General features: G+C 66.7%; 47 protein-coding genes and 3 pseudogenes (1 of these 50 running past the window's edge). 19 read left to right on the top strand and 31 right to left on the bottom strand.

What is annotated here, in order from left to right; all coding sequences use genetic code 11:
- On the bottom strand, positions 1 to 513 hold the 5' portion of the coding sequence (locus FEF15_RS00250; protein WP_163557083.1) for a B12-binding domain-containing protein. The gene continues 189 nt to the left of window position 1, outside the view; only the first 513 of its 702 coding nucleotides appear in the window; the start codon lies at positions 511 to 513; its stop codon lies off the left edge, out of view.
- A 312-nt stretch (positions 514 to 825) separates the two neighbouring features.
- Here FEF15_RS00250 and purU point away from each other — a divergent pair, with 312 nt between their 5' ends.
- From purU to fhuF, 4 genes are all read left to right on the top strand, one after another.
- A complete protein-coding gene (gene purU / locus FEF15_RS00245) occupies positions 826 to 1,704 on the top strand; it encodes a formyltetrahydrofolate deformylase (RefSeq protein WP_346427849.1) in 879 nt (292 codons plus the stop codon).
- A gap of 14 nt (positions 1,705 to 1,718) precedes the next feature.
- Positions 1,719 to 2,639: a bifunctional methylenetetrahydrofolate dehydrogenase/methenyltetrahydrofolate cyclohydrolase FolD gene (folD, locus tag FEF15_RS00240; RefSeq protein WP_163557082.1), complete on the top strand. Its 921-nt coding sequence runs from the start codon at positions 1,719 to 1,721 to the stop codon at positions 2,637 to 2,639.
- A 37-nt stretch (positions 2,640 to 2,676) separates the two neighbouring features.
- Complete coding sequence (locus FEF15_RS00235; RefSeq protein ID WP_163557081.1) at positions 2,677 to 4,233, top strand: trimethylamine methyltransferase family protein; 1,557 nt, start codon at positions 2,677 to 2,679, stop codon at positions 4,231 to 4,233.
- A gap of 245 nt (positions 4,234 to 4,478) precedes the next feature.
- Positions 4,479 to 5,213 carry a siderophore-iron reductase FhuF gene (gene fhuF, locus FEF15_RS00230; protein WP_163557080.1) on the top strand — a complete coding sequence of 245 codons (735 nt, stop codon included), beginning with the start codon at positions 4,479 to 4,481 and terminating at the stop codon, positions 5,211 to 5,213.
- 88 nt (positions 5,214 to 5,301) lie between these two features.
- On the opposite strand, the gene FEF15_RS00225 is transcribed toward fhuF, so the two are convergent.
- Positions 5,302 to 7,371: a TonB-dependent siderophore receptor gene (locus FEF15_RS00225; RefSeq protein WP_240454025.1), complete on the bottom strand. Its 2,070-nt coding sequence runs from the start codon at positions 7,369 to 7,371 to the stop codon at positions 5,302 to 5,304.
- 379 nt (positions 7,372 to 7,750) lie between these two features.
- Here FEF15_RS00225 and FEF15_RS00220 point away from each other — a divergent pair, with 379 nt between their 5' ends.
- Positions 7,751 to 8,155: a hypothetical protein gene (locus tag FEF15_RS00220; protein WP_163557079.1), complete on the top strand. Its 405-nt coding sequence runs from the start codon at positions 7,751 to 7,753 to the stop codon at positions 8,153 to 8,155.
- A gap of 132 nt (positions 8,156 to 8,287) precedes the next feature.
- Positions 8,288 to 9,055: an ATP-binding cassette domain-containing protein gene (locus FEF15_RS00215; RefSeq protein ID WP_163557078.1), complete on the top strand. Its 768-nt coding sequence runs from the start codon at positions 8,288 to 8,290 to the stop codon at positions 9,053 to 9,055.
- A gap of 6 nt (positions 9,056 to 9,061) precedes the next feature.
- Here FEF15_RS00215 and nrdF read toward each other — a convergent pair whose 3' ends face one another.
- Genes nrdF through nrdH form a run of 4 tightly spaced genes read right to left on the bottom strand, consistent with a single transcriptional unit; the run spans position 9,062 to position 12,858 of the window.
- Entirely contained in the window at positions 9,062 to 10,036 is a 975-nt protein-coding gene (gene nrdF / locus FEF15_RS00210; RefSeq protein ID WP_163557077.1) for a class 1b ribonucleoside-diphosphate reductase subunit beta, read from the bottom strand.
- A 13-nt stretch (positions 10,037 to 10,049) separates the two neighbouring features.
- Positions 10,050 to 12,182, bottom strand: coding sequence for a class 1b ribonucleoside-diphosphate reductase subunit alpha (gene nrdE, locus FEF15_RS00205; protein WP_163557076.1), 2,133 nt, complete (start codon positions 12,180 to 12,182; stop codon positions 10,050 to 10,052).
- 17 nt (positions 12,183 to 12,199) lie between these two features.
- Positions 12,200 to 12,628 carry a class Ib ribonucleoside-diphosphate reductase assembly flavoprotein NrdI gene (nrdI, locus tag FEF15_RS00200; RefSeq protein WP_163557313.1) on the bottom strand — a complete coding sequence of 143 codons (429 nt, stop codon included), beginning with the start codon at positions 12,626 to 12,628 and terminating at the stop codon, positions 12,200 to 12,202.
- An 8-nt stretch (positions 12,629 to 12,636) separates the two neighbouring features.
- On the bottom strand, positions 12,637 to 12,858 hold the full coding sequence (nrdH, locus tag FEF15_RS00195; protein ID WP_163557075.1) for a glutaredoxin-like protein NrdH: 222 nt from the start codon (positions 12,856 to 12,858) through the stop codon (positions 12,637 to 12,639).
- A gap of 251 nt (positions 12,859 to 13,109) precedes the next feature.
- Here nrdH and FEF15_RS00190 point away from each other — a divergent pair, with 251 nt between their 5' ends.
- From FEF15_RS00190 to FEF15_RS00170, 5 genes and pseudogenes are all read left to right on the top strand, one after another.
- The gene (locus FEF15_RS00190; protein WP_163557074.1) at positions 13,110 to 14,000 is read left to right on the top strand and encodes an ABC transporter substrate-binding protein; all 891 of its coding nucleotides are present in this window, start codon (positions 13,110 to 13,112) and stop codon (positions 13,998 to 14,000) included.
- On the top strand, positions 13,987 to 15,966 hold the full coding sequence (gene fhuB, locus FEF15_RS00185; RefSeq protein WP_163557073.1) for a Fe(3+)-hydroxamate ABC transporter permease FhuB: 1,980 nt from the start codon (positions 13,987 to 13,989) through the stop codon (positions 15,964 to 15,966). Before FEF15_RS00190 ends, fhuB begins: the two co-directional genes overlap by 14 nt.
- 132 nt (positions 15,967 to 16,098) lie before the next feature.
- Positions 16,099 to 16,761 (top strand): annotated as a pseudogene (locus FEF15_RS00180) (TonB-dependent receptor plug domain-containing protein); the annotation flags it as partial.
- 60 nt (positions 16,762 to 16,821) lie between these two features.
- A protein-coding gene (locus FEF15_RS00175) for an IS3 family transposase (protein ID WP_163557072.1) occupies positions 16,822 to 17,984 on the top strand; the annotation gives its coding sequence in 2 pieces (ribosomal slippage) (positions 16,822 to 17,080 and positions 17,080 to 17,984; 1,164 coding nt in all).
- Positions 17,985 to 18,014: 30 nt separating this feature from the next.
- Positions 18,015 to 19,496 (top strand): annotated as a pseudogene (locus tag FEF15_RS00170) (TonB-dependent receptor); the annotation flags it as partial.
- Positions 19,497 to 19,631: 135 nt separating this feature from the next.
- On the opposite strand, the gene FEF15_RS00165 reads toward FEF15_RS00170, so the two are convergent.
- The 3 genes from FEF15_RS00165 to FEF15_RS00155 are packed head-to-tail and all read right to left on the bottom strand — an operon-like array spanning position 19,632 to position 22,656.
- Positions 19,632 to 20,663, bottom strand: coding sequence for an iron ABC transporter permease (locus FEF15_RS00165; protein WP_163557071.1), 1,032 nt, complete (start codon positions 20,661 to 20,663; stop codon positions 19,632 to 19,634).
- Positions 20,660 to 21,664 carry an iron ABC transporter permease gene (locus tag FEF15_RS00160; RefSeq protein ID WP_163557070.1) on the bottom strand — a complete coding sequence of 335 codons (1,005 nt, stop codon included), beginning with the start codon at positions 21,662 to 21,664 and terminating at the stop codon, positions 20,660 to 20,662. The genes FEF15_RS00165 and FEF15_RS00160 overlap by 4 nt, the downstream gene beginning before the upstream one ends.
- A complete protein-coding gene (locus tag FEF15_RS00155; protein ID WP_163557069.1) occupies positions 21,658 to 22,656 on the bottom strand; it encodes an iron-siderophore ABC transporter substrate-binding protein in 999 nt (332 codons plus the stop codon). The genes FEF15_RS00160 and FEF15_RS00155 overlap by 7 nt, the downstream gene beginning before the upstream one ends.
- A gap of 100 nt (positions 22,657 to 22,756) precedes the next feature.
- On the opposite strand from FEF15_RS00155, the gene FEF15_RS00150 reads away from it, so the two are divergent.
- A complete protein-coding gene (locus tag FEF15_RS00150) occupies positions 22,757 to 23,608 on the top strand; it encodes an ABC transporter ATP-binding protein (protein ID WP_163557068.1) in 852 nt (283 codons plus the stop codon).
- Positions 23,605 to 24,579 (top strand): sucrase ferredoxin, encoded by a 975-nt coding sequence (locus tag FEF15_RS00145; protein WP_163557067.1) that lies wholly within the window; start codon positions 23,605 to 23,607, stop codon positions 24,577 to 24,579. The genes FEF15_RS00150 and FEF15_RS00145 overlap by 4 nt, the downstream gene beginning before the upstream one ends.
- 68 nt (positions 24,580 to 24,647) lie before the next feature.
- Here FEF15_RS00145 and FEF15_RS00140 read toward each other — a convergent pair whose 3' ends face one another.
- The 8 genes from FEF15_RS00140 to FEF15_RS00105 all read right to left on the bottom strand — a co-directional run bounded on the left by FEF15_RS00140 (position 24,648) and on the right by FEF15_RS00105 (position 33,844).
- Complete coding sequence (locus FEF15_RS00140) at positions 24,648 to 25,283, bottom strand: sarcosine oxidase subunit gamma family protein (protein WP_163557066.1); 636 nt, start codon at positions 25,281 to 25,283, stop codon at positions 24,648 to 24,650.
- A complete protein-coding gene (locus FEF15_RS00135; protein ID WP_163557065.1) occupies positions 25,276 to 28,329 on the bottom strand; it encodes a sarcosine oxidase subunit alpha family protein in 3,054 nt (1,017 codons plus the stop codon). The genes FEF15_RS00140 and FEF15_RS00135 overlap by 8 nt, the downstream gene beginning before the upstream one ends.
- Positions 28,326 to 28,685, bottom strand: a complete 360-nt coding sequence (locus FEF15_RS00130) for a sarcosine oxidase subunit delta (protein WP_163557064.1) — start codon at positions 28,683 to 28,685, stop codon at positions 28,326 to 28,328. Before FEF15_RS00130 ends, FEF15_RS00135 begins: the two co-directional genes overlap by 4 nt.
- A 12-nt stretch (positions 28,686 to 28,697) precedes the next feature.
- Complete coding sequence (locus FEF15_RS00125) at positions 28,698 to 29,948, bottom strand: sarcosine oxidase subunit beta family protein (protein WP_163557063.1); 1,251 nt, start codon at positions 29,946 to 29,948, stop codon at positions 28,698 to 28,700.
- 15 nt (positions 29,949 to 29,963) lie between these two features.
- Positions 29,964 to 31,301: a serine hydroxymethyltransferase gene (glyA, locus tag FEF15_RS00120; protein WP_163557062.1), complete on the bottom strand. Its 1,338-nt coding sequence runs from the start codon at positions 31,299 to 31,301 to the stop codon at positions 29,964 to 29,966.
- A 251-nt stretch (positions 31,302 to 31,552) separates the two neighbouring features.
- Positions 31,553 to 31,930 carry a group 1 truncated hemoglobin gene (locus FEF15_RS00115; protein ID WP_163557061.1) on the bottom strand — a complete coding sequence of 126 codons (378 nt, stop codon included), beginning with the start codon at positions 31,928 to 31,930 and terminating at the stop codon, positions 31,553 to 31,555.
- Positions 31,931 to 32,049: 119 nt separating this feature from the next.
- On the bottom strand, positions 32,050 to 32,625 hold the full coding sequence (locus tag FEF15_RS00110) for a TetR/AcrR family transcriptional regulator (RefSeq protein WP_163557060.1): 576 nt from the start codon (positions 32,623 to 32,625) through the stop codon (positions 32,050 to 32,052).
- Between the two features lie 112 nt (positions 32,626 to 32,737).
- Positions 32,738 to 33,844, bottom strand: coding sequence for a hybrid-cluster NAD(P)-dependent oxidoreductase (locus tag FEF15_RS00105; RefSeq protein ID WP_163557059.1), 1,107 nt, complete (start codon positions 33,842 to 33,844; stop codon positions 32,738 to 32,740).
- A gap of 281 nt (positions 33,845 to 34,125) precedes the next feature.
- Here FEF15_RS00105 and FEF15_RS00100 point away from each other — a divergent pair, with 281 nt between their 5' ends.
- Complete coding sequence (locus tag FEF15_RS00100; protein WP_163557058.1) at positions 34,126 to 35,412, top strand: aromatic ring-hydroxylating dioxygenase subunit alpha; 1,287 nt, start codon at positions 34,126 to 34,128, stop codon at positions 35,410 to 35,412.
- A 168-nt stretch (positions 35,413 to 35,580) separates the two neighbouring features.
- On the opposite strand, the gene FEF15_RS00095 is transcribed toward FEF15_RS00100, so the two are convergent.
- The 4 genes from FEF15_RS00095 to fdhA form a co-directional block, all read right to left on the bottom strand.
- Positions 35,581 to 35,835 carry a hypothetical protein gene (locus FEF15_RS00095; RefSeq protein ID WP_163557057.1) on the bottom strand — a complete coding sequence of 85 codons (255 nt, stop codon included), beginning with the start codon at positions 35,833 to 35,835 and terminating at the stop codon, positions 35,581 to 35,583.
- Positions 35,836 to 35,851: 16 nt separating this feature from the next.
- Entirely contained in the window at positions 35,852 to 38,728 is a 2,877-nt protein-coding gene (fdhF, locus tag FEF15_RS00090) for a formate dehydrogenase subunit alpha (RefSeq protein WP_163557056.1), read from the bottom strand.
- A 4-nt stretch (positions 38,729 to 38,732) separates the two neighbouring features.
- Positions 38,733 to 40,451, bottom strand: a complete 1,719-nt coding sequence (locus tag FEF15_RS00085; RefSeq protein WP_205598447.1) for an NADH-ubiquinone oxidoreductase-F iron-sulfur binding region domain-containing protein — start codon at positions 40,449 to 40,451, stop codon at positions 38,733 to 38,735.
- 267 nt (positions 40,452 to 40,718) lie between these two features.
- Entirely contained in the window at positions 40,719 to 41,912 is a 1,194-nt protein-coding gene (gene fdhA / locus FEF15_RS00080; RefSeq protein ID WP_163557054.1) for a formaldehyde dehydrogenase, glutathione-independent, read from the bottom strand.
- Positions 41,913 to 42,078: 166 nt separating this feature from the next.
- Here fdhA and FEF15_RS00075 point away from each other — a divergent pair, with 166 nt between their 5' ends.
- Positions 42,079 to 42,267, top strand: coding sequence for a hypothetical protein (locus FEF15_RS00075; protein ID WP_346427848.1), 189 nt, complete (start codon positions 42,079 to 42,081; stop codon positions 42,265 to 42,267).
- A gap of 74 nt (positions 42,268 to 42,341) precedes the next feature.
- Here FEF15_RS00075 and FEF15_RS00070 read toward each other — a convergent pair whose 3' ends face one another.
- From FEF15_RS00070 to FEF15_RS00040, 7 genes are all read right to left on the bottom strand, one after another.
- Positions 42,342 to 43,151, bottom strand: coding sequence for an electron transfer flavoprotein subunit beta (locus FEF15_RS00070; protein ID WP_163557053.1), 810 nt, complete (start codon positions 43,149 to 43,151; stop codon positions 42,342 to 42,344).
- Positions 43,141 to 44,427, bottom strand: coding sequence for an electron transfer flavoprotein subunit alpha/FixB family protein (locus FEF15_RS00065; protein WP_163557052.1), 1,287 nt, complete (start codon positions 44,425 to 44,427; stop codon positions 43,141 to 43,143). Before FEF15_RS00065 ends, FEF15_RS00070 begins: the two co-directional genes overlap by 11 nt.
- Positions 44,424 to 46,421 (bottom strand): (Fe-S)-binding protein, encoded by a 1,998-nt coding sequence (locus tag FEF15_RS00060; RefSeq protein ID WP_163557051.1) that lies wholly within the window; start codon positions 46,419 to 46,421, stop codon positions 44,424 to 44,426. The genes FEF15_RS00065 and FEF15_RS00060 overlap by 4 nt, the downstream gene beginning before the upstream one ends.
- A gap of 175 nt (positions 46,422 to 46,596) precedes the next feature.
- Entirely contained in the window at positions 46,597 to 48,669 is a 2,073-nt protein-coding gene (gene dgcA / locus FEF15_RS00055) for a dimethylglycine demethylation protein DgcA (protein ID WP_163557050.1), read from the bottom strand.
- 11 nt (positions 48,670 to 48,680) lie between these two features.
- On the bottom strand, positions 48,681 to 49,226 hold the full coding sequence (locus FEF15_RS00050) for a 4-vinyl reductase (protein WP_163557049.1): 546 nt from the start codon (positions 49,224 to 49,226) through the stop codon (positions 48,681 to 48,683).
- Positions 49,227 to 49,287: 61 nt separating this feature from the next.
- Positions 49,288 to 50,265 (bottom strand): dipeptidase, encoded by a 978-nt coding sequence (locus FEF15_RS00045; RefSeq protein ID WP_163557048.1) that lies wholly within the window; start codon positions 50,263 to 50,265, stop codon positions 49,288 to 49,290.
- Between the two features lie 192 nt (positions 50,266 to 50,457).
- Positions 50,458 to 51,606: a GlxA family transcriptional regulator gene (locus tag FEF15_RS00040; protein WP_163557047.1), complete on the bottom strand. Its 1,149-nt coding sequence runs from the start codon at positions 51,604 to 51,606 to the stop codon at positions 50,458 to 50,460.
- Between the two features lie 278 nt (positions 51,607 to 51,884).
- On the opposite strand from FEF15_RS00040, the gene FEF15_RS00035 reads away from it, so the two are divergent.
- Both FEF15_RS00035 and FEF15_RS00030 read left to right on the top strand, forming a co-directional pair.
- The gene (locus FEF15_RS00035) at positions 51,885 to 53,150 is read left to right on the top strand and encodes an ATP-binding protein (protein ID WP_163557046.1); all 1,266 of its coding nucleotides are present in this window, start codon (positions 51,885 to 51,887) and stop codon (positions 53,148 to 53,150) included.
- 23 nt (positions 53,151 to 53,173) lie between these two features.
- A complete protein-coding gene (locus FEF15_RS00030; RefSeq protein ID WP_163557045.1) occupies positions 53,174 to 53,713 on the top strand; it encodes a response regulator transcription factor in 540 nt (179 codons plus the stop codon).
- 25 nt (positions 53,714 to 53,738) lie between these two features.
- Here FEF15_RS00030 and FEF15_RS00025 read toward each other — a convergent pair whose 3' ends face one another.
- Entirely contained in the window at positions 53,739 to 54,509 is a 771-nt protein-coding gene (locus tag FEF15_RS00025) for a 3-hydroxybutyrate dehydrogenase (RefSeq protein ID WP_163557044.1), read from the bottom strand.
- Between the two features lie 83 nt (positions 54,510 to 54,592).
- Positions 54,593 to 55,033, bottom strand: coding sequence for a [NiFe]-hydrogenase assembly chaperone HybE (gene hybE, locus FEF15_RS00020; RefSeq protein ID WP_163557043.1), 441 nt, complete (start codon positions 55,031 to 55,033; stop codon positions 54,593 to 54,595).
- Between the two features lie 86 nt (positions 55,034 to 55,119).
- Between hybE and FEF15_RS00015 the strand changes: the two genes are divergently transcribed.
- On the top strand, positions 55,120 to 55,950 hold the full coding sequence (locus FEF15_RS00015) for an inositol monophosphatase family protein (RefSeq protein ID WP_163557042.1): 831 nt from the start codon (positions 55,120 to 55,122) through the stop codon (positions 55,948 to 55,950).
- A 121-nt stretch (positions 55,951 to 56,071) separates the two neighbouring features.
- Positions 56,072 to 56,347 (top strand): GrxA family glutaredoxin, encoded by a 276-nt coding sequence (locus tag FEF15_RS00010; protein WP_163557041.1) that lies wholly within the window; start codon positions 56,072 to 56,074, stop codon positions 56,345 to 56,347.
- 109 nt (positions 56,348 to 56,456) lie between these two features.
- On the opposite strand, the pseudogene FEF15_RS00005 reads toward FEF15_RS00010, so the two are convergent.
- A pseudogene (locus FEF15_RS00005) lies at positions 56,457 to 56,549 on the bottom strand (IS200/IS605 family transposase); the annotation flags it as partial.

The following is a 56,549-nucleotide window of genomic DNA, read 5'->3' as shown; positions in this document are numbered from 1 at the left end:
CATGGTGGTGGTGAGCAGCGCTGACATGCCGAGGATATCCGGCCGGTGCTCCTCCAGGGCCGCGAGGTAGGTCTCCACCGGGATATTGATGCCGATGTCGATCACCTCGAAGCCGGCCCCTTCCAGCATCATCGACACCAGATTCTTGCCAATGTCGTGGATGTCGCCCTTGACGGTCCCGATGACGATCTTGCCGACGGTTTCCGAGTCGGAGGCGGCCAGCAACGGGCGCAGGACTTCCATGCCCCCTTTCATGGCATTGGCCGCCATCAGCACCTCCGGCACGAAGAGAATGCCGTCGCGAAAATCGACCCCCACGATCGCCATGCCGCCCACCAGCGCCTCGTCGAGTACACGACCGGCTCCCCAGCCACGCTCGAGGAGTATCTCGGTACCTTCGATCACCTCATCGCGCAGGCCATTGTAGAGGTCATCATGCATCTGCTCGACAAGCTCGTCGTCGGAGAGCTCGTTGAGATCGAAGTCGTCATCTTCCTGGTACGAATCGGTCATGGCACTGCGCTCCCGGTCGTGGGGTACGGCCGCTCGAGGTGAGCTTGCCCAGCAGCGTAGGCCGACGGCCCGCAGTCGACATTGACACCAGCGACGCCCACATACCGAAAAACGCCAATGCGCCCCTTGCCGTCCCCTTCACCAACGCCCCTTGCAGACGGCTGATTTACCGAGGGTTCCACGTTCTGCCAACTTGCCAATCCGAGTCGCGGCAGCGACGCTTGGCGTCGCCTGCAGACATGCGGCCGGGCCAGTCCGGAGTACATTGCCTGGCAGACCCCAACAAAAACCGCCAAGCCAGCGAGTGCCGCCATGTCCGCGATGACCGAAGGAAAGAATGTTTACGTGCTGAAGGCGAGTTGCCGTGGCGCCATCGGCACCATTTCCCGCCTTTCCACGTTTCTCGCTCAGCGCAACTGCTACATCATGGAGATGGCGCAATTCGACGAGAGTGATACCGGCAATTTCTATGTGCGCTGTGTCTTCTCCACGACTCCGGGAATCACCCCACCGCTGGAGGACCTCAAGGCCGAATTCGGCCTCGGGGTCGGTGAGCTCGATGGCATGGCGTGGGACATGCACGACACCCTGACGCCGCCTCGCGTGCTGGTGATGGTCTCGAAATTCGACCACTGCCTGGACGATCTTCTGTACCGCCAGCGCACCGGCGAGATCAAGATGACGATTCCGGCCATCGTCTCCAATCACACCGACCTCAAGCGGCTCGCCGACTGGTACGAGATCCCCTTCCACCATTTGCCCATTACCCCGGAAACCAAACAGGAACAGGAACGCGCCCTGCTGGCACTCATCGAGGAAACGAGGACGGAACTGGTCGTTCTGGCGCGCTACATGCAGATCCTTTCTCCCAAGCTGTGCGAGGAACTTGCCGGCCGCGCGATCAACATCCATCACTCCTTCCTGCCAGGATTCAAGGGCGCCAAGCCGTATCACCAGGCCTTCGAGCGCGGCGTCAAACTGATCGGTGCCACCGCCCACTATGTCAGCACCGACCTGGACGAAGGGCCGATCATCGAGCAGGTCGTCGAGCGCGTCGACCATACCTACAGCCCGGCCCAACTGGCCGCCGTGGGTCGCGATGCCGAGAACATGGCGCTGTCACGGGCGGTGCGCTACCACCTGGAACACCGCGTCTTCACCAACGGCAACAAGACCGTGGTGTTTCGCTGACGCAAGGAGGGAGCATGCCTGCGCTGATCAATGGCAAGACGCTGGCGACACGGCTGCGCGAGGAACTCGGACAGCAGGTGAGTCGTCTGCGTGAGCGCCATGGGATCACACCGGGCCTGGCCGTGATCCTGGTCGGGGAAGATCCGGCCAGCCAGGTCTACGTGCGCAACAAGGCCACCCAGGCCTGCGAGGCCGGCATGGCCTCGTTCGAGTCCCGTTTGGCCAACAGAGTGACGCAAGCCGAGCTGCTCGAGCTGATCAAGCGACTCAACCGCGACCCGCGAGTGCACGGCATTCTGGTCCAGCTGCCGCTGCCGTCGCAGGTGAGCCAGGCGCAGGTGATTCGGGCCATTGCACCGGACAAGGACATCGACGGCTTCCATCCCCTCAACGTGGGCCTGATGGCGACCGGCAACCCGTCGCTGGTGCCCTGCACTCCGCTGGCCTGCCTGTTGCTGCTCAAGCATCAGCTGGGCGAGCTGAGCGGCCGACATGCCGTGGTGCTGGGCCGTTCCAACATCGTCGGCAAGCCGCTGGCGAGCCTGCTGCTGCGCGAGCACTGCACGGTCACCGTGGCCCACTCGCGCACCGACAACCTCGCGGCCCTGTGTCGCCAGGCGGATATCCTGGTCGCTGCCATGGGCCGCCCGGGCCTGGTGCGGGGCGACTGGATCAAGCCCGGCGCCACGGTGATCGACGTGGGCATCAACCGCGTCGCCGAGGAGGGGCGCACACGCCTGGTCGGCGACGTGGATTTCGCCAGCGCCAGCCAGGTGGCCGGCGCCATCACCCCGGTACCCGGCGGCGTCGGGCCCATGACCATCGCCTGCCTGCTGCTCAACACCCTGCACGCCGCCTGCCGCCAGCACGGCGTCCCCGTTCCCGATGACATCCTGTCGCGGGCCTGGGGTGACGCGGCGACCTCCCCGGCCTGATTCGCGCAGCCAATCCCCCACAGCATCGGAGACGCCCATGACCGCACCCACCGCACGCCGCCGTACCCGCGCCAGCAGCGCCCGCCGCAGCGGCCTGGGCGCCGTTCAGGCTGAAGTCCTGCCCTACGCCACCCGCCGGATTCCCTACTTCGAGGTGCTCGACGAGGAGGGACTGGCGCTCATCGAGCACAACGCCGACACCATCCACGAGGAAGTGGGGATCGACTTTCGCGGCGACGCGGAAGCCCTGCAGCTGTGGCGCGATGCCGGTGCCGACGTGCAGGGCGAGCGGGTGCGCATGCCACGCGGCCTGTGCCTCCGACTGATCCAGGACAGCGCGCCCCGCCAGTTCACCCAGCAGGCGCGCAACCCGGCGCGCAACGTGGAGATCGGCGGTGCCCATACCGTCCATGTGCCCGCCTACGGCTGCCCGTTCGTCTACGACATCGACAAGGGGCGCCGCTACGGCACGCTCGAGGACTTCCAGAACTTCGTCAAGCTCGCCTACCTGTCACCGAGCCTGCACCACTCCGGCGGCACCATCTGCGAGCCGGTCGACCTGCCGGTCAACAAGCGTCACCTGGACATGCTCTACACCCACATGAAGTACTCGGACAAAGCATTCATGGGGTCGGTGACGCACCCGGATCGCGCCCGGGACACGGTGGAGATGGCCAGGATCCTGTTCGGCGAGCGGTGGATCGACCCCGAGACCGACAAGCCGCGTACCTGCGTGATCAGCCTGATCAACGCCAACTCGCCGATGACCTTCGACGACACCATGCTGGGTGCCGCCAAGGTCTATGCGCGCGCCAACCAGGCCTGCATCATTACCCCCTTCATCCTGGCGGGCGCCATGTCCCCGGTCACCGTCGCCGGCACCGCCGCCCAGACCCTGGCCGAGGCCATGGCCGGCATGGCCTTCGTACAGCTGGTCAACCCCGGCGCGCCGGTGGTGATGGGCAGCTTCGCGAGCTCCATGTCGATGCAGTCCGGCGCGCCCACCTTCGGCACCCCGGAGCCGGCGCTGGTTCTCTACGTCATGGCCCAACTGGCCCGCCGCCTCGGCGTGCCTTTCCGCTCCGGCGGCTCCCTCACTGCCTCCAAGCTGCCCGATGCCCAGGCCGCCAGCGAAAGCGCCAACACCCTGCTGCCGACCACCCTGGGCGGGGTCAACTTCGCCCTGCACTCAGCGGGCTGGCTGGAGGGCGGCCTGGCCATGGGCTACGAGAAGTTCGTCATGGACGCCGACCAGGCCGGCATGATGCAGACCCTGCTCAAGGGAGTGGACCTCTCGGAGAACGGCCAGGCCATGGACGCCATCCGCGAGGTCGGCCCCGGCAAGCACTTCCTGGGCTGCGCCCATACCCAGGCCAACTTCAAGGAGGCCTTCTATCGCTCGCCGATCACCGATAACAACAGCTTCGAGCAGTGGAACGCCGACGGCCGGCTGGACATGGCCCAGCGTGCCAACGCCCGCTGGAAGACGCTGCTCGCCGAGTACGAAGCCCCGCCCCTCGACCCGGCGGTCGACGAAGCGTTGCAGGCCTACATGGCCACGCGCAAGGCCGCTTTCCCCGACTCCAATGTGTGACGCGCACGCGGTCGGCCTGAGCCGGCCGCTCGCATCGGGCAAGGCGTTGCTCACACCGATATAATACGAATCCTTATCATTGATATTAATGGCATCGGTGATATCCTAGGTGGTCAAACTAGGTCCAACGCCTAGCCCCTGACCCGATCACTGGAAGACAGAATGGATCCCCATGCCGGTGCTCACCGGGCCGCTCAGACGGGCGGCCTGATCGTTTCTCACGTCGTGCTGGCGGGGCTCCCCTCGTGAGCGCCCTGCTGGCATCACTCTATCGTGGCCCGCTGGCTGCGATGACGCCGCCGTCACTGGGTCACGACGATCCCGCGCTGTCACCGGCGCGACACCTGAGCGATGCCGCCTGGTTGGACACCCTGCTCGAGCGGTTCGCGTCTCGCTATCCCGGCGGCGACCCCCGCGCAGTGGCCTCGCTGTGGTCGAAGTGGCACTTCAGCGCCCTGCTCGCCCCGGGGCTTGCCGCCAACCTGCTGCTGAGCCGCGACCTGCCGCTCGACCTGGAACGGACCGGCCTCCACCAGACCGAGGACGGGCAGACCGAACGCCTGGCCATTGCCGATGAAGGGGAACCGCTGGCGTCCGGGGCGTTGGCAAGACGCTTCAGCACCCTGCTCGACGGCCATCTCGCCCCGCTCATCGACACCCTGGCCAGCTGCTCGGGCGCCTCGCCACGGGTTTTCTGGAGCAATGCCGGCAACGTCTTCGAGCATTTCGCCCATGCCATCTCCACCCATCCGCTGGCCCGCCCCGACAGTGCCAAGCCCGCCTTCGAACTGCTCGAACGTCGCCAGCTGGCCGATGGCCGACGCAACCCACTGTATCAACCCGTGCGCTACCACGACCCGAGCGACGGGCAATCGCAGCGGGTTCGACGCATGTGCTGCATCCGCTACTTGATCGACGACCTGGGTTATTGCGGCAACTGTCCGTTAGAGGTTTGTCGCCAGAAAGCTCGCTCTGCCTAAAAGACTCTGCGGTTAGCCATTCGGCATACATAAAGCAATGGCCCGCTGTTTTCAGCGAGCCATCGTTTGCGGACATATTCGCCGGAGATTAATATCTCCAGGTCAGATTCGCCATCACGTGGCGCGGTGCGCCGTAGAACCCTTGGTCCCACTTGAGACTCGTGAGGTACTTCTCGTCGGTGACGTTGTTGAGGTTCAGCGAGGCGGTCAGGTTCTCGTTGATATCGTAGCTGGCCATCAGGTCGACCAGGGCATAGGCCTCCTGACGAGTCTTGCTGTCATCAAAGTCGCGCTCACGTTCGATATCGTCCTGCCAGCGTACGCGGGCACCAACCTTGAGCGCATCCAGTGATGCAGGCCGGTAGCTGGTAGTGGCCCGCACCATGTTGCGAGGGATATAGGTATTGGTGGCCTCGCCCTCTGCGTCTTCGATCTCCAGGTATGTGTAACCGACACTGGCCTGCCAGCCCGGAGTCAGCTCACCGGCCAGCGTCACATCCACGCCCTCGCTGGTAATACCGTCGGCACCTTCATAAACGTCACGGCCACCAATGTTGCCGACAAGTTGAGCCACGTTGTTTTGCTCGGTGCGGAACAGCGCCAGGGCCGCATCGGCTCCGCCATCGAAAACGTCGGCCTTGATCCCGACCTCGTAGCTCGTGCCCTCAATGGGATCGAGGAAATCACCGTTACGATCGGTCGCAGTCTGAGGATTAAAGATCTCGGTGTAGCTGGCGTAGAGCGAGGCCTGGTCAGTAACGTCGTAGATCAGGCCGGCGTAGGGCGTCAGCTCGTTGTCCAGCGTGGTGTCCTGAGAGCTCCCATATTGCTCGCCCACATGATCCAGCCAGCTGAGACGAGCGCCGACCACCGCCGTCCAGCGGTTGGCCAAGTCTAGCTTACCCGCACTGTAGAGGCTGCGCTCCTTGAAAGTGACATCATGGACAAAGTCGGGATCACCAAACTCTGGCTCTGGATAGCTACCATCCCATTCGTCCAACGGGGGAAGATCCTCCGTGGCCGCCGCGTAGAGTGAGCTCTGCTGGACACGACTCTGGCTCCAGTCAGAGCCCAGTACCAGCTGATGGGTGCGACCGAATGCCTCGATATTCCCCTTGGCATGGATATCAGCAACCCACTGCTCGAGGTGACGGTCAAACTTGCTCAAGTAGAAGCTGTTGGGGATTCGGCCCGTCGAGGCGTCTGGAACAGTACCAATGTAGAACAGCTTGGTATCAGACAGCATGTCTAAGTGAGTGACAGTGCCCTTTATCGACCAGTTATCGGAGAGCCGCTGGGTCAACTCAACGAAGCTGCGATGGGTCTCGCCGTCCCAATAGGACCAGTCGGGCGCCGGGGAGGTCGAACGGTCATAGTTTGTGGGGCTGCCGGCGGAATCGTAGAGCGGCAAGGCTCCCCACATGTTGCTGTCGGTATTGTTGTTTTGCCAGGTATGGCCCAGAGCCAATTGGGTACTGTCGGTGAGGTCGGCCTCCAGCACGCCATAGAGCACTCCGCGCTCCCGATGCAGTCGATCCAGATAGGAATCGGTATCCAGGCCCGCAGCCACCAGGCGCCCACGTACCCGCCCCTCATCGTCGAGGGGGCCGGAAACATCTAACTCCAAGCGACGGCGATCCCAACTGCCCAGAGTGCCCGAAACTGAAGCTTGGGGCGAATCAGTCGGACGCTTGCGGATGAAATTGACGGTGGCCGCCGGATTGCCCGAGCCAGACATTAGCCCTGTGGCACCTCGCACTACTTCGATGCGGTCGTAGACGGCGGTGTCGATATCACCGTGGACGTTATTGTAGGGCATCGGCAGGCGCAATCCGTCGACCTGCAGGTTTGAGATCTCGAAGCCCCGCGAGGAATAGTAGGTCCGGTCCGTCTCGACCCGTTCCACCGTCACGCCAGGCGTGGACTCCAAGGCATCGTTAATGGTGTCAAGGTTGAAGTCTTCAATCTGGGCCTGGGTGACCGCCGAGACCGATTGCGGCGTCTCGCGGGGCGTCAAATCAAGCCGTGTGGCAGTGCTGGTAAGGGGAGCGCGGTAGCTCTCAGTCCCCTCCGTGACGATCGACAGGGCCTCGGCCTCGACAGTGATGGTTCCCAGGTCATTCGAGTTTTCCTGGGAATTGGCCGTTTCCTGGGCCATCGTAGCCGCCGGTGCAACCATAGCGGCACCGGTAAGGGACAGGAACAAGCACCGGCGCACGGCCAGGGACAACGGATGTAATACAGTTGGTGGGGTCTTGGGATGCATGAAACGGCCTAGGAATGCAGTGGTTGCGAATGGTCCCGGCTTCTCTCCAAAGCAAGCCGAGATGCCTCTGTAGCGGACGCGAATGATAATGCTTGTTTTTTTCACTTTCAACATTCGCGGAACTTGTCCGCCACTTCTCGGTCGCCCCCTCACTCACCATTTGGTCCCTCTCCTACATCCAGCGAGAGGTTTTGACAGAAGGCCAGTCTCCGGCTACATTCGAGAATGAATTTCATTTCCAGCGAATCCCCAGCGAATGCGAGCCGTCGCCATGAACGCAGAACGCTCCCAGCTCTTCTACACGTGCACCTTTTTGTACGTCTCCTTTCAGGCCATCCAACACTCCATGGCGGGCAAGGCGAACGACTCGCTGCCCTGCTGGCTCGACACCAGCCTGATCACCATGCTCTCGCGTGAGCTGCAGAAATCCCGGACAGAGGCGTCAGCCTTCCCGGAGGTGAGAGAGGCGCTGGATACCGCTCTCTACCACTGCGGACTGCTGCTCGCTCAGTGCCCGGGCGCCTTGAACAGCCAGCTCTGCCGACACCATCTGGACGCCATCATGGCACCGCTGAAGGACGCCACTGCTCTACTGTCGGCACCGCCGGTCAAAGCGACGTCTCACTCCTGGCAGCACGCCGCTCGCCGTTTCCTGAGCGCCTGGCGGCGCCCCTGAGGGAAGCAGCAACCCCACCACCGATACGCCATCGCGGTCCCGCAAGTAGTTCTTGCCAGGCAGGGGTGGAATAGAGAACGCTTATCGTTTATTTTGCGGGGCGGACTCATTCATCACCATGGACACACCGTCATGTTCGAGGTCAGGGGCGCCTCATTCGCAGTTGCTGACAAGAGCCTGCTGAACCCCGTGGAGCACCGTTTCCACGAAGGCCAGATCCACGGGCTCATCGGCCACAACGGATCCGGCAAGTCGACGCTGATCAAGCTGCTCGCCCGACAGCAACCGGCGAGCCGTGGCGAGATCCGCTTCGACGGACGCCTCCTCGCCGACTGGGGACATCGCGAATTCGCCCGCCGGGTGGCCTATCTTCCCCAGCACCTGCCCAGCGCCGAGAGCCTCACCGGGCGGGAGCTGATCGGCTTCGGCCGCTACCCCTGGCACGGCCTGCTGGGCCGCCACACCCGCCAGGACGAGGCCGCCATCGACCGAGCCATCGAACTGACCCATACCGAGGCCTATGCCGACCGGCTGGTGGACACCCTCTCCGGCGGCGAGCGCCAGCGGGTGTGGCTGGCCATGCTGATCGCCCAGGAGAGCCGCTTCCTGCTGCTCGACGAGCCCCTGGCGGCACTGGACATCGCCCACCAGGTGGAAGTGCTGGCGCTGGTGCGCCAGCTCTGCCACGAGCTGGGCCTCGGCGTGATCATCGTGCTGCACGACATCAACATGGCATCACGCTACTGCGATGAACTGCTGGCGCTGCACAGCGGTCGAGTGCTGGCTCAGGGCACCCCCGAGGCGCTGATGAACAGCGCCACCCTGGAGGCCATCTACGGCCTGCCCATGCAGGTGATGCCGCATCCCACCTCGCATCATGCGATTGCCGTCGCCCTGTAGGCCCGATCAGAACGCCCAGTCCTCGTCCTCGGTGGCCACCGCACGGCCGATGACGTACGACGAACCGGAGCCCGAGAAGAAGTCGTGGTTCTCGTCGGCACTCGGCGATAACGCGGCCATGATGGTGGGGTCGACGTCCGTGACACTGGCCGGGAACAGCGCTTCATAGCCCAGGTTCATCAGCGCCTTGTTGGCGTTGTAGTGGAGGAACTTCTTGACGTCTTCGGTCAGCCCCACCGCGTCGTAGAGCGACTCCGTGTACTTGACCTCGTTGTCGTAGAGCTCCAGCAGTAGCTCGAAGGCGTACTCCTTGACCGCCGCCTGGCGCTCCGCCGAGGCCTCGGCCAGAGCCTGCTGGAACTTGTAGCCGATGTAGTAGCCGTGCACCGCCTCGTCGCGGATGATCAGGCGGATCAGGTCGGCGGTGTTTGACAGCTTGGCGTGGCTCGACCAGTACATCGGCAGATAGAAGCCGGAGTAGAAGAGGAACGATTCGAGGAACACGCTGGCGACCTTGCGCATCAGTGGGTCATCGGCGCGGTAGCGCTCAAGGATCAGCTCCGACTTGGCCTGCAGCGTCGGGTTCTCCTCGCTCCAGCGGAAGGCGTCATCGACGTTGCGGGTAGTGCACAGCGTGGAGAAGATCGAGCTGTAGGAGCGCGCGTGTACCGCTTCCATGAAGGCGATATTGGCGTAGACCGCCTCTTCATGGGGCGTGCGCGCATCGGGCATCAGCGCCGGAGCACCGACGCTGCTCTGGATAGTGTCAAGCAGCGTCAGGCCGGTGAAGACGCGGATGGTCAGCTGCTGCTCCTGGGTCGTGAGGGTGTTCCACGACGGGATGTCGTTGGAGAGCGGCACTTTCTCCGGCAGCCAGAAGTTGCTGGTCAGGCGGTTCCACACCTCCAGATCCTTGTCGTCCTGCAGGCGGTTCCAATTGATGGCGTCGACTCGGGAAAGCCGCTTGGATGCAGTGGTCATATCGGTAAATCCTTTATAGCGTACAAGAAACGCAGCCCTCGACTTCGGTTCCTTCCAGCGCACGTTGGCGCAGGCGCACGTAGTAGAGCGTCTTGATCCCCTTGCGCCAGGCGTAGATCTGCGCCTTGTTGATGTCGCGCGTGGTGGCGGTATCGGAGAAGAACAGCGTCAGCGAGAGGCCCTGGTCGACGTGCTGCGACGCCTCGGCGTAGGTGTCGATGATCGCCTCCGGGCCGATCTCGTAGGCGTCCCGGTAGTAGTCGAGGTTGTCGTCGGCGAGAAACGGCGCCGGGTAGTAGACGCGCCCCAGCTTGCCCTCCTTGCGGATCTCGATCTGGGCGGCCACCGGATGAATGCTCGACGTCGAGTGGTTGATGTAGGAGATCGAACCGGTGGGCGGCACCGCCTGCAGGTTGCGGTTGTAGAGCCCATGGACCCTCACCGCTTCCTTGAGCGCACGCCACTCATCCTGATCGGGAATGGCAATGCCGGATCGTTCGAACAACGCCCGAACCGTCTCGGTACGCGGTTGCCAGGCCCGCTCGGTGTACTTGTCGAAGAAGACGCCGCTGGCATAGTCGGAATCGGCGAAACCGGCGAAGCTCTCGCCGCGCTCCATGGCCAGCCGGTTGGAAGCGCGCAGGGCATGATAGGCCACGCAGTAGAAGTAGAGGTTGGTGAAGTCCAGCCCTTCCTCCGATCCATAGTGGATGCGCTCGCGTGCCAGGAAGCCGTGCAGGTTCATCTGCCCCAAGCCGATGGCGCGCGAGCGCGCGTTGCCGTTGGCCACGGAAGGCACCGAGCTGATCTCGGTCATCTCCGCCACGGCGGTGAGACCGCGCACCGCGATCTCGACGCTGGTGCCGATGTCGCCGGAGTCCATCACCTTGGCGATGTTCATGGAGCCCAGGTTGCAGGAAATGTCTTCACCGATTTCACGATAGCCCAGATCGTCATCGTAGCGACTCGAGGTGTTGACCTGCAGAATCTCCGAGCACAGATTGCTCATGTTGACGCGACCGGCGATCGGGTTGGCGCGATTCACGTTGTCCTCGAACATCACATAGGGATAGCCGGACTCGAACTGCACCTCGGCCAGGGTCTGGAAGAAGGCTCGTGCGTCGATCTTGCTCTTGCGAATGCGCCCGTCGGCCACCATCTCGTGATATTTCTCGGTCACGCTGATGTCGCCGAACGGCACGCCGTAGACGCGTTCGACGTCGTAGGGCGAGAACAGGTACATCGCCTCGTTGCGCTTGGCCAGCTCGAAGGTGATGTCGGGAATGGTCACGCCCAGCGACAGCGTCTTGATGCGGATCTTCTCGTCGGCATTCTCGCGCTTGGTGTCGAGGAAGCGCAGGATATCCGGATGGTGCGCATTGAGATAAACCGCGCCGGCGCCCTGGCGAGCGCCCAGCTGGTTGGCGTAGGAGAAGGCGTCCTCGAGCAGTTTCATGATCGGGATGATGCCCGACGACTGGTTCTCGATGTGCTTGATCGGCGCCCCTACCTCGCGGATATTGCTGAGCAGTAGCGCTACGCCGCCTCCACGCTTGGAGAGCTGCAGCGCCGAGTTGATGGCGCGACCGATGGACTCCATGTTGTCTTCGATGCGTAGCAGAAAGCACGACACCAGTTCGCCCCGCTGTCGCTTACCGCAGTTGAGAAAGGTCGGCGTGGCGGGCTGGAAGCGCCCGCTGACGATCTCGTCGACCAGAGCGCGAGCCAGCGTTTCGTTACCGCGTGCCAAGGTCAGAGCCACCATGCAGACGCGGTCTTCGTAGCGCTCCAGGTAGCGCTTGCCGTCGAAGGTCTTGAGCGTGTAGCTGGTATAGTATTTGAAAGCGCCGAGAAAGCTGGGAAAACGAAACTTGTAAGCGTAGGCCTGCTCGAAAAGCGCCTTGATGAATCCGGCATCGTATTGGGCCAGTACCTCGGCCTCGTAGTAATCCTCCTCGACCAGGTAATCGAGCTTCTCTTCCAGCGAGTGGAAGAACACCGTGTTCTGGTTGACGTGCTGCAGGAAGTACTGGCGCGCCGCTTCGCGATCCTTTTCCAGCTGCAGCTCGCCGCTCGGGCCATACAAATTGAGCATGGCATTGAGGGCGTGATAGTCCAACGTACGCCCCGCGCTTTTGGCCGACATCTCACGGTTCGGTTCGGCTAGGCTTGTCGTTTCCAAAACTCTGTCACTCCCTTGCGGACCCGGGCCACGTCGTCATCGGTGCCCAGCAGTTCGAATCGATACAGAAAAGGCACGCCGCACTTGTCGGCGACGATGCGCCCAGCCAGCCCGAAGGCGGCCCCGAAGTTGGTGTTGCCGGCGGCGATCACCCCACGGATCAGGGCGCGGTTCGTCTCGTCGTTGAGAAAGCGAATGACCGGCCCAGGCACCGCCCCCTTTTCGCTGCCACCGCCATAGGTCGGCACCACCAGGATGTAGGGCCGTCTCGCTCGCAGCGGTTGCGCATCGCGCTCCAGCGGAATGCGTCGAGCCGGCAACTCGAGTTTCTCCACGAAACGCCGGGTATTGCTCGACCGGGTCGAGAAGTAAACCAGCTCGCCATGCGCGATCGGATATTCCAATGGCATCGCGACCGTCACGCCAGTTCCTGGATGCGATCCGGACGAAAGCCCGACCAGTGCTCCTCGCCAGCAATCACCACCGGCAGCTGCCGGTAGCCCAGCTCTTCCACGGCCCTCCGCCCGGCCGGGTCGGCCTCGATGTCGATAACCCGAAAATCGATGCCTTGCCGTTCCAGGGCACGGTAGGTAGCCACGCATTGCACACAGGCCGGACGGCTGTACACAAGAACTTCCATTGCTCTCTCCTCCATCACTCTCTCCTTGCACCCTCTCCGTGAAGGCGGACATGACGCTTGTTAGCACAGGAAACACCATATGTTGTGCTTTTTAATTTTATGGCAACTATATATAGATCTGTCAAGGTAAGGCGAGGCAGGCGCCATCTAGTTATTGATACTCGTTAGCAAATGGATTAGCGTATCGCTCGCCCAGCACAGCTGTCTCGTGGGTGCGCTAGCCTGTTCCCCGTCATCACTCGGAGCTTGTCGTGTCCTTGTCGAACCCTTGCCGCAGGCTCGCCTTCGTTCAGCTGGCGCTGCTGTTGCTGTCGCTGCTGGTGATCCTGCCCGTTCGCGGCGAGCCCCTCCGGGTGGCAACGCTGGATTGGACGCTCGCCGAAACCCTGGTGGCCCTGGGCGTGGAGCCGACCGCTGTGGCCCAGGTCGATGCCTACCACGACTGGGTCGGCAAGCCCGCCCTGCCTCCTTCCGTGGTCGACCTCGGTCTGCGAACCCAGCCCAACCTCGAGCTGTTGGCCAGTCTCGAACCGCACCACATCCTGATCTCGCCGATGTTCGCCAACCTGGCGCCGCGCCTGTCGCGCATCGCCCCGGTCGAGCACCTGGCGCTCTACAGCCCGGATATCGAGACCTGGCGGGAGATGCGTGAACTGACCCGCCGCGTTGCTGCCCTGGTGGATCGCCCCAACGCCGCCGAGATGCTGATCGCCGACACTGAGGCCACGCTGGCCAAGCTGCGCAAGCAGCTCCCGGCGAACCCCGGGCCGCTGCTGATGGCGCAGTTCATGGATGAGCGTCACGTGCGGGTCTTCGGTGACAACGGCCTCTATCAGGCGGTCCTCGACCGCCTGGGGATCGACAATGCCTGGCCCGGGAAGACCAACGCCTGGGGGTTTGCTCTGGTGGGCATCGAGGCCCTGGCCGGCCTCGAGGGCCGTCTGGTGGTCGTCGAGCCCTATCCGGCCGGCGTAGAAGCCGCACTGGGTGACAGCGGCCTGTGGCGGTCGATACCCAGCGTGCGCGACAACAGCCTGATCACCCTGCCGCCGGTATGGAGTTTTGGCGCACTGCCCTCGGCCCAGCGCTTCGCCGAGACGCTGGTCGCCGCCCTCACGGAGCAGCACGATGAGCACGGCTAACCTGGCTCGACCGCGCACCCCGGCGCTGCTGTGTCTCGGCCTCGTCATTGCTCTGCTGGGGCTGGCTGGCGCTTCGCTGACCGGCCATGATCTCACCGCCGGGCTCTCGGCGCTGTTCCAGCCATCGTTGCAGGACACCGAATCGCTGGTGCGTCACTACGCCTGGTGGCCGCGGCTCGCCATGGCGCTGCTCGCTGGCAGCGGCCTGGCGCTGGCCGGGGTGCTGATGCAGCAGGTGCTGCGTAACCCCCTGGCCGCTCCCACCACCCTGGGCGTAGCGAGCGGCGCCAATCTGGCGCTGATGGCAGCCACCCTGCTGGCCCCGGGGCTGCTGGTCATCGGTCGCGAGTGGGTGGCGCTGGCCGGCGGGTCGGGCGCCATGGCACTGGTCTTCGCCCTGACCTGGCGGCGCGGCCTGTCGCCGGTGGTGGTGGTGCTCGCCGGCTTGGTGGTCAATCTCTACTTCGGTGCCCTGGGCATGGTGCTGCTGCTCTTTCATCAGGAGGCGCTCAAGGGGCTGCTGGTCTGGGGGGCGGGTTCGCTGGCCCAAAACGGCTGGGGCGATGCGGCCTTCCTGGCCCCGCGCCTGGCCCTCGGCGGCGTGGCGGCATGGCTGCTGTTGCGTCCGCTGGCTGTGCTCGAGCTCGACGATGCCAGCGCCAAGAGCCTCGGCGTCTCGCTCAAGCACCTGCGGCTGGCCGGCCTGGGGGTGGCCGTCTTCCTCACCGGCTGCGTGGTGAGCGTGGTCGGGGTGATCGGCTTCATCGGCTTGGCCGCCCCCAACATCGTGCGCCTCGCCGGCGCCCGGCGGCTCGGCGAGCGCCTGCTCTGGTCGACGCTGCTGGGCGCCCTGCTGCTCGCCACCACCGACCTGCTGCTGCAACGCTTCGCGGGTACGCTGCCGACGCTGATCCCCACGGGCGCGACCACCGCCGCCCTCGGCGCCCCGCTGCTGCTGTGGTTGATCCCCCGGCTCAAGCTCGAACAGCGCCCCGGCACGGCCGCCCCGACCTTCGGTCGACGCCATCCCGTGCCCGGTCGGCTGGCCGCAATGATGGCCATCGCCGCACTGGCTATGGCAGTCATCGCCCTGCTGGTGGGCCAGGGCCGCGCCGGCTGGCTGTTGACCGGCGACTGGGCGGTACTGGAGTGGCGTCTGCCCCGCCTGCTGGCCGCCGCCGGCAGCGGCGTACTGCTCGCCGTGGCCGGCACCCTGATCCAGCGCCTTACCGCCAACTCCATGGCCAGCCCCGAGATCCTGGGCATCAGCGGCGGCAGTGCCATCGCGTTGATCTCGGCGATCTTCCTGCTCCCGGTGCCGGGCAATCTCACCCTGGTGGTTGTGGGCACCGGCGGCGCCCTGGCCGCTCTCGGCGTACTGCTGCTGGTCAATCGCCGCAGTGGCTTCCGCCCCGAGCGTCTACTACTCTCCGGCGTGGCGATCACCGCGCTGTTCGACGCCGTGCGCGCCATCGTGCTGGCCGGCGGCGACCCGCGCGGCCAGCAGGTCATCGCCTGGCTCTCCGGCTCCACCTACTACGTCGACCTGCCAGCGGCGCTCGCGGTGGCTGGTGCGGCCATCGTACTGGTACTCATCAGCCAGCCCTTCACCCGCTGGCTCGACATCCTGCCCCTCGGCGCCCCCACCGCCCGGTCGCTGGGCATCGAGCTGGATCGCGCACGGCTCAGCCTGCTGCTGCTGGTGGCCCTGCTCACCGCCTCCGCCACTCTGGTCGTGGGGCCGCTCTCCTTCGTCGGCCTGCTCGCCCCGCACATGGCCCGACTGCTCGGCTTCGCCCGAGCACGGATGCACCTTGCCGGGGCCGCGCTGATCGGCGCCCTGCTGATGGTCGCCGCCGACTGGCTGGGGCGCCAGCTCCTGTTTCCCGAGGAGATCCCCGCCGGCCTGGTCGCTTCGCTGGTCGGCGGCACTTACTTCCTGTGGGGGCTGCGCCGCCCTCATTGATACAAATGCAAATTTCTTGCATTTGATAAGACGTTTTATTAGTGTTGCTGCGCTGGTCGACCACCCCCGGCGGTCCGAGTCAGTGCCTCCAACCCATAACGTTATGCATCAAAGCAAGGAACATTCTCTGTCATGTCCCATCCCAGGCATCCGCGGGCGAGCTGGCTGCTGCCCGCCGTCCTCTGCACCACCTTGCCGTCCCTGGCTCTCGCCCAATCCCCCGCCGATGACAATGACACGGCAACCTCCCGGGAATCTCTCTCCCCCTTGGTGGTAACCGCCACGCGTAACAAGAGCCGCGCGGGGGAAACCCCGCAGAAGGTCACCGTCATCACCCGTGAGCAGATCGAGCAGCAGCTCGCCATCACGCAGGACCCGGGCCAGGTGCTCAGCAACCTGATCCCCTCCTATTCGCCCAGCCGCCAGAAGCTCTCCAATGCCGGCGAGACGTTCCGCGGCCGTTCGCCGCTGTTCCTGATCGATGGCGTCCCGCAGTCCAACCCGCTGCGTGACAGCGCCCGCGACAGCTACACCATCGACCTGTCCATGGTCGAGCGCATCGAGGTGATCCACGGCGCCAGTGCCGAACACGGCCTGGGTGCCACCGGCGGCATCATCAACTTCGTCACCCGCCGTGCCGACGCCGAGGGCGTCAACCAGCACGTCGGGGTCAGCCTGACCAGCGACGACGACTTCGAATCGGAGGGCTTCGGTCACAAGCTGGACTATCGCATCAGCGGCCAGCGCGGCGACTGGGACTACCTGGCCGCGGCAACCCGCCAGGAACGTGGCGTCTGATCTTGCCCAGCAGCAGTGGACACCTCGTTAAGACAGTACACTGAGACGAGGTGACCCATGGCAAGGCAAGCAGCTTCGATGAAGAAGACCCGTACCCGCTACTCCCAGGACTACAAGGCCGAGGCGCTGGCTCTCTCCGACCGGATCGGCATCAGTGCCGCCGCCCGAGAGCTTGGCCTTCAGCCCAGCCAGCTCTACCAGTGGCGAGCCAAGGCCCAGCAGCGGCAAAGCGCCTCAGAGCGCGAGCAAGCCCTGGCCGACGAGAATGCCCGGCTCAAGCGCCAACTGGCCGAGAAGTCGGAAGAGCTTGAAATTGCAAAAAAAGCCGCGGTGTACTTTGCCAAGAGCCTGAAGTGAAGTACGCCTTTATCCATCAGCATCGTCAGGCATTCAGCATCCAGCGCATGTGTGCGGTTCTCGGCGTCGCTCGCAGCGGCTACTACGCGTGGCGACAGCGCGATGGTTCGCCGTCGCCTCGGCACCGCCAGCAGGCGATTCTCGACCAGCAGGTGACCGAGGCCTACCATCATCGCAAGGGGCGCTCAGGCGCCCCCAGATTGGCTCTGGACCTGCGAGACAAGGGGCTGCCGGTGAACCGCAAGACTGTCGCCGCCAGCCTCCAGCGGCAAGGCCTACGGGCCAAGGCGGCCCGCAAGTTCAAGGCGACGACGAACTCGCGACACTCGCTGCCGGTGGCGCCCAACCTGCTGGAGCAAGACTTCACCGCCACGGCGCCGAACCAGAAATGGGCCGGCGACATCACCTATTTGGCGACTGGTGAAGGGTGGCTCTACTTGGCGGTCCTGATCGACCTGTTCTCACGCAAGGTGATCGGCTGGGCGATGAGCGAGCGGATGACCGCTGACCTGGTCGGAGACACGCTCCAGATGGCGCTGTGGCGCCGTAAGATGCCGAAGCAGGTCATCGTGCATTCGGATCGCGGCAGCCAGTACTGTTCGACCCTGTACCAATCGCTGCTGACCCGGCACGACCTCCAGTGCAGCATGAGTGCCAAAGGCAACTGCTACGACAATGCCTGTGCCGAGAGCTTCTTCCACAGCCTCAAGGTGGAAGCGATCCATGGCGAGCGATTCGAGACCCGGGAAGCCATGCGGCGGCAAGTGTTCGAGTACATCGAGATGGACTACAACCGGCAGCGCCGGCACAGTGCGATTGGGATGATCAGCCCGGAGGCCTTCGAGGGCCGAATGATCGCTTAGATCGGTGTCCACGATTGCTGGGTAAGATCAGTCTTCTTCGATGGCAACGACGAGATCGTAGGCATCGCCTACCCCGGCGAGATCCAGAACTCCACGAGCTACGACCTCTTCGCCAAGCTCGGCTACTGGCTCGACGACAACCAGAACCTCGAATTCTCTCTCAACCATTTCGACCTGGAAGAGGGCGACGACTACGTCCCGGTGACCGGCGACCGCGACGCGGGGATTCCCACGACGGCCCGCAAGGGCGATCGTGAGGGAGAGCCCGGCTTCAATGACGTCACCACGGCGCGGCTGGCCTATTCCCACGCCGACTGGCTCGGCAACGAGCTGGATGCCCAGCTCTACCACCAGCGCTTCCGTGCCCGCTTCGGCACCACCCCGTACTTCCCCTACCTGGATGACAATGGCGAGACGCAGTTCGACCAGACGCGCAACGAGTCCGACAAGCTGGGCGCCAAGTTCACCCTGAACCGCGACGGCCTGCTCGACGACCGTCTCGCCCTGACCGCAGGCCTCGACCTGCTCCAGGACGAGACCCGCCAGATGCTGGTCCATACCGGACGCACCTATGTGCCGGAGAGCCGCTATCGCAACCTGGCGCCCTTCGTGCAGGGCGAGTTCCAGCTGATCGACCCGCTGACCCTGCATGCCGGCGTGCGTCACGAATACGCCGAGCTCGAGGTCGACACTTTCCAGACCATTGATCGCAGCAACGTTACCCAAGACAACGTCACCGTGGAGGGCGGCAACCCGAGCTTCGACGAGACCCTGTTCAACTTGGGCCTGGTCTACCAGGTCACCGACTGGGCCCAGCTGTACGCCAACTACTCGGAGGGCTTCGGCATGCCCGACGTGGGCCGGGTGCTGCGGGGCATCAAGACCCCCGGCCTGGACATCGACAGCCTGCTGACGCTGCAGCCCATCGTCACCGACAACCGCGAGGTCGGCGCCCGCTTCGACTGGCAGCGCTACGGCCTGGAGCTGAGCTACTACGAGTCGGACTCCGACTTCGGTCAGCGCCTGACCTCGGAGAACGGCGTCTGGGTGGGCAAGCGCGAGAAGACCGAGATCCGCGGTGTGGAAGTCACCGGCAAGATGCACCTGAGTGACGCCCACGAACTGCGTCTCTCCTACACCCACGCCGAGGGCAAGTCGGACACCGACGGCGATGGCAGCGTCGACAAGAAACTGACCGGTATCAATATCGCCCCGGACACCTTCAAGCTGGCCTGGAGTGCCGGCTGGACCGACAAGCTCTCCACCCACCTGCAAACCAGCTACTACTTCGATCGCAGCGTCGACAACCCCGATCTGGAGTTCGACGGCTACGGCCTGGTGGACGCCGCCCTGGCCTATCGCCTGCCCGTGGGCCGGATGTCCTTCGGCATCGAGAACCTGACCGACGAGGACTACGTCACCTACTACTCCCAGGCGGGCCGGGTCAGCGACGACTATTACTTTAAGGGCCGCGGCCGCACGCTCACCCTGGGCTACCAGCTGGACTTCTGAGTTCCACGCAGGGAACTGGCTTACTGGTTGGCGGCGCCCCGGCGCCGCTTTTTTGTGGCGGCAAGCACCGATGCATGTCGCGAGCGTAGAGAGGCGGGACACCGATCCTGGCCACGGCCGGAGCGCAATGCCCCGTCAGCGCCAGCGATAGAGTAGATAGACGAAGAACGGCGCCCCGATCCCGGCAACGAAGATTCCCGCCGGCAGGTCGCGGGGCAGGAAGGCGAGTCGGCCCAGCAGGTCGGCGTGCAGCAGGATCAGGGCGCCGATCAGGGCGGTCACCGGCACCAGGGCGGTATGACCGCGTACCACCAGGCGACGGGCGATGTGCGGGGCGAGCAGGCCGATGAAGCTCAGCCCACCGGCAAAGGCCACTGCCGCACCGGAGAGGGCCACGGCCAGCAGCAGCAGGGAGAGCCGTGTACCGGAGACTGCCGTGCCCAACCCCGTGGCCAGGTCGTCGCCGAGGGCCAGGGCGTCCAGGCGGCGCGCCAGCCCGAGCGCCAGGGGCAAACCCAGCAGAGCCCAGGGAGCGAGCCCCGCCACCTCACGCCACTGGGCGGCGTAGAGGCTGCCGGTGAGCCACACATAGGCCTGCATCGCCATGGTGTCGGCGGCGAGCACCAGCACCAAGGTAGTGGCCGCCCCCAGTGCGGCGGCGATACCGATACCGATCAGTACCAGTCGCGTCGGCGTCATGCCGCGACCGGTCAGGGCGAGGATTCCCAGGGCCACCAACAGCGCACCGAGCATTGCCGCCAGCGGCAGCCAGGCCTCGCCCAGGGCCGCTCCCCCCAGCGCCAGGAAGCACACCGCCGCCAAGGAGGCGCCACCGGTGATGCCGATCACGTCCGGCGAGGCCAGGGGGTTGCGCACCAGGCCCTGCAGCAGCAGCCCGGCCACCCCCAGGCAGGCGCCCACCAGGATCGCCAGCAGCACCCGCGGCAGGCGGATCTCGTGGACGATCAGGGCGATGTCGCTGTGCTCCGGAAACAGCAGCGCCTCCAGCACCGCGGCTGGCGTCGTGGCCTGGCTGCCCAGGCTCAGCGACGCCATGGCGCTCCCGGCGAGCGCCAGGGCCAGCAGCAAGGTCACCGCCAGGGTGCGGCGATCGAAGCGTAGTGACAGGCGCCCGCCAGCAGCGCGCAAGACAAGAGGGAAGGTCATGGGGCCAGGCTCCGACGGCGGGCGAGATAGAGGAAGAACGGGGTGCCGAGCAGCGCCGTCATTACGCCCACCGGCACCTCCTGGGGCGGCATCAGGAAGCGCGCCAGGGTGTCGGCGGCCAGCAGCAGACCGGCGCCCAGCAAGGCGCAGCCGGGTAGCACCCAGCGGTGGTCACGGCCATACAGGGCGCGCACCATGTGCGGCACGATCAGCCCCACAAAACCGATCATGCCGGCCACCGCCACCGAGCCCCCGGCCAGCACGATGACCACCGCCCCGGCCAGCAGCTTGACCCGGCCGGTGCGCTGCCCCAGCCCCTTGACCACCTCGTCGTCCAGCGCCAGCAGGTTGAGCTGGCGCACCAGCAGCAGGCACAGCAGGGCCGCGACCAGGAAGAACGGCAATAGCGGCATCATGACCTCCAGGCCGCGTCCCGCCACCGAGCCTGCCAGCCACAGCAGCAGGCTCTCGAAGCGCTCCTGGTCGATGATCAGCAGCCCCTGGGCCAGGGAGACGAAGAGTGCAGTGACCGCCACCCCGGCCAGCACCACTCGCACCGGCGAGATGCCGCCGCCCCGCTCGCGCCCCAGCAGGGCGACCAGCAACGCCGCCACCAGGGCACCGAGGAAGGCCACCCAGACCAGCGCCAGCGGCGAGCGCAGGGTGAAGACGGCGCTAGCCACCACCACGAAGCACATGGCCCCGGCGTTGATGCCGAAGATGCTCGGCGCCGCCAGGGCGTTGCGGGTCAGGGTCTGCATCAGGGCGCCGGCCACCGCCAGGCTAGCGCCCACCAGGGCGGCGATGATCGCCCGGGGCAGGCGCTCGGTGAGCACGATCAGATGCTCCACGGACCCCGGATCGGGCGCCCGGAAGGCTTCTACCAGCATCATCGGGGCAATCTCGGTGGCGCCCAGCAGCAGGCTGGCCAGGCCGGCGGCAAGCGTCAGGGCCGCCACGAACAGCAGGCCCAGGAGCTTGGCCACGGACGTCGTCAGCATGACTCCCTCTTCCCTTCCGGTTGGCCATCGTCCTGCTGGACATCACTCTTCAAGCCATTGTTCTTCAAACCATAGTGGGCATAGAGTTCGTCCAGCAGGCGGTTGGCCGCCAGGATGCCGCTCCCCATGCTCCAGAGCACCGGGTCGACCCGGTAGACCCTGCCCTGCTCGACCGCCGTAAGGTTCTGCCACAGCGGATGCGCGGTCCAGTCGCGATGGAGTTCGGCCACCGCCGGGTCGTCGCGCATGAAGACGAAGATGGCATCGGCGTCCATGGCCGGCAGGCTCTCGCGGCTGACCAGCTTGATGCCCCAGCCAGGGCCGTCCTGGCCGGCGGGCCGGCGAAAACCCAGTTGGTCGAGAAGGCGGCGGGCGAAACCGTCGTAGTAGAGGCGCACGTGGTCGCCGCGAAAGCTGACCACCGACACCCGCTGCGGCCAGGCATCACCCAGCGCGGCCGCGGCTCGGCAGCGGAAGTCGGCGACCCGCTCGTGCCAGGCGTCGAGCAGCGCCCGGGCCCGGGCCTGGCGGCCCGTGGCCTCGCCCACGAGCATGAGCATGGCCTCGAAGTCGTAAGCGGTATCGGCAATCACCGTGGGCGCGATGCGCGACAGCAGCGGGTAAACGGCGGCCTGGCGATAGCGGGCGCCAATGATCAGGTCGGGGGCGAGCCCAGCTACTGCCTCCAGGTCCGGCTGGGTCTCCAGGCCCAGATAGCGCACGTGCTCGGACAGGCTGTCGCGCAGGTAGCGGTACATGGGGCGCTCCAGCCAGGACTCCACCACCCCCACCGGCTCGAGCCCCAGGGCCAGGGCGCTGTCCGTGGCGCCCTGATAGAGGGTCACGATGCGCTGCGGCGCGCCTTCGACCCGGGTGTCATCGAAAGCGTGCTCGATCGTCCGCACCGGCTCGCCCCAAGCCGCCCACGGCAAGCCTGCCAGCACGAGCAAACAGGCAGTGGTCCACAGGGCAACGGGTATCGAACGGCTCATGATCGCTTCCTGCTACAGGAGAATGGACAGAAAGGCGCTGACAATGCCACACTCCCGCTCGAAGATACAAATGATTCTCAGTTTTGAGGTAACAGCCAGCATGACTGCCCAGCGCCTGCGGGGGGAGAACCTCTGCGTCGGCTACGAGGGACGCCGCGTTCTCGACAATGTCGATTTCCAAGTGATCGAGGGACGTCTGACGATCCTGCTCGGCCCCAACGGCAGCGGCAAATCGACGCTACTCAAGACACTGGCGCGCACGCTCGGCCCCGAGCGCGGGCAGGTTCTGCTCGACGGCAAGGATATTCATCGAACCCCCACCCGCGACGTCGCGCGCAAGTTGGGTATCCTGCCGCAGAGTCCCACCTCCCCCGAGGGGCTCACGGTCCGCGAGCTGGTCGGTATGGGGCGTTTTCCCCACCAGCGGCTGTGGCAGCAGTGGTCGCGGGACGACGAGCGGGCAGTGGACGACGCCATGGCCATCGCCCGGGTCACGGAGTTTGCCGCACGGCCCGTGGATGCCCTCTCGGGCGGCCAGCGTCAGCGCTGCTGGATCGCCATGGTGTTGGCCCAGGAAACGGAGCTCGTACTGCTCGACGAGCCGACCACCTTCCTTGATCTGAAGGTGCAGGTCGACCTGCTTGAACTGCTGGTGCGCCTTGCCCATGAGCAGGGCCGCACGCTCCTGGTGGTGCTGCACGACCTGAACCTGGCCGCTGCCTACGCCGACGAGCTGGTGATGATGCGCCAGGGGCGTGTCAAGCACAGCGGCTCCCCCGAAGCGGTGTTCACCGCCGCCCATCTCAAGCAGGTCTTCGATCTTGACGCCAACGTGATACGCGACCCGCATACCCAGCGCCTGGTCTGCGTGCCCACGCTCGCTGGCTCGAGCCCAGCGCCGCTGGCCGCCGCCTCTCCCCTTCACGCCACGACGGCCCCGACCCAGCCATGACCGCCAAACCCCGACACTTCTGCGCCGAGGAGAGCCTGGCCATCGGCGACCCGCTGGTCGGCACCGGCACCCATGCCGAGCACAACCTGCTGATCAGCTGGCCACGCGCGCACTGGCAGCGCAGCATGCGCCGGGCCGGCGACATGCCGGAGGAAGTCTCCACGGAGATCGAGGCCATCGCCGCAAGTGGCCGGCGCGTCAACCTGATCCATCGCCGGGAGCAGCCCAGTCACCGGCACTGCATCTTCCTGATGCCCGAGCGCCTGCGCTACGACGTGCCGCGTGACGAGTTGCTCGCCTTCCTCCAGGCCCTGCAGGGCGGCGCAGCGCTCGCGCGCTGGCAGGCGGACCGCGTCGAGGGCTCGCTGATCTTGTGCTGCACCCACGGCAAGAAGGACAAGTGCTGCGCCAAATTCGGCTTTCGCACCTACCAGGCGATCGCCGACGAGGCCCGGCGCCAGCCCCACCTCTTCGAGGTGTGGGAGAGCACCCACCTGGGCGGATGCCGCCTGGCGGCCAGCGCCATCGTCTTCCCGCAGCGGCACAAGTACGGCCGCATCGCCTTTGACGACATCCCCCTCCTGCTGCAGGCCGAGGCCGAAGGCCGGCCCTACCTGCCCTGCTATCGCGGCGATTCGCGCCTGGCGCCGGCCGAGCAGTGTGCCCAGGTGGCCGCCCTGGAGTGGCTGCAGTCGCGCGACCTGCGCGGAGAGGTACAGGTGGAAGGCGAAAGCGCCGTGGGCGACGACCACCGCCTCGTAGTGACCGTTCGCTGGCAGGCGCCGCCGCAGCGGGGGTGGCTGGTGGTGACCTGTGTCGCCAGCGAACTCATCCGCCACGACACCTGCGCCGACTACGCAGGCGAGGGGGCCAAACCCTCGCGGGTGTGGAAGGCACGCGGCGCCACGCCCGTGACGCATGGCCTGGGACACCAGGCCAACATCTGCTCCGACCGCTCACCGTCGGCATGAGCACATAAAACAGAAACGGCCGGGGAGTTCCCCGGCCGTTTGCCTGCTGTGAGGTGTGCTGAGCGGCGTCACCGCACCACGCCGATGGCGTACTCCTCGCCGGCGTCGAGTAGCCAGCGGTAGCAGTAGTCGGCGAAGCTGCGGCGCAGCACCAGCTCCCAGCGCGTATCAGAGGGGCGGCGCAGGATCGCCGTGGCCTTGGCGAACACCGTGGTCACCCCCTTGCCCACCGGAAAGTGGTCCGGATGGACGTCGTAGACCACGCTCTTCATCAGCAGCTCGCGCGCCTTCGGCCCTTCCAGTTCGAGCAGCGTCTGGCCGCCCCCGACGTTGACGATTGCGAAGCGGGCATCGCCCAGGGCCTCGCGCAGGCGGTTTTCGAAATCGAACTCCTCGCCGCCCGGCACGATCAAGAGCCACTCGTCGGGGGAGAGCCACTGGATCGAGCGCTCGCCGCTGGCGTCGTGCACGAGCCCCTGGGGCTTGCCCGGCAGGTTCATGCCCAGCACCTCGCGCACCGCCTCGTCGAGGACGATGGCGCCGCCGCGCAGGATCAGGTGACCGAGGAAGGCACGCTCACGGATCGTCACCTGACTGTGCGGTCCCGGCGTCGGTGCGCCGCTGCGCCGGTAGCTGTAGGCCAGCGGTGACTCGACGGCGATCGCCGCGTCGGTGCGGGTGTCGAAAACAGCGGCCTTAGACATGCTGGCGCTCTCCCTTGGGGTCGTAGAAGATCGTGCTGACGATTTCGGCTTCGTGGGTGGTGCCGTCGGCCATGGGCAGGTAGACGGTCGCACCCAGCTTGTGGTGGCCGCCCTTGACCACCGCCAGGGCGAAGCCCGCATCCAGCGTCGGGCTGTAGTAGCTCGAGGTCACGTGGCCTACCATCGGCATGGGGATGGCATGGGTCGGATCGAGCACGATCTGCGCGCCCTCCTCCAGCACTACCTTGGGATCACGGGGCCTCAGGCCGACGAGCTGCTTGCGGCCCTCGCGGCGGGTGTCGGGGCGTGACAGCGCCCGCTTGCCGATCCACGGAAACGGCTTGTCATAGCCCACGCACCACTGCATGCCCAGGTCCTCCGGCGTTACCGAGCCGTCGGTGTCCTGGCCAACAATGATGAAACCCTTCTCGGCACGCAGGACGTGCATGGTCTCGGTGCCGTAGGGGGTGAGGCCGTACTTCTCGCCGTGGCGGAACAGCGTCTCCCACACGTGCCGGGCGTAGTTGGCCTGGACGTTGATCTCGTAGGTGAGCTCGCCGGTGAAGGAGATGCGGAACACCCGCGCCGGCACCCCGGCCACCTTGCCTTGCCGCCACTCCATGAACTTGAAGCGGTCCCGGTCGAGATCGATGTCGGTGATCTCGGCGAGCAGCTTGCGCGCCTCTGGCCCGGTGATGGTCATGGTCGCCCAGTGATCGGTCACCGAGGTGAAGGTGACATCGAGCTCCGGCCACTCGGTCTGGTGCCACAGCTCCAGCCACTCGAGGATCGCCGCGGCGCCGCCGGTGGTGGTGGTCATCAGGAAGTGGTTGTCGGCCAGGCAGGCGGTCACGCCGTCGTCGGTGACCATGCCGTCGTCCTTGCACATCAACCCGTAGCGGCACTTGCCGACATCGAGCTTCTGCCACTTGTTGGTGTAGATTCGCCCCAGGAACTCGCGGGCATCCGCGCCCTGGATGTCGATCTTGCCGAGCGTCGAGGCATCCAGGATGCCGACCGTCTCGCGCACCGCTCGGCACTCGCGTGCCACCGCCTCGTGCAGGGTTTCGCGTTGGCCGTTGCCCGACTGCGCCCGTGCCTGGGGATAGTACCAGGGGCGCTTCCACTGGCCGACGTCCTCGAACGCAGCGCCGTGTTCCACGTGCCACTGCTGCAGGGCCGTGTAGCGCTCGGGATCGAAGAGCTCGCCGCAGTGACGGCCGACGATGGCGCCGAAGGTCACTGGCGTATAGTTGGGGCGGAACACCGTGGTGCCCACCTCGGGAATCGATCGTTTCAGGCAGCGCGCGGCGATCGCCATGCCGTTGATGTTGCCGAGCTTGCCCTGGTCGGTGCCGAAGCCCATGGCGGTGTAGCGCTTGACGTGCTCGATGGACTCGAAGCCCTCGCGGGTGGCGAGTTCGATGCCCGCCGCGGTGACATCGTTCTGCTGGTCGACGAACTGCTTGGGCGCACGCAGGGTCGGCTTCTCGTGGGGCACCTGAAAGAGCGCGACCTGGGGCCCATCGCGACGCACCTCGGCACTCGGCAGCTCGAAGCCCGAGGACGGGTGGCCGGTGGCGGCCGCAGCCCGGACGCCGATCTCCAGGCCGCTGGCCAATACCTCGCCCAGGGCGTAGAGGCCATTGGCGCCACCCGCAGCGTGGACGCCCTTCACGAGGCCCGGCACGAAGCCGAGAATCTCGTCGTTCCAGGTCGGCCGCGCACCGGTGTGCGAGGCGAGGTGGATCACCGGGCTATAGCCGCCGGAACTGGCGACGGTGTCGCAGGCAAGCTCCTCGACGCGGCCGGTGACCCGGAAGCCGTCGATGTCGATCGCCGCCACCCGCGCGGCGCTGACACGCCCCGCGCCCTTGGCCTCGATCACCGCGCTGCCGGTAATCACGCGGATGCCCTTGGCCTTGGCCTCGGTCACCCAGTCGCCCTCCGGGGCCGGACGCGCATCGACGATGGCCACCACCTCGCGCCCCGCCTCGTGCCAGTCCAGAGCGGCGCGGTAGGCGTAGTCGTTGTTGACGGAGAGCACCAGCTGCTGGCCCGGCACCACGCCATAACGGCGGATGTAGGTGGAGACGGCGCCGGCCAAGAGGTTGCCCGGTACGTCATTGCCCGCATAGACCAGCGGCCGCTCGTGGGCACCGGTGGCCAACACCACCTGGCCAGCCCGCACCCGGTGCAGGCGCGCGCGGCTCTGGCGGGCGCCGTTGGCCGTCCGCGGGGCGGTGTCGGCCAGGTGCTCGGTGCACCGTTCGTGCAGTGTCACGAAGTGGTGGTCGTGGTAGCCGTTGGCGGTGGTGCGGGGCAGCAAGGTGACGTTGGCAAGCCCCTTCAGTTCCTCGATCACCTGGGTCGCCCAGGCCTCGGCCGGCTCGCCGGCGAGGGTCTCGCGGCTGTCCAGCAGCGAACCACCCATCTCCTCCTGCTCGTCACAGAGGATCACCCGTGCGCCGCTGCGCGCCGCGGCCAGCGCTGCGGCCAGGCCCGCCGGGCCGGCGCCGATCACCAGCACCTCGCAGTGCTGGTGGAGGTGATCGTAGATGTCCGGGTCCGCCTCGGTGGGGCTGCGACCCAGGCCGGCACTCTTGCGAATGTACTTCTCGTAGGTCATCCACAGGGAGGCAGGCGCCATGAAGGTCTTGTAGTAGAAGCCCGGGGGCATGAAGGCGCCGCCCAGCTTGCCGACCAGCCCCATCAGGTCGCGCTTCACGTTGGGCCAGCCGTTGGTGCTGCGCGCCACCAAGCCGTCGTAGAGGGCCTGCTGGGTCGCGCGCACGTTGGGCACCTGGGCCGCCTCGCTCGCCCCCAACTGCACGACGGCATTGGGCTCCTCGGCGCCCGCGGCGACGATGCCGCGCGGCCGCGAGTACTTGAAGCTGCGGTTGACGATGGCCACCCCGTTGGCGAGCAGTGCCGAGGCCAGGGTATCGCCGGGATGGCCCTGGTAGCGCTTGCCGTTGAAGGTGAAGGTCAGCTGGCGGTTACGGTCGATACGCCCACCCCGGGCCGTGCGATGGATCTGGCTCATGCCCGCGCTCCCTCCTGTCGAGAGGCTTCACTCGGTTCGGCCGCCACCCGGGCGGCCGCATCGTCTGCCGGGGAGGTCGCCGTGACGCTTGGCTGCTCGCCCATCTTGTAGGTCTCGAGAATCTCGTAGGTGACGGTGTGTCGCGTCACGTTGAAGAACTTGCGACAGCCCACGGCGTGCACCCAGAGTTCGTGGTGGATGCCGCGCGGGTTGTCGCGAAAGAAGAGGTAGTCGCCCCACTCGTCATCGGAGCAGGCGTCGGGATCCGCCGGACGGGCGATATGCGCCTGGCCCTTGGGGTGAAACTCCTCTTCCTCGCGAAGCTCTTCGCAGTAGGGGCAATAGATATGCAACATTGTTGTTCTCCCTTAATGCGCCACGCCAGCGGCGCCGTGCTCGTCGATCAGCGCCCCGCTGTGGAAGCGGTCGATGCTGAAGGACGCGGCCAGCGGATGCGCCTCCCCCTTTGCGAGTGTCGCGGCGAAGACGTGGCCCGACCCCGGGGTGGCCTTGAAGCCGCCGGTGCCCCAGCCGCAGTTGAAGAAGAGCCCCTTCACCGGGGTGGCGGAGAGGATCGGGCAGGCATCCGGGCAGGTGTCGACGATGCCACCCCACTGCCGATTCATGCGCACCCGCGAGAAGATCGGGAACATCTCGACGATCGCCTGCAGGGTGTGCTCCACGGTGGGGTAACTGCCACGCTGGCCGTAGCCGTTGTAGCCGTCGATGCCGGCGCCGATCACCAGGTCGCCCTTGTCGGACTGACTGATGTAGCCGTGCACGTGGTTGGACATCACCACGGTGTCGAGCACCGGCTTGATCGGCTCGGAGACCAGCGCCTGCAGCGGGTGCGACTCGATGGGCAGCTTGATGCCGGCCATCCTGGCGAGCACCCCGGAGTTGCCGGCGGCCACGCAGCCCACGGTCCTGGCCTCGATGTCGCCACGGTTGGTGTGCACCCCGAGGACACGACCGTCGCGGATCTTGAAGCCGGTCACCTCGGTCTGCTGCAAGATGTCCACGCCCAGCGCATCGGCGCCGCGCGCATAGCCCCAGGCCACGGCATCGTGGCGCGCCACCCCGGCGCGCGGCTGCCAGGAAGCGCCCAGCACGGGATAGCGGGCACGCTTGGAGCAGTCGAGGATCGGCACAATCTCCTGCACCCCGGCGGCATCGAGCACCTCGCCGTCGATGCCGTTCAAGCGGTTGGCGTTGACGCGGCGCTGGATGTCACGCATGTCCTGCAGGGTGTGGCCCAGGTTGAGCACGCCACGCTGAGAGAACATCACGTTGTAGTTGAGGTCCTGGGAGAGCCCTTCCCACAGCTTCATCGAATGCTCGTAGAGCGCAGCCGCCTCGTCCCACAGGTAGTTGGAGCGCACGATGGTGGTATTGCGGGCGGTGTTGCCGCCGCCCAGCCAGCCCTTCTCGATCACCGCCACGTTGGTGATGCCGTGGACCTTGGCCAGGTAGTAGGCCGTGGCCAGGCCGTGCCCCCCGCCACCCACGATGACCACGTCGTACTGCTGCTTCGGCGTGGGGTTACGCCACTGGCGCTGCCAGTTCTCGTGGTGGCTCAGGGCGTGCTTGACCAGGCCGAAGCCGGAATAGCGCTGCATGAGTGATCTCCCTTCCTAGCCCAGGGTTGCGGCGGCCGGCTCGGCGGCGCTGTCGGCTGCAGCCGCAACGCCACCATACACCGGGTAGCGGTCGCAGAGGGCGGCCACCTTGTCACGCACGTCGGCCTCGAGTGCCTCGGTGGACTCGCCCGCTGCCAGGCCATCGAGAAGGTCGGCGATCCAGCCGGCCAATGCTTGGCAGTCGGCGACGTCGAAGCCGCGGGTGGTCACCGCTGGGGTGCCGATGCGCAGGCCGGACGTAACGAAGGGGCTCTGGGGATCGTTCGGCACCGAGTTCTTGTTGACGGTGATGCATGCCCGTCCCAGGGACGCGTCCGCATCCTTGCCGGTGACGCCCTGACGGATCAGCGACAGCAGGAAGAGATGGTTGTCGGTCCCGCCCGAGACCACGTCATAGCCTCGCTCGATGAACACCTCTGCCATGGCGCGGGCGTTGTCGATCACCTGCTGCTGGTAGCGCACGAACTCCTGGCACATCGCCTCCTTGAAGGCGACCGCCTTGGCGGCGATGACGTGCATCAGCGGGCCGCCCTGCTGCCCGGGGAAGACCGCGGCATTCAGCTTCTTGTGCAGCTCCGGGTCGTTGTGGGCGGAGAGAATCAGGCCACCGCGCGGGCCGCGCAGCGTCTTGTGGGTGGTGGTGGTCACCACGTGAGCGTGCGGCAGCGGGCTCGGGTAGAGATCGGCGGCTACCAGACCCGCCACATGGGCCATGTCCACCAGCAGCCAGGCGTCCACCGCGTCGGCAATGGCGCGGAAGCGCCGCCAGTCGACGACCCGCGAGTAGGCAGAGAAGCCGGCGATGATCAGCTTGGGCCGGTGCTCGTGGGCCAGGCGCTCGACCTCGGCGTAGTCGATCTCGCCGGTATCGGCGTTCAGGCCGTACTGCACGGCATGGTAGTGCTTGCCGGAGAAGTTGGGCGCCGCGCCGTGGGTCAGGTGACCGCCGTGGGCCAGGCTCATGCCCAGCACGGTGTCGCCCGGCTTGACCAGCGCCATGAAAGCGGCGGCATTGGCCTGGGCGCCGGAGTGGGGCTGAACGTTGGCGTAGTCGGCACCGAAGAGGTCGCAGGCGCGCTCGATGGCCAGGCGCTCGACCTTGTCGACGAACTCGCAGCCCCCGTAGTAGCGCTTGCCCGGATAGCCCTCGGCGTACTTGTTGGTGAGCTGGGTGCCCTGGGCCTCCATGACGCGGCGGCTGGCGTAGTTCTCGGAGGCGATCAGCTCGATGTGCGCCTCCTGGCGAGCGGTTTCCTCGTTGATGGCCAAGGCCAGGGGAGCATCGAAGGATGCCAGGGAATCGGTGTGGGCAAACCCATCGCGGTGGGACATGCAGGCCTCCAGGGTTGTTGTCGTGGCAAGGAGCAGCCGTTGATCACTCTGCCATCCTTGCGGCGATGGTATCCCTGTGCCCTGGGGGTCAAGATGCTTGGCGGCGTCACGCCCCGATGCGTTTGCGACACCGGTGTCGTCTGGCAATACGCCATGCGGCTGAGGGGGGGGATAGACGAGATAGGAGATAGGCGAGACAGCGGAGGGAGGCATAACGTCCCCGGCCCGCCGTTCGGACCGGGGACGGCCGGTCAGACGCGAATGATCTCGTCCTTCAGCGAGTAGGCAATGGCCAGCATGTCCTTGCGGGTCTGCTCGTCGGCGCCGTGGCGATCGAGCGCGCCCAGGATGTCATCGATGGCGGCCATGTATTCGCCCTCACCGATATTCATCCCCCGATGTATTTCGAGCATATTGCGCCCCTCATAGACCGCCGGCCCGCCGGAACCGGTCGTGATGAAGTCGACCAGATGCCGTTTGGCCGTCGCCATGCGCTTGGGATCCTCACTCAGGGGAAGATAGCGTGCCTGGATGGCCGGGTTGGCCAGGTGCGCGTCGACGATGTCGTCGACCAGGGCCTGGATGCCGTCACTGCCGCCCAGGCGGTCGAAGAGAGTTGAAGTTGCCATGGTGCACCTCCACTCGGGGTACGGAGTGAATCGCTCCGTGAGTTGTTTTCCAGAGTTTGATGGGCAGGTAGGCGCCCACCTCGAACCGACCGGTCGGTCTAGTGACAGGGTAAAAAAACTCACCCCGTGGCGGCGGCAAAGTAGAAGTCCAGCATGGCCTGCAGCGAGGTGGGGTCGCGACGCAGCCGCGTGCGCAGCGCCGCGCCCTCCCAGCAGTTCACCAACAGATCGGCCATGCGGCGCGACGCGAAGTCCGCCGGCAGGTCGCCTCGCTGGCGCGCCTCTTCCAGGCAGCCGGCAATGCGTTCGGCGATCGCGTTGAAGCACTGCTCGATCTTGGCCCGGAACACCTCGTTGACGCCCGAGAGCTCCTGACCGACCCCGCCGAGCATGCACCCCAGGTATCCCTCCTCGCGGTACTTTTCCTGGGTCAGCTCGAAGAAGCGGCGCACCCGTGCCAGCGGCGGCAGCGAACGATCCCCCAGGGTGGCATCCAGCCCCCGGTGCACTTCCACCATGTAGCACTCGATGAGTTCGAGGGCGAAGGCCTCCTTGCTGGGGAAGTAGTGGTAAAACGATCCCTTCGGCGTGTTCGTGGCCGTCAGCAGGGCTTGCACGCCAAGATCGTTGTAGCCATGCCGCAGAAGCATCTCGAGTCCCGCATCCAGCAGCCGCTGCTTCGTGTCTTGTGCCATGAGTCTCCCGTTGTCGCCTCCAATAGACCGACCGGTCTACTCTCAACCTAGCTCGCCCTGCCCGCTTGTCAAGGCGGGAGGGCGGATGCAACCAACCGGGGCTGCGGCATCTTCAGTAGTCGAGGACCACGTCACACCGCGGCTTGCTGCAACAGGAGAGGATGTAGCCCTCTTCGATATCCTCGTCGGTGATGCCGCCGTTGTGCTCCATGTCGACCTGCCCCGCGCTCAACGGAATCCGGCAGGTGCCACAGATGCCCATGCCACACGCCTTGGGGATGTGCAGGCCCAGCTTGGCCGCGGCCGCATGCACCGTCTCGCCGGGCTGGATGCGCACGCTCTTGCCGGTGGTGCTGAATTCCACGCGGATCATCTCGGCGACATCGACTTCCTCGGCTTCCGCCTCCGCCTGTTCGGCGTGCTCGAGCGCTTCCTCCTGGACCTCCACCGGGGTCGCGCCGAAGGACTCCTCGTGGTAGCGGCTCATGTCGTAGCCCTGGTCAGCGAGAAGCTGCCGGACCGCCTTCATGTAGGGGGTGGGACCACAGCAGAAGATCTCGCGATCCAGGTAGTCGGGCACCATCAGTTCCAGCATCGGCCGAGTCAGGAAGCCGCGAAAGCCGGACCAGATCTGGCCCAGCTCGTCGCTGCGCTCGCTGATCAGGTGCAGCTTGAATTCAGGGATGCGCGAGAAGATGTGCTCCAGCTCGCGGTGGAAGATGATGTCGCTGGGAGAGCGCGCGCTGTGCACGAACTCCAGGTCAACGGCGGCATTGGTGTCGAAGTACCAGCGGGTCATCGACATCAGCGGCGTGATGCCCACCCCGCCGGAGAGCATCAGCAGCTTGTCGGCCGGATAGTCGATGGCGTTGAAATTACCCACCGGGCCGTGCACCGCCAGCTCAGAGCCCGCCTTGAGGTGGTCGTGCAACCAATTGGAGACCTTGCCGCCGGGCATCCGCTTGACGGTGATCGAGAAGCTGTAGGGTACCGAGGGCGAACTCGAGATCGTGTAGGAGCGCATGATCGGCTCGCCCTCGATCTCCAGCTCCAGGGTCACGAACTGCCCCGGCTTGAAGAAGAACAGCACCGGCTGTTCGGCCATGAAGCAGAAGGTACGCACGTCCCAGGTTTCCTGGATCACCTTGACACAGCGCACCAGGTGGCGCCCGTTGGTCCAGGTCTGGGTCGTCACCGGATTGAGGAAGTTCATTGTCATTGTCGTCTCGCCAGGGTTGAGCGGGGAACGCCTCGACAGCCGCCACCGCACTGTCTGAGCGCATTCTGCGGCCTGTGGGTCCGTTGCGACTGTTCTGGCTACGACATCGAGATATCCATCACCCCCTCGCCGTCGCGACCCACCGCTGGTCAAGGTCGCTCGGGCATCGTTTCGGGTCGCTGGCGGACATGGGTACCCCAAGGCCGTGGCGCACACTCCGCTTGCGACACGGCGACGAACGTGCCCGGCATTCGCCCAACCAACAACGAGGAATATCTCCCATGTCTGCCTTTGACCCCGTCTCCCTCGATGATCCGCTGGCCAACGCGCGTCAGGAAGTGGCCGAGAGCCTGCGTCGCCGCCGGCCCAATTTCTCCCTGCCCCAGCCGTTCTACAACGATGCCCGGTTCTTCGCCCTGGACATGCAGGAGATCTTCGAGAAGGAGTGGCTGTTCGCCGGCATGACGTGCGAGATTCCCGCCAAGGGTAACTTCATGACCCTGGAGGTGGGCGACAACCCGGTGATCCTCGTGCGCGGCAGCGACGGCGCCGTGCACGGCTTCCACAACGTCTGCCGGCATCGCGGCTCGCGGCTGTGCGTGAAGGAGAAGGGCAAGGTCGCCAAGCTGGTGTGCCCCTACCACCAGTGGACCTACGAACTCGACGGTCGCCTGCTGTTTGCCGGCAGCGACATGGGCGAGCACTTCGACCTGGCCGCCTACGGCCTCAAGCCGATCCACGTGAAGAGCGCCGGAGGCTACCTCTTCATCAGCCTCGCCGACGAGCCGCCGGCCATCGATGACTTCCTGGTCACTCTCGAGCACTACCTGGAACCCTACGACATGGCCAACGTCAAGGTGGCCGTGGAGTCCTCCATCGTCGAGCAGGCCAACTGGAAGCTGGTCATCGAGAACAACCGCGAGTGCTACCACTGCAACGGCGCCCACCCCGAACTGCTCAACTCCCTGCAGGAGTTCGACGACACCGACGACCCGCGCGCCACCCCGACCTACAAGGCGCTTGTCGCGCGCAAGCAGGCCGACTGGGACACCCAGCAGGTGCCCTGGCAGCTCAAGCGCTTCGGCAAGCGCAACCGCCTGACCCGCACGCCCTTGCTCGACGGCACCGTCTCCATGACCATGGACGGCAAGCCCGCCTGCCAGATGCTGATGGGACGCCTCGAGAGCCCCGACATGGGGTCGCTGCGCATCCTCCACCTGCCCAACTCCTGGAACCACTTCATGGGCGACCACGCGGTAGTATTTCGTGTCATGCCGCTGGGCCCGCAGCAGACCCTGGTCACCACCAAGTGGCTGGTGCACAAGGAGGCCGTGGAGGGCGTGGACTACCACCCCGAGCAGATGCGTCACGTGTGGGACGCCACCAACGACCAGGACCGTCGCCTCGCCGAGGAGAACCAGCGCGGCATCAACTCCAAGGCCTACGAGCCGGGCCCCTACTCCGCAACCTATGAGTTCGGCGTGATCGACTTCATCGACTGGTACAGCGAGCGGCTGCAGGAGAACCTCGGACAGAGCGCCCCACAATTGCAGATGGTACAGGGCTGACGTATCCCCTCGCCGCCCTGACGGCGAGGGCAGCTTCCGCTAGCCGCCTACCCTTCAGGAAATCCTTGAACAACATGGGCCCGCCCCCCAAGGTCGGGCCCGTTGCCGCGCGCCGCCTTGCCCGATCCGGGCAAGGCGGCGCTAGGGTATAAGGCAATCCTGCGGGGATTAGTGACGCTCGCGCTCTTCCACTGCCGGGCGTAGGTTCTGCTCTAGCGCCAGACGCACCGAGGGCAGCATCACCTCGCGCTGGGCCTCGAGCTCGGCCACCAGCACCGCCAGCCCCTCGATACCCACCTGCTCGTGCATCAGCCGCGCCATGCGCGCGCAGGTCTCGGGACAGGCGCCGTCGGGAATGCGCACTCCCAGCGCCACCAGGCGCTGGCGGAAGTCGTCGCCGTCGATCAGGTCTGCGATCATCATCGTCCCACCCTCCCTATTACCGTTGTTCGACAGTATCGCCCATGGCGGTCGATGCTGCCCTGGACAGCCGAGCCGCCGCGTACTTGAACTCGGGGATCTTGCCGAAGGGGTCCAGTGCCGGGTTGGTCAGCACGTTGGCGGCCGCCTCGGCGTAGCAAAACGGCACGAACACCATGCCCTCCGGCATCGCCGGGTCGACGCGCGCCGCCAGCGTGATGCTGCCGCGCCGGGTGGTGATGGTGAGCGGCTCGCCGGGCGCCACACCCAGGCGGCGTGCTTCCGTTGGGGCCAGGCTTGCCACCGCGGCCGGCTCCAGATCGTCGAGCACGCGGGCCCGGCGCGTCATCGAGCCGGTGTGCCAGTGCTCGAGCTGGCGGCCGGTGGTCAGTACCACCGGGTAGTCGGCGTCGATCGGCTCATCCGGCGGTAGCGGCAATGTCGGCGAGAACCTGGCCTTGCCGCTGGCGGTGGGGAAGGCATCCGCATAGACCACGTCGGCACCGGGGGCGTCGTCCGCCGGGCAGGGATAGCTGACCGAGTGCTCGCGCTCGAGCCGCTCCCAGGTAATGTGGTCGAGCGAGGGCATGCCACGTTTCATCTCGGCGAACACCTCGCGGGGGTGCGTGTAGCGCCAGTCGAGGCCGAAGCGCCGGGCGATCTCCTGGATGATCCACCAGTCGGGCCGGGCCTCGCCCGGCAGCGCCACCGCGGCCCGCCCGAGCTGCACCTGGCGGTTGGTGTTGGTGACGGTGCCCTCCTTCTCCGACCAGCTGGAGGCCGGCAGGATGACGTCGGCGAACTGGGCCGTCTCGGTAACGAAGAGGTCCTGCACCACCAAGTGCTCGAGCCTGGCCAGGGCCGCCCGGGCATGGTCCAGGTCGGGGTCGGACATGGCCGGGTTCTCGCCCTGGATGTACATGCCGCGGATGGTGCCGTCGTGGATGGCGTGCATGATCTCCACCACCGTCAGGCCCGGCTGGTCGTCGAGCGGCGTGTTCCAGAGCTCCTCGAAGGCGGCACGCAGCTGGGTATCGCCCACCGGCTGGTAGTCCGGCAGCACCATGGGGATCAGGCCGGCGTCGGAGGCGCCCTGGACGTTGTTCTGGCCGCGCAGCGGGTGCAGGCCGGTACCGGGCCGCCCGGTGTGACCGCAGGCCAGCGCCAGCGAGATCAGGCAGCGCGCGTTGTCGGTGCCGTGGGTGTGCTGGGAGATCCCCATGCCCCAGAAGATCATCGCCCGCTCGGCCGTGGCGTAGAGGCGCGCCACCTCACGAATGGTTGCCGGCTCGACGCCGCAGGCAGACGCCATCGCCTCGGGGGTCATCTCGGCGACGTGGGCCTTGAGCGCCTCGAAGCCCTCGGTGTGCTCGGCGATGTAGGCCGCGTCGTAGAGCCCCTCGCTGACGATGACGTTGAGCAACGCATTGAACAGCGAGACGTCGGCCCCCGGCGTGAAGCGCACGCTGAGATGCGCATAGGCGTCCAGCGCCTGGCCGCGCGGGTCAAGCACGATGAACTTGGTGCCGCGCTTGGCGGCCTGCTTGAAGAAGGTCGCCGCCACCGGGTGGTTCACCGCCGGGTTGCAGCCGGTGAGAATCACCACGTCGGCGTTGGCCGCCTGCATGAACGACGCGGTCACCGCACCGGAGCCGATGCACTCCATGAGCGCCGCCACGGAGCTGGCGTGGCACAGCCGGGTGCAGTGGTCGACGTTGTTGGAGCCGAAGCCCGTGCGCACCAGCTTCTGGAACAGCCAGGCCTCCTCATTGGAGCACTTGGCGCTGCCGAAGCCGGCCAGCGTCTGGGGCCCATGGGCGGCCTTGAGGTCGACAAGCCCTCGGGCGGCCAGGTCCAGTGCCTCGTCCCAGCTCGCCTCGCGAAAATGGGTCAGCGGCTGGGCCGGATCGAAGTTCGGGTCGAGCCCCTTGGCAACGCCCTCGCGGCGAATCAGCGGGGTGGTGAGGCGCGCCGGGTGGTTGGGGTAGTCGAAGCCGAAGCGTCCCTTGACGCACAGCCGCCCCTGGTTGGCCGGGCCGTCCTTGCCCTCGACGAAGAGGATGCGCTCGTCCTTCCCGGGCTCGCCCTTGACGTGGTAGGTGAGCTGGCAGCCCACGCCGCAGTAGGGGCAGACGGAATCGACCTGGCGATCCGCCGCGGCGGAGTCGCCGCGCCCCTGCTCGTCGACCAGCGTCGCCTCCATCAGCGCCCCGGTGGGACAGGCCTGGACGCACTCGCCGCAGGCCACGCAGGTGCTGTCGCCCATGGGGTCGTCGAAGTCGAAGACAATCTTGGACGCCGCGCCGCGGTGGGCCAGGCCGATGACGTCGTTGACCTGCACCTCGCGGCAGGCGCGTACGCAGAGGTTGCACTCGATGCAGGCATCGAGATTGACACGCATCGCCGAGTGGCTGCTGTCGTGCCCCTGAGCGTGGCTCTCCGAACGCTCGCGCTCGGCGACATGGTGCACGGTGGGCGCTGTGCGCTCGTCCTGGCGGGGCAGCCACTCGCGCACCGCCGTGGCGTCCACGGCCAGCTGGTCGGCCATGGCCCAGAAGTGGCTCGAGCGGTCGGGGCTGGCCTCGCGCTGGGGCTGGTCGACGGCGAGCAGTTCGAGCACGCCCTCGCGAGCCACGCGGGCACGCTCGGAGGAGACGCTCTTGACCACCATGTCGGGGCGCGCCTCGCGGATGCAGCTGGCAGCCAGCACCCGCTCGCCCTCGATCTCCACCATGCAGGCGCGGCAGTTGCCGTCGGCGCGGTAACCGGGGGCGTCCAGGAAGCAGAGGTGGGGAATGGTCTCGCCGGCGCGCTTGGCCACCTGCCACAGCGTCTCGCCGGGATAGGCGCGCACTGCGCTGCCGTCGAGGGTCAGGGTGAAGCTCGTGTCACTCATCTTGTCACCCCTTGATGATCAGGTTCTGGGCGGCGAGTTCGCCGCGGAAGTCCTTGAGCAGCCCCAACACCGGATTGGGCGCCGCCTGCCCCAGCCCGCAGATGGAGGCATCCATCATCACCTGGGCGAGCCGCTCGAGTGCCGCGGCGTCCCACTGCTCGCGCTCGAGCAGCGAGAGCATCTTCTCGCTACCGACGCGGCACGGCGTGCACTGCCCGCACGACTCGTCGGCGAAGAAAGCCAGCAGGTTGGTGGCCACGCCGCGCAGGTCGTCCTGGTCCGACAGCACGATGAGCGCCGCCGAGCCGATGAAGCAGCCCTCCGCCTGCAGGGTGTCGAAATCGAGCGGGATGTCCGCCTTGCTCGCCGGCAGGATGCCACCGGAGGCGCCCCCCGGCAGGTAGCCGGCGAGGCGGTGCCCTTCGGCCATGCCGCCGCAGTAATCGTCGATCAGCTCGTTCAGGGTGATCCCGGCCGGCGCCAGGTGCACGCCGGGGCGCTGCACCCGCCCGGAGACCGAGAAGCTGCGCAGGCCACTGCGGCCGTGTCGCCCCTGGTCGGCGAACCAGGCCGCGCCGCGCTGGTGGATCAGCGGGATCCAGTAGACGGTTTCCACGTTGTTGACCAGTGTCGGGCGGTCGAAGAGCCCCTTCTGGGCGACGAAAGGCGGGCGATGGCGCGGCTTGCCGGGCTTGCCCTCCAGCGACTCGATCATCGCCGACTCCTCGCCGCAGATGTAGGCGCCGGCGCCGCGGCGCAGCACCACATAGCCCGGCTCGACGAGCCCTGCCGCTTCCAGCTCGGCAATCGCCTCGCGGAGCACCCGGTGCAGGCCGGGGTACTCGTCGCGCAGGTAGATGTAGAGCGCACAGGCCTCCACGGCCCAGGCGCTCACCAGGGCGCCCTCGAGGAAGCGGTGCGGCTCGCGCTCGAGGTAGTAGCGGTCCTTGAAGGTGCCGGGCTCCCCCTCGTCGGCGTTGATCGCGCAATACCGCGGCCCCGCCTCCTGGCGCACGAAGGTCCACTTCTTGAAGGTCGGGAAACCGGCGCCGCCCAGGCCACGCAGGTTGGCCGCCTCGAGTTCGGCCATCAGCGCTTCCACCGTGACGCGCCCGCTCCGGCAGGCGTCGAGCAGGGCGTAGCCCCCCGCGGCACGGTAGGCGTCCAGGCGCGGCCAGTCGATCGGTTCGGGATGCAGGTCACCGTCGGCCATAGCCGCCTCGACCGCCGGCGGGGTGGCATGACCGAGGTGGCGATGGCCCACCTCCACCACCGGTGCCGTCTCGCAGCGCCCCATGCAGGGCGCACGCAGCACGCGCACCGCGGCCGGGTCCAGGCCGGCCTCGAGCTCGGCCTTGAGGGTCGCCGCCCCGGCCAGCTGACAGGAGAGCGAATCGCAGACTCGCACGGTGATCGCCGGCGGCGTGGTCTGGTCGTCGTGGATGACGTCGAAGTGGGCGTAGAAGGTCGCCGTCTCGTAGACCGCCGCCATGGGCAGTTTCATGTAGGCGGCAAGCGCGCGCAGCGCGGCGAGCGGCAGGTGGCCGCGGCTGTCCTGGATGGCGTGGAGGTGCTCGATCAGCAGGTCGCGGCGTCGCAGTGCCGGCTGCTCGCGCTCGTCACCGAGCAGGCGACGCAGGGCGTCGAGCTCGCTGGGGTCGAGGTCACGCCCGCGGGGCTTGCCCCGCAGGCGGCGTTGGGGAGTCACGGTCTGGACGGTCATCATGGGCTCGTTATCGTCGTTGGGCGCCTTGGCCAATCATGTTGGCACCCGCCACCTGGAGGAACAATGTCTGGTCGACCGCGGTGCAGCCTGGAGATATCCCGAGGTCGCTTTGAGAAAAGCCCCGGTCGTGACCGGGGCTGTCGAGAGGACGACACTCGGCGCCCGCCGTCCCCTCAGGCGCCACGCTGCCGTGGGGGTCGATACCCCGAAATGGCTCACCGCGCCGCCTTTTGGCGCCAGCAGTCGGCCAGCTCGGTTTCTTCCTTACGCGGCCACGCTGCCGTGGGGGTCGATGACGAATTTCTTCGCCGCCCCGCCATCGAAGTCGGCATAGCCCTGCGGGGCCTGGTCGAGGGTGATCATCTGGACATTGACCGCATCGGCGATATTGACCTTGCCGAACAGGATCGCCTGCATCAGCGGGCGATGGTACTTCATCACCGGACACTGGCCGGTATGGAAGGAGTGGGACTTGGCCCAGCCCAGGCCGAAGCGCATGCTCAGCGCGCCCTGCTTGGCGGCGTCGTCGGCCGCGCCCGGATCCTCGGTCACGTAGAGGCCCGGAATACCGATCTGGCCGCCGGCACGGGTCAGCTGCATGGCCGAGTTGAGCACGGTGGCAGGGGCCTCCTTGCCGTGGTTGCAGCCACAGGCATGGGCTTCAAAGCCGACACAGTCGACGAAGCAGTCGACCTCACGCTCGCCGAGGATCGCCTCGAGCTTGTCGGCCATGTCGCCATCCTGGGTCAGGTCGAGGGTTTCGCAACCGAAGCTCCTCGCCTGGGCCAAGCGCTCCTCGATCATGTCGCCGACGATCACGCAGGCCGCCCCGAGGAGCTGGGCAGAGACCGCCGCCGCCAGGCCCACGGGGCCGGCACCGGCGATATAGACGGTGCTGCCCGGCCCCACCCCGGCGGTGACACAGCCGTGGAAACCGGTGGGGAAGATATCGGAGAGCAGGGTCAGGTCACGGATCTTCTCCATGGCCTGGTCGGTGTCCGGGAACTTCAGCAGATTGAAGTCGGCGTAGGGCACCATGACATATTCAGTCTGGCCGCCGACCCAGCCACCCATGTCGACATAGCCGTAGGCCGCACCGGGTCGCGCCGGATTGACGTTGAGGCAGATACCGGTCCGGCCCTCCTTGCAGTTGCGGCAACGACCGCAGGCAATGTTGAACGGCACCGAGACCAGGTCGCCCGGCTGGATGAATTCGACATCGCGGCCGCACTCGACCACCAGACCGGTGATCTCGTGGCCCAGCACCAGGCCGGACGGCGCGGTGGTGCGGCCACGCACCATGTGCTGATCGCTGCCGCAGATGTTGGTGGTGACGACTTTCAGGATCACCCCGTGGTTGCACTTGCGATTGCCGAGGGCGAGTTCCGGATAGGCGATGGATTCGACGGCGACCTGACCAGGCCCCTTGTAGACGACGCCGCGATTGGCTGCACTCATGGGTGATTTCCTTCGTCTTGTTGTGTTGCAGGGAGGGGGAGCGGCGCAAACGCCACCCACAGACCTTAGCGATAATGCTCAGCGGCACGCTTCCCCAATGAGTCATCGCGATGCCTGATTGCGACATCCCCCACACCCTCGGCACCCCGCTGGCGATCCTGCGGGGATGGCCTTCCGTCTGGTCAGGGCTGCGCGAGAGACGGGGCTCGACCTCGCAAGGACGAACGGGCATGTCCAGGCGCTGCGCACCGGCAGCACGGCGACCCTCAGCCTGATCGGGCCGCGTGGCAACCGCATGGCCCTGGATATTTCCCTGATGGGCTTCACCGACGCCAGCGGACGCATCGCGCCCTGACGTTCGTCCCTGCCCCGCACAGACGACAGCCCCGGCACCTGGCCGGGGCTGTCGTCGCTTGGCAGGCCGCGTGATCAGCGGCGCAGCACACCCTCTTCCTTCAGCAGCTTCAAAATCGCCTCGGCACCCTGCTCCGGCGTGACGCCGTCGAGCACCTGGCCGCTGCCACCCTCGGCCTTGGCCGCGGCGGCCTTGAAGCGGTCGCGGGCCGAGGCGGCCTTGACGATCTTGAGCCGCTTGGGGCGTTTGCGGGCCGGCTGTTCCACCCACTCGACGAGCTCGGCATCGGGCACCGCTTCGCCGACCTCGTGCACGGCCAACTGACCGCGCCGCGCCGGCCCGAAGGCGCTCTGGCGTGGCGCCGGAGCGGCGCTGTCCACGGTGAGGATAGCAGGCAAGCGCACCTGAAGACGGCGACGCTGGCCGCGTGGCAGGGCCTGCAGCAGAGTCGCCACCCCCCCTTCGACGCCCTCCACCTCGGCGACGGCGGCCACCAGCGGCCAGCCTAATCGCTCGGCGAGCAGGTAGGGGAGCAGCCCCGACGCTTCGCCGCGCTCGGCCCGCGTCCCGGCGATCACCAGCGTCGGCGGATGATCGGCCAGCACCTCGGCCAGTGCCGGTACCACGTCGCTGGACTCGGGCTGCTCGATCAGGGTCAGGGCATCGAACCCCATGCCCAGATAGCCGCGCAGCGCGGCGTCGCTACCCGCGTCCAGGACACCGGCATGGAGCAGCCGGACCTCGGCCAGCGGCAGTGCCCGGGCCAGCTCGACGCCGCGGGCGTCCTGATCGGCACGGCGCCCCCGGCCGGTCAAGGGGTGACAGCCCACGGAAACCAGCACCGTGATCGCCAGGGAGGGGCTCTTCTGGGGGTCAGGCCGCATGGCGCTTCTCCTCTCGCTCTTGCTCCACCAGGGTGACCAGGGCCTGGAGCACCAAGGCCGCATCGCCGATCACGGCGAGGTCGGCGCGCTTGATCATGTCGCAGCCCGGGTCACGGTTGATCGCCACCACCTTGTCGCAGCTCTGGATGCCCTGAAGGTGCTGGATGGCGCCGCTGATGCCCACCGCCACGTAGACCCGGGCGGTGACCCAAGTGCCGGTGGCGCCTACCTGGCGGTGGCGCGGCATATGACCGTCATCGACGGCCACCCGCGAGGCGCCCTGGGTGGCCCCCAGCAGCTTGGCAGCGTGGTGAAAGCCCTCCCAGTCGGTGACCCCGTTGCCCGCGGAGAGGATGAACCCCGCCTCGGCCAGCGCCACGCCGGCGGGGTCGACGGCGACCGGCCCCAGGTCCGCGATACGCGACAGCAACACGGGCAACGGCTGAGCCAGCGTCACGGGCTCGGCGGCATGACGCGTCTCGCTGACCGGCTCGGCGCATTCGGCCAGCGCCAGGGCCACCCGCGGCAACGGACGCAGGAAGTCCCGGGTGTTCGCGGCGCCCCGGGCGGTACAGCGCCAGCCGCTCCCGTTCTTCCCCCTGGCCTCGGCGTCGGCCTCCAGCTGCCAGACACCGGTGGCCGGCCGCTCGCCGAGGCGGGCCGCCAGGCGCCGTCCCAGGTCGGCGCCGCCGAGCGGGGAGTCGGGCAGTAGCCAGTGGCGCGGGGCCAGGTCGCGTTCCACAGCGGCAAGTACGGCCAGACGCGCTTCCGGGGCATAACCCTCGTAGGCGTCATCGCCGAGGTGCAGCAGGCGGTCCACGCCCGCCTCGCCCAGCGCCTCCTCCTTGTGGCTGCCGAAGAGCACCGCCAGCACCGCGCCGGGCCGCGCCGGATCGGCATCGGCCAGCTGGCGCGCCAGACCCAGCAGGTCGCGGTCGTGGCTCGACAGCCGACCGCCGCTCATGTCGGGCACTACCGCCACCAGGAAGGCGGGTGCCTCGATCGTCACCGCCTGGCGGCTGTCGCTGGCCGCGGTGCCGGTCGCGACCGTAGCCGGGCCGCCCTGCTGACCACCGCTGCGGTCGATGCGCTTGAGGCCGTTGGGGCCGATAAAGCCCACGGCATGGGGGTTGCGGCGCATCACGCCATTCGGCCCCAGCCACTCGCTCGGGGTGTTGCCCTGCCCAAGCACGGCAAGCACGCTCACGTGGTCGCGATGCAGCCGGTTGCGGGCGATCCACTCCCTGCGGGGATCGCGACGACGAATCTCGCTCATGATGCCAGCTCCTCGACACGGGCTTGGCCGGCACGGCCCTGCCCCTTGGCCATCTTGACGGGGAGTATCACCAGGGCGTCGGCCACCAGCTCGGCGATATCCCGCACCTCGGCTGCCTCCACTACCCCCTCGAGCATGGCGGTGCACTGCGGGCAACCCACGGCGACGAGCTCGGCTCCGGTCTCTCGCACGTCGTCCATGCGCATGTCGGGGATGCGCCGCTCGCCGGGGATATCGGTGAGCGGTGCCCCGCCACCGCCGCCGCAGCAGCGCGAGCGGAAGCCGGAACGCGCCATCTCGGTCACGGTGATGCCCAGCGCCCGCAGGACCTCGCGTGGTGCCTCGTACTCGCCGTTGTAGCGACCCAGGTAGCAGGGGTCGTGGTAGGTGACCGCCCCCCCCTTCCAGGGCGTGAAGTGCAGCTGCCCTGCTGCGTAGAGCTCAGCGATAAAGGTGCTGTGGTGAAGCACCGTATAGTGGGCATCGCCACCGGGGCCGCCCAGCTCGCGGTACTCGTTGCAGAGCACATGGAAGCTGTGGGGGTCGCAGGTGACGATGCGCTGGAAGCGGTACTTGGCCAGGGTGGCGATATTGCGCCGCGCCAGCGACTGGAAGGTCGCCTCGTCCCCCAGGCGCCGTGCCACGTCGCCGCTATCGCGTTCCTCGTCGCCCAGCACGGCGAAATCGACCTCGGCCGCACGCAGCACCTTCACCAGGGCCCGAAGGGTACGCTGGTTGCGCATGTCGAAGACGCCGTCGCCCAGCCACAGCAGCACGTCGACCTGGCCGAGATCGGCCATCCGGGGCAGGTTCAAATCCGCCGCCCAGTGCAGCCGCGAACCGGGATCGAAGCCCCCGGGGTTGTCGGTGGCGATCAGGTTGTCGAGCACCTCTGCCCCCTTGTTGGGGGTATTGCCATGCTCCAGCGTGAGGAAGCGGCGCATGTCGACGATGGCGTCGACGTGCTCGATCATCATCGGGCACTCCTCGACGCAGGCGCGGCAGGTAGTGCACGACCACAGCGTCTCGGCGTCCACCAGCGCCTTGCCCTCGCGCGCCACGATCGGGCCATGAGGGCCACCGGCATGTTCCCCCACCGGCTTGCCCGGATAGGGCGAACCAGCGTAGTGGGCATCGCTGCCGCCGGCCAGGCCGACCACCATGTCCTGGATCAGCTTCTTGGGGTTGAGCGGCTGGCCCGCGGCGAAGGCCGGGCAGACCGCCTCGCAGCGCCCGCACTGAACGCAGGCGTCGAAGCCGAGCAGCTGGTTCCAGGTGAAGTCGCTGGGCATCTCCACCCCCAGCTTGGCCTGGGGAGAGTCGAGGTCGAGCGCCTTGAGACCGGTGGAACGCCCCTTCCCTCCCGCCTTGGTGGAAAAGCGCTCCGGCCGGCGATGGAAGGCCAGATGCAAGGCGCCGGCGAAGGCGTGCTTCATGGGCCCGCCCCAGGTCATGCCGAAGACCATCTCGCCCAGGCCCCAGGCCAGTACCGCGGCCAGCGCCACGGCCAATATCCAACTGCCAGCGTCTTGCGGCAGCACGCCGACCGCCGGCAGGGTGATCAGGAATACACTCAGCGAAAACGCCATCAGGCTCTTGGGCAGGCGCATCCAGGGGCCCTTGGAAAGGCGCGCGGGCGGGTTGCGCCGCCGCCGGGCGACGAACAGGCTGCCGACGAACATGACGGCACTGGCGGCCAGCAGCGCCCAGCCGAGCACGCCCTGCGCCAGGCCGAGGCCATGTACCAGTATCATCAGCACGGCGGCGGCGACGAAACCGCCGGCGGTGGCCACGTGAGTGTTGGACATTACCTTGTCGCGCGCCACCACGTGGTGGAGATCCACCACGTAGCGGCGCGGCATGGCGGCCAGGCCCTGGAGAATCGGCACGGGTGACGGCCGCCCCTGGCGCCACAGGCGGATGCGCCGCATGGCGCCGATCACGGCCAGCGCCAGGGCGGAGAAGATCAGTATCGGCAGGAGGGTATCGAGCATGGTGCTCACCTCACGGCTTGCTATTGTTATTCGGCTCCGGGAGAAGCCGGCATGGTGAAAGCGTCATGAGCGACGGCCAGGCTAGGCGAAGTTCGGCGAGTCAGCGGAGTGGACTGGCTGCTCCATGAGCATGACGAGCCGAACGTCAACAACACCTGGCCGAGCGCAATAGCTTTCAGAGGTCTTTGCACAGCCGCAGGGCGTCATAAATGGCCGCATGCGTATTGCGCGGCGCGGTGCAGTCGCCCAAGCGGAACAGCAGATAACCGTCGCCCGGTTCACTCAGGCAGGGCTGCGCCTTGGCGGCATAGAGCGCCTCCAGATCCACCTGCCCGTGGTTGCGCGACTGCCCCTTGAGCGTGTAGTAGAGCGTCTCGTCCGGCCGCACGCCGTTTTCCACCACGACCTGGTCGACCACCCGCTCCTCGAGGGCGCCGGTGTACTCGTTTTCGAGTACCGCCACCAGGCCGTCGCCTTCGCGGTAGACCTTGTGCAGCATCAGGTCGGAGGTCATGATCACCTCCTTCTCGTAGAGGCTGCGGTAGTAGGTGGGGAAGGTGGTGCCACCCACCGCCGCACCGGGCTTGATGTCGTCGGTGACGATCTCCACCTTGGCGCCCTTGTCGGCGAGAAAATCCGCCGCCGAGACGCCGGCGAACTCACAGATGGCATCGAAGATCAGCACGTTCTTGCCCGGCGCCACCCGACCCGAGAGGATGTCCCAGGTGCTCACCACCAGGCTCTCCTCTGCGTTTTCCGAGTAGCCCCACTCGGGGAACTGGGAGAGGAAGGGCTGGCCGCCGGTGGCAAGCACCACGACATCGGGGCGCAAGTCGAGCAGGGTCGCCTCGTCGGCGCGAGTGCCGAGGCGCAGGTCGACGCCCAGTCGCGCAAGCTCGAGCTGGTACCAACGGGTGATGCCGGCGATCTGGTCGCGCTGCGGGGCCTGGGCGGCGATGGTGATCTGCCCGCCCAGGGCCTCGGCGGCCTCGAAGAGGGTCACCGCGTGGCCGCGCTCGGCGGCGACGCGCGCTGCCTCCATGCCGCCGGGGCCGCCGCCCACCACCACGACGCGGCGCTTGGGCCCTTCGCTCTTTTCGATGATGTGCGGCAGGCCCAGATACTCCCGCGAGGTGGCAGCGTTCTGGATGCACAGCACGTCAAGGCCCTGGTACTGGCGGTCAATGCAGTAGTTGGCACCCACGCACTGCCGGATCTGGTCCACCTGGCCCATCTTGATCTTGGCGATCAGGTGGGGGTCGGCGATATGCGCCCGAGTCATGCCCACCAGGTCCACATAGCCCCCCTCGAGGATGCGGCTTGCCTGGTTGGGATCCTTGATGTTCTGGGCGTGGATCACCGGCACGCCGACCACTTCCTTGATGCCCGCCGCCAGGTGCAGGAAGGGCTCCGGCGGGTAGGACATGTTGGGAATGACGTTGGCGAGCGAATTGTGGGTGTCGCAGCCCGAGCCGATCACGCCGAAGAAGTCGACCTGGCCGGTGGCGTCATAGTAGGCGGCGATCTGCTTCATGTCCTCGTGCGTCAAGCCGTCGGGGTGGAACTCGTCGCCGCAGATGCGCATGCCCACCGCGAAGTCGTCGCCCACCTCGGCGCGCACTGCCTTGAGCACCTCCATGCCGAAGCGCATGCGGTTCTCGAAGCTGCCGCCCCACTGGTCCTCGCGCTTGTTGACCCGTGGGCTCCAGAACTGGTCGATCAGGTGCTGGTGCACCGCGGAGAGTTCGACGCCGTCGAGACCGCCCTCTTTCGCCCGGCGCGCCGCCTGGGCGAAGTCGCCGACGATGCGCCAGATCTCCTCCTCCTCGATGGACTTGCAGGTGGAGCGGTGCACCGGTTCGCGGATGCCGGAGGGCGACATCAGCGTCGGCCAGTCGAAGCCGTCCCAGCGCGAACGCCGTCCCATGTGGGTGATCTGGATCATGATCTTGCCGCCGTGCCGGTGCACGGCGTCGGCGAGATTCTGGAAGTGCGGGATGATGCGGTCGGTGGCGAGATTCACCGAGCTCCACCAGCCCTGGGGACTGTCGATGGAGACCACCGAGGAGCCGCCGCAGATGCAGAGTCCGCAGCCTCCCTTGGCCTTCTCCTCGTAATACTTGACGTAACGCTCGGTGGTCATGCCCCCGTCGGTGGCGTAGACCTCGGCGTGAGCGGTGCTGACGACCCGGTTGCGGATGGTCAGCTTGCCGATCTGGATCGGCTGGAAGATCGCGTCGAATGCCATGGTGGTTCCCCTCAGCCCTGCGTTGCAGAAATCGGCTTGACGATGAAAACGCCCACGTCGCAGCCTTCCTCGGCCGCACTCTGGGTCTGTTCAGCGACGGTGCGCAGCCGACTGCCGCGAGCGGCGAGGATCTGGTCCATGGCACCGGCGAACCAGCCGGTGAACATGTACTCTGCCTTGTGACCGGTCTTGCCGAGCTGATAGACGAAAGCGCTGTGCTCCAGGCGCACCCGTGCGGTGCCGGCATCGAGGTCGATGGCTTCGGTGACGAACTTGCCCCAGCCCCGCTGAGAGAGGCGCGTCATGTAGTGCTCGAAGACGTCGACGCCCTCGAGGCCGTGCAGCTCGGCCTCCTTCTCGCACCAGTGCCAGGCGCTCTTGTAGCCGGCGTCGTAAAGGATCTGGGCGTACTTCTCGGCACCCAGCGCTTCCTCCACTGCCACATGGTTGTTGATGAAGAAGTGCCGCGGCACGTAGAGCATCGGCAGGGCATCGGTGGTCCAGACGCCGGTCTCGGCGTCCACTTCGATGGGCAGTTCGGGAGCCATCTTGGTCACGGTGATATTCCTCGAAAATCGTTGTTCTTGTCGCAGGTGATTCGCGAATCGGTTCGGGCCGTCAGGCGCCCCAAACATCCTTCAAAACCCGCACCCAGTTCTCGCCCATGATCTTGCGCACCACCGGCTCACTGAAGCCGCGGCGCAATAGCGCTTCGGTGAGATTGGGGAACTCGCCGATGGTGCGAATGCCCTCGGGGTTGATGATCTTGCCGAAGCTGGTCAGGCGGCGGGCGTAGCCCTTGTCGTGGGTGAGCCACTCGAAGAAGTCCTGGCCGTGGCCCTGAGTGAAGTCGGTGCCAATGCCGATGGCATCCTCGCCGACGATGTTCATCACGTACTCGATGGCCTCGACGTAGTCGTCGACGGTGGCGTCGATGCCGGCGCGCAGGAAGGGGGTGAACATGGTCACGCCGACGAAGCCGCCGTGGTCGGCGATGAACCTGAGCTCCTCGTCGGACTTGTTGCGCGGGTGCTCCTTGAGCCCCGACGGCAGGCAGTGGGAGTAGCAGACCGGCTTCTGGGACTCGAGGATCACCTCCTCGGAGGTCTGCGAACCGACATGGGAGAGATCGCACATGATGCCCACGCGGTTCATCTCGGCGACGATCTCCCGGCCGAAGCCAGAAAGCCCGCCGTCGCGCTCGTAGCAGCCGGTGCCCACCAGGTTCTGGGTGTTGTAGCACAGCTGCACGATGCCCACGCCGAGCTGCTTGAAGATCTCGACGTAGCCGATCTGGTCCTCGAAGGCGTGGGCGTTCTGGAAGCCGTAGAGGATGCCGGTCTTGCCCTCCTCCTTGGCGCGGGTGATGTCGGCGGTGGTGCGTACCGACCGGACCAGGTCGCTGCACTCGGCCATCAGCGCGTTCGACTTGACGATGTTGTCGACGGTGGCCTGGAAACCCTCCCACACCGAGACGGTGCAGTTGGCCGCCGAGAGGCCGCCGCGTCGCATGTCTTCGAACAGCTCGCGGTTCCACTTGGCGATGATCAAGCCATCGATGACGATGGCGTCCTGGTGCAGTTCGCTGGGGGTCATGTCGGGGTCTCCGTCGGGGGGCGTTGCCTGCCGGCAGCATAGCGCCGGGCCGTGCGCGGCACGCCCGCTGGAAACGACGGCGAGGATTCCAAAAGCGTCACCCCGTCGCCGACATGGCGCATCCGACGGGCACGCGCAAAAGAGGCCGCGCAGGCGGCCTCTTCAGGGCAAGGAGAGGGACGAACGCTCGGGTCAGTTGCCGACGGCCACGCTGGCGTAGGTGGGCTCGCCACGCGCCTGGTCGAGGGCCACGATGGCGCCGGAAACCGGCTCCTCGTTGATGGCCTCGAAGGCCGCCTGGCTGAACAGGCCCTCGGCTTCGCTGCGCTTGAGGCGCACCGGCGGGGCCAGGTAGCCGAGCCGCTCGTCGCGCGGGGGAATGCCGAAGAACTCCCGGTAGCACTTGGAGAAGTGCGGTGTGGAAACGAAGCCGCACGCCGAGGCCACCTCTATGATCGACATCGCCGTCTGCTTGAGCAGCTGGCGCGCCCGGGTCAATCGCAGCTTGAGGTAGTAGCGCGAGGGCGAACAGCGCAGGTTCTTCTGGAACAGCCGTTCCAGCTGACGACGCGACACACCGACGTAGCAGGCCAGCTCGTCGAGCGCGATGGGCTCCTCGAGGTTGGCCTCCATGAGCGCCACGATCTCCAGCAGCTTGGGCTGGTTGGTGCCCAGCACGTGGCGCAGCGGAATGCGCTGCTGGTCCTGGTCGCTGCGCACCCGCTCGCAGATGAACATCTCGGAAATGCCGGCCGAGAGTTCGCGGCCGTGGTCGCGACAGATCAGGTTGAGCATCATGTCGAGCGGCGCCGCGCCCCCCGAGCAGGTCGCCCGGTCACGGTCGATGCAGAACAGCCGCGTGGTCAGCTCGACGCGCGGAAAGGCCTCGCGCATCGCTGCCATGCACTCCCAGTGGGTGCTGACATCGTAGCCGTCGAGCAGCCCAGCCTTGGCCAGCGCCCAGCTGCCGGTACAGATCGCCCCCAGGCGCCGCGACAGGCGCGCCTGACCCTGCAACCAGCTGACGTGCTCGCGCTGCACACTGCGATGCGGGCCCACCCCGCCACAGACGATCACCATGTCCAGGCCGAGCGGCGTGCGCAGCGAGACGTCCGGCGTCACCGTCAGGCCATCGCTGGCGCTGACCGGCTGACCGTCCGAGGTGAGGGTATACCAGCGGTAGAGCTCGCTGCCGGCAAGCTGGTTGGCCATGCGCAACGGCTCGATGGCCGAGGCCAGCGAGATCAGGGTGAAGTTTTCCAGCAGCAGAAAACCGATAACCTGGGTCTTCTGCGGGGTGGGGGTGATGTTCCGAGACGTCGCGCGCGATGCCGTCGACATGGATTGATTCTCCCGCCTGGCCAGGCTCGTCACGGAAGCCTGGGTACCGTTGTTGTTATCCACCCTGGGGACGCGCGGCCGAGGCAATCACGACAGCCGTGTCGTATTCAGGCATGTGAAGCCAGAATATCCAAAGCCGGGAAGGCAGGCTTATCGTATTTTTCTTCGGTGCGGTCCGGCATCGATTGTCTGCGACAATCGGACCTCGTCGCCGCGCTACCCCTGCCGACACCGACACGACGCGCTATCATGGGGCCGTTCGCTGTCACGGAGCCACCATGCCCGCTGCCCTGCCCCTGCCGCTGTCGACCCCGAGCCGCAACCTGGTCCGCCTGACCATCGTGCGCGGCATCACCTGGACCGGGTTTCTCGCCGCCATCATCATCGGCATCGAACTGCTCAACTTCGACCTGCAGGTGGGAGCGGTGATCGGAGTGGTGGTGGCCATGGGGTTGATCAATCTCTTTACTTGGTGGCGCCTGGGGCGTCCCTGGGCGGTCACCCATGCCGAGAACCTGCTCCACCTGCTCGCCGACCTGGTGGGCTTGACGCTGCTGTTCTACTTCACCGGCGGCGCCACCAACCCCTTCATCACCTACTACCTGGTCCCGGTGACCATCGCCGCCGCCACCCTGCCCTGGCACTGCGCCTGGATCATCGCCGCGGTGGCGCTGCTCGCCTACACCCTGCTGCTGTTCGCCTATCATCCGGTGCCACCGTTCACCCAGCCCTATGGCGACGACAGCGTCAATCTGCACGTGGTGGGGATGTGGCTGAACTTCGCGCTCTCCGCCGGCCTGGTCTCCTTCTTCATCTACAAGATGGCGCACGCCCTGCGTCACCGCGACCAGGCCCTGTCGCGCACCCGCGAGGCGGCCCTGCGCAACGAGCAGGTGCTGGCGGTCGCCACCCAGGCGGCGGGCACCGCGCATGAGCTGGGCACGCCCCTGTCGACCATGGCGGTGCTGCTCAGCGAAATGCGCGAGGACGCCGGCAACAACCAGCCGCTGCGCCAGGACATCGACCTGCTGCGCCAGCAGGTCGAGCTGTGCAAGTCGCGCCTGCGCCACCTGGTGGACAGTGCCGACCGTCGCCGCATGGCGGTGCCGGAACGCCGCGACGCCCGCGACTGGCTGACCGGCGTGGTGCAGCGCTGGCTGGTACTGCGCCCCGATGTCAGCCACCACCTGGCGGTCGCCGAGCATCGCGGTACGCCCTGGCTGACGGTGGACGCCACCCTCGACCAGGCCCTGACCAACCTGCTCAACAACGCCGCCGACGCCAGTCCCGACAACATCCGCATCTCGCTGGAGTGGACCGCCGACGAGGTGGTGATCGACATCCGCGACCACGGCCCTGGCGTGGCCATGGCCATTGCCGACCAGCTGGGCGAGACCTTCGTGTCGACCAAGAGCAAGGGCTTGGGCATCGGCCTGTTTCTCACCCACGCCACCATCAACCGCTTCGGCGGTGGCGTGAGCCTGTACAATCACCCCGAGGGGGGCACACTCACGGAAGTGATCCTGCCTCGCAGCCACCCCTGAGCCACACACACGACGAGGTCGCCATGCAAGATTCCGATGCCCGCCTGCTGATCATCGACGACGACGAGATGTTCTGCCATGTGCTGTCGCGCGCCCTGACGCGGCGCGGTTTCGAGGTTCTGGTGGCCCACGACGCCGACCAGGCGCTGAGCCTGGCACAGCAACACCATCCGGAGATCGCCACCCTCGACCTCAAGCTGGAACACAGCTCCGGTCTCAAGCTGCTGCCCGAGCTGCTCGAGGTGGTACCCGACTGCGGGGTGGTGGTGCTGACTGGCTACTCGAGCATCGCCACGGCCGTGGAAGCCATCAAGCTGGGTGCGGTGAACTACCTGTGCAAGCCGGCGGACGCCGACGAGATTCTCGCGGCCCTGGGCCGCGAGGCGGGCGACCCGGACGCCGAGGTGGCCGACAGCCCGCCGTCGATCAACCGGGTTGCCTGGGAACACATCCAGAAAGTCCTGCAGGAGCACGACGGCAACATCTCCGCCACCGCCCGGGCCTTGGGGATGCACCGGCGCACCCTGCAGCGCAAGCTGCAGAAGCGCCCGGTGCGGCGGTAAGCAGTACTCTGGAATCGCTGCGTGGTTACTGAGCCGTCCAGCCCAGATCGATGTTCCAGCTCGAGCCGGTCACCGCGCTGGCGGCATCCGAGGCGAGGTAGGCCACCAGTTGGGCCACTTCCTTGGGGTCGATCAGGCGCTTGATGGCGGCATTCTTTAGCATGACCTGCTCAATGACCTCCTGCTCGTTCATGCCGTGCAGCTTGGCCTGATCGGCGATCTGGTTGTCCACCAAGGGCGTCTTGACGTAGGCGGGGCAGATGGCGTTGGCGGTGATCCCCTGGGCGCCGCCCTCCAGGGCCGCGGTCTTGGTAAAGCCGATCAGACCGTGCTTGGCGCTGATGTAGGCCGCCTTGCCGGGCGAGGCCACCTGGGCATGGACCGAGGCGATGTTGACGATCCGTCCCCAGCCGTTGTCGCGCATGGAGGGCCAGCAGGCCTGGCTCAGCAGGAAGGGCGCGGTCAGCATCAGGTCGATGATCTGGCGCCACTTGGCTTCCGGGAAATCCTCGATGGGCGAGACATGCTGGATACCGGCATTGTTGACCAGGATATCGACCCGGCCGAAGCGCTTGACGGCCTCGTTAACGGCCGCCTGGCAGGCCTGGGCGTCGGTCAGGTCGGCCTGGAAGAACACCGCCCCCACGGCTTCCGCCTTCTCGGCGGCCTGCGGGTTGAAGTCCACGGCGAGCACCTGGTGGCCCAACTCCCGGAAATGGTTGACGACGGCCTCGCCGATACCGCTGGCGGTACCGGTGACCAGGGCCACGCGCGGGGTGGTCATCGCTTGTGTCATGAAGGATCCTCTCTGCATGGGGTCGTGGGAATGCGGCAGTGCAAGGCGTCCAGCATAAGCATCGCCTCGCGTTGACGCCAGCCTCACGCCTCGGGGGCCATCACCCGGCTCATCAGGCGCTGGGCAAGGCGACTCGCCTCCTCCGGCGCCTCCAGGTCCGACAGGTCGTCGAGCAGCTCGCAGCGCCACAGCCAGGTGCCGTCGGAGAGACGCTCGGCGATGAAGGGGTAGCGCCCCGATGGGAAGGAAAACGGCTGATAGTCACCGGGCTCCGGCGAAGGGGTGTCCGGCTCGGCGGGCACCAACACCAGCGACAGCGATACCGGCGTGACCAGCGCACCGGCCAGATAGGTCGCCGGGCGATCGTCCGGCTGCGAGGGCGTGAAGCGCTGGAAGCAGAGTGCGTCCACCCCCAGCCGGGGGTTGGCGCGGGAAGTGGCCGCCAGGTCAGTGGCCTGCTCCTGCTCCCAGGCCGACGCAAGGCGACGCAATCGCGCGTACTGATCGGGGCTGAGGCTCTGCATGGCGTCTCCTTCCTGGCAAGGTGCGCGTTCGGCACGGGGCGATACGGCTGCTATTCTGGCAGTTCACCCCGCGACGAGGAATGCCCATGCGCCCCCAGGAACGCCTCGATCTGGCGGAGGCCATCGCCCGGGAAGCGGGCGAACGCATCATCGATGCCCGCCGCGAGCACAGCTTCAGCCACCACTTCAAGCAGGGAGATGAACTGGTCACCGATGTCGACGTCGCGGTCGACACCCTGATCAGCGAACGCCTGGCCGCGCAGCTGCCCGATGAGGCGAGACTCAGCGAAGAACTCGCCCCGGAGCGCGACCATATGGCCGACGCCGACGCCCTCTGGGTCATCGACCCCATCGACGGCACCGTGAACTTCGCCCACGGCCTGCGCCACGTGGCAGTCTCCATCGCCTGGGCCAGCAAAGGCGAGGTGTGCCTCGGCGTGGTGCACGCGCCCTTTCTCGGCGAGACCTTCACGGCACTCAAGGGCCAGGGCGCGTGGTGCAACGGCAAGCCGATTCGCGCCAGCCACGCCACCGAACTCGAGCGCTGCCTGGTAGGGACCGGTTTCCCCTATCGCCGCGACAGTCGCCCGCCGCTCATTCGCCGGCTGATGGCGGTGCTCACCCACTGCCGCGACGTGCGCCGCAACGGTGCCGCGGCGCTGGACCTGTGCGACGTGGCCTGCGGCCGCCTCGACGCCTACTACGAGAGCGTCTCGCCCTGGGATTTCGCGGCGGGCTGGCTGATCGCCCGCGAGGCCGGTGCGCGCACCGACCACCTCTATCCCTGTCCCGAGGGCATCCCGGCGGACCTCTACGGCGAAAACCTGCTGGTGGCAAGTCCCGAGGTGCACGCCGAGCTTGCCGATCTGCTGCGCGCGGCGGACGCCAATCAGCTCGACGAGGCCCGCGAACCCTAGCTCGACCAGCCCTAGTCCCGGCCCCCATAGCCCTCGCCAATGGCACGGCTAGCGTGCCGCTATTGGCGGCCTTTGCCGCGATCGGTCAGAATGAGCGCCGAACCTGCAAGGAGAAACGCCAATGTTCGTCGTGATCTACGGTCGCCCCGGCTGCCCCTTCTGCGTACGCGCCCAGGCGCTGGCCGAGCGGCTAGAAGACGCCGGTGCCATCGACGGCCAGCGCTACGTGGACATCTGGGCCGAGGGCATCAGCAAGGCCGACCTCGCCGAGCGTATCGGCAAGCCGGTACACACCATCCCGCAGATCTTCGTCGACCAAGAGCACGTGGGCGGATTCACCGAGTTCGACCGCTACGTGCGCGAGCATGCCCTGCTCGCCTCGGGCAGCCCTGCCTGAAGGCCTGTCGCTCTTCCCATCCAGCGCGTTTGACTCCCGTTTAGCAAAATCCGCGTGTAACCCCCCTGCCCACTCGGGCGGGGATACAAGCGGGAGCCGCGCAGCGGCTCTATTCTGGCGTTTTCTGCCCTTGCACATAGCCCTTGAGCGTCTCGATGGTTGCGCCTCCTGCACTGCACGCAACATACGATCTCGACCACAG

This window comes from Halomonas sp. NO4, assembly GCF_010994375.1.
Classification (GTDB): Bacteria; Pseudomonadota; Gammaproteobacteria; order Pseudomonadales; family Halomonadaceae; genus Halomonas.
Note: the sequence above shows the minus strand (reverse complement) of the source record. Positions and strands in the feature narration are given on the sequence as shown.

What these genes read in the sequence shown, in the direction of transcription:
- purU (WP_346427849.1), top strand. Translation starts at nt 826, where the DNA reads ATGTCCGCGATGACCGAAGGAAAGAATGTTTACGTGCTGAAGGCGAGT.
- folD (WP_163557082.1), top strand. Translation starts at nt 1,719, where the DNA reads ATGCCTGCGCTGATCAATGGCAAGACGCTGGCGACACGGCTGCGCGAG.
- FEF15_RS00235 (WP_163557081.1), top strand. Translation starts at nt 2,677, where the DNA reads ATGACCGCACCCACCGCACGCCGCCGTACCCGCGCCAGCAGCGCCCGC.
- FEF15_RS00225 (WP_240454025.1), bottom strand. Translation starts at nt 7,371, where the DNA reads ATGGCCCAGGAAACGGCCAATTCCCAGGAAAACTCGAATGACCTGGGA.
- FEF15_RS00220 (WP_163557079.1), top strand. Translation starts at nt 7,751, where the DNA reads ATGAACGCAGAACGCTCCCAGCTCTTCTACACGTGCACCTTTTTGTAC.
- FEF15_RS00215 (WP_163557078.1), top strand. Translation starts at nt 8,288, where the DNA reads ATGTTCGAGGTCAGGGGCGCCTCATTCGCAGTTGCTGACAAGAGCCTG.
- nrdF (WP_163557077.1), bottom strand. Translation starts at nt 10,036, where the DNA reads ATGACCACTGCATCCAAGCGGCTTTCCCGAGTCGACGCCATCAATTGG.
- nrdE (WP_163557076.1), bottom strand. Translation starts at nt 12,182, where the DNA reads ATGTCGGCCAAAAGCGCGGGGCGTACGTTGGACTATCACGCCCTCAAT.
- nrdI (WP_163557313.1), bottom strand. Translation starts at nt 12,628, where the DNA reads ATGCCATTGGAATATCCGATCGCGCATGGCGAGCTGGTTTACTTCTCG.
- nrdH (WP_163557075.1), bottom strand. Translation starts at nt 12,858, where the DNA reads ATGGAAGTTCTTGTGTACAGCCGTCCGGCCTGTGTGCAATGCGTGGCT.
- fhuB (WP_163557073.1), top strand. Translation starts at nt 13,987, where the DNA reads ATGAGCACGGCTAACCTGGCTCGACCGCGCACCCCGGCGCTGCTGTGT.
- FEF15_RS00165 (WP_163557071.1), bottom strand. Translation starts at nt 20,663, where the DNA reads ATGACCTTCCCTCTTGTCTTGCGCGCTGCTGGCGGGCGCCTGTCACTA.
- FEF15_RS00160 (WP_163557070.1), bottom strand. Translation starts at nt 21,664, where the DNA reads ATGCTGACGACGTCCGTGGCCAAGCTCCTGGGCCTGCTGTTCGTGGCG.
- FEF15_RS00155 (WP_163557069.1), bottom strand. Translation starts at nt 22,656, where the DNA reads ATGAGCCGTTCGATACCCGTTGCCCTGTGGACCACTGCCTGTTTGCTC.
- FEF15_RS00150 (WP_163557068.1), top strand. Translation starts at nt 22,757, where the DNA reads ATGACTGCCCAGCGCCTGCGGGGGGAGAACCTCTGCGTCGGCTACGAG.
- FEF15_RS00145 (WP_163557067.1), top strand. Translation starts at nt 23,605, where the DNA reads ATGACCGCCAAACCCCGACACTTCTGCGCCGAGGAGAGCCTGGCCATC.
- FEF15_RS00140 (WP_163557066.1), bottom strand. Translation starts at nt 25,283, where the DNA reads ATGTCTAAGGCCGCTGTTTTCGACACCCGCACCGACGCGGCGATCGCC.
- FEF15_RS00135 (WP_163557065.1), bottom strand. Translation starts at nt 28,329, where the DNA reads ATGAGCCAGATCCATCGCACGGCCCGGGGTGGGCGTATCGACCGTAAC.
- FEF15_RS00130 (WP_163557064.1), bottom strand. Translation starts at nt 28,685, where the DNA reads ATGTTGCATATCTATTGCCCCTACTGCGAAGAGCTTCGCGAGGAAGAG.
- FEF15_RS00125 (WP_163557063.1), bottom strand. Translation starts at nt 29,948, where the DNA reads ATGCAGCGCTATTCCGGCTTCGGCCTGGTCAAGCACGCCCTGAGCCAC.
- glyA (WP_163557062.1), bottom strand. Translation starts at nt 31,301, where the DNA reads ATGTCCCACCGCGATGGGTTTGCCCACACCGATTCCCTGGCATCCTTC.
- FEF15_RS00115 (WP_163557061.1), bottom strand. Translation starts at nt 31,930, where the DNA reads ATGGCAACTTCAACTCTCTTCGACCGCCTGGGCGGCAGTGACGGCATC.
- FEF15_RS00110 (WP_163557060.1), bottom strand. Translation starts at nt 32,625, where the DNA reads ATGGCACAAGACACGAAGCAGCGGCTGCTGGATGCGGGACTCGAGATG.
- FEF15_RS00105 (WP_163557059.1), bottom strand. Translation starts at nt 33,844, where the DNA reads ATGACAATGAACTTCCTCAATCCGGTGACGACCCAGACCTGGACCAAC.
- FEF15_RS00100 (WP_163557058.1), top strand. Translation starts at nt 34,126, where the DNA reads ATGTCTGCCTTTGACCCCGTCTCCCTCGATGATCCGCTGGCCAACGCG.
- FEF15_RS00095 (WP_163557057.1), bottom strand. Translation starts at nt 35,835, where the DNA reads ATGATGATCGCAGACCTGATCGACGGCGACGACTTCCGCCAGCGCCTG.
- fdhF (WP_163557056.1), bottom strand. Translation starts at nt 38,728, where the DNA reads ATGAGTGACACGAGCTTCACCCTGACCCTCGACGGCAGCGCAGTGCGC.
- FEF15_RS00085 (WP_205598447.1), bottom strand. Translation starts at nt 40,451, where the DNA reads ATGACCGTCCAGACCGTGACTCCCCAACGCCGCCTGCGGGGCAAGCCC.
- fdhA (WP_163557054.1), bottom strand. Translation starts at nt 41,912, where the DNA reads ATGAGTGCAGCCAATCGCGGCGTCGTCTACAAGGGGCCTGGTCAGGTC.
- FEF15_RS00075 (WP_346427848.1), top strand. Translation starts at nt 42,079, where the DNA reads ATGGCCTTCCGTCTGGTCAGGGCTGCGCGAGAGACGGGGCTCGACCTC.
- FEF15_RS00070 (WP_163557053.1), bottom strand. Translation starts at nt 43,151, where the DNA reads ATGCGGCCTGACCCCCAGAAGAGCCCCTCCCTGGCGATCACGGTGCTG.
- FEF15_RS00065 (WP_163557052.1), bottom strand. Translation starts at nt 44,427, where the DNA reads ATGAGCGAGATTCGTCGTCGCGATCCCCGCAGGGAGTGGATCGCCCGC.
- FEF15_RS00060 (WP_163557051.1), bottom strand. Translation starts at nt 46,421, where the DNA reads ATGCTCGATACCCTCCTGCCGATACTGATCTTCTCCGCCCTGGCGCTG.
- dgcA (WP_163557050.1), bottom strand. Translation starts at nt 48,669, where the DNA reads ATGGCATTCGACGCGATCTTCCAGCCGATCCAGATCGGCAAGCTGACC.
- FEF15_RS00045 (WP_163557048.1), bottom strand. Translation starts at nt 50,265, where the DNA reads ATGACCCCCAGCGAACTGCACCAGGACGCCATCGTCATCGATGGCTTG.
- FEF15_RS00040 (WP_163557047.1), bottom strand. Translation starts at nt 51,606, where the DNA reads ATGTCGACGGCATCGCGCGCGACGTCTCGGAACATCACCCCCACCCCG.
- FEF15_RS00035 (WP_163557046.1), top strand. Translation starts at nt 51,885, where the DNA reads ATGCCCGCTGCCCTGCCCCTGCCGCTGTCGACCCCGAGCCGCAACCTG.
- FEF15_RS00030 (WP_163557045.1), top strand. Translation starts at nt 53,174, where the DNA reads ATGCAAGATTCCGATGCCCGCCTGCTGATCATCGACGACGACGAGATG.
- FEF15_RS00025 (WP_163557044.1), bottom strand. Translation starts at nt 54,509, where the DNA reads ATGACACAAGCGATGACCACCCCGCGCGTGGCCCTGGTCACCGGTACC.
- hybE (WP_163557043.1), bottom strand. Translation starts at nt 55,033, where the DNA reads ATGCAGAGCCTCAGCCCCGATCAGTACGCGCGATTGCGTCGCCTTGCG.
- FEF15_RS00015 (WP_163557042.1), top strand. Translation starts at nt 55,120, where the DNA reads ATGCGCCCCCAGGAACGCCTCGATCTGGCGGAGGCCATCGCCCGGGAA.
- FEF15_RS00010 (WP_163557041.1), top strand. Translation starts at nt 56,072, where the DNA reads ATGTTCGTCGTGATCTACGGTCGCCCCGGCTGCCCCTTCTGCGTACGC.